Below are 56,812 nucleotides of genomic sequence, written 5' to 3' on the forward strand. Positions count from 1 at the left end.
AGCCCGCCTTCGACGACGGGGCGTAGATGATGCCGCCCGCCACCATCGGCTCGGTGGACAGCCCCAGTTCCATCCCGCTGTCGTCCTCGATGTCCGGCACGCTGTGCTGGTAGAGGAGCTTGCCCGTGCGTGCCCCGTAGACGGCGACGCCCCGGGTGTTGGCGACGTAGACGCGGTCCCCGGCCTGGACGGGAGGCGCGTCGGCCGGGCCTCTGCCGGGCAGGGTCTTCCGCCACAGCTCCCTCTGCTCGACCGGATCGACGGCGACGAGCTCACCGCCCGTGTCGGTGGGCGCCACGAACAGCACCCGCCTCGGGGTGACGGACAGCTCGGGCGCCCCGATCTGACCGTTGCCCAGGATCGCGTCGACCGGGGTGCGCTCGCCCTTGGCGCCTTCCTTGAGCTCCTGGCGCAGGATGGACCACTTCGAGCCCGTCTTGTCCGTCAGGGCGCAGTACAGCCGGGTCGTGCCGTCCTCGTCGAGCAGTGCCTCACTGCCGGTGTCGCACGGCGCCGACAGCTCGAACGCGGCGACGCGCGCACCGCTGCCGGTGTCGACGACCGTGACGAGGTTCTCGCCGAGGACGTCGGCGGAGGTGCCCGTGAAGACGTAGAGCCGGTCCCCCACGACCCGCAGCGCGGGCGGATGCCCCGTCCCGCCGTCGGCGGACACGCGAGCCCTCAGCGTCCAGCGCTCCTTGCCCGAGCGCGCGTCGACGGCGTGCACCAGCCCGTCGTGGTCCACGGCGTACACCCGCTGGCCGTCGCTGATGAGCCGCTGCGTCAGGATCGGCGTCGTGTAGCGCCACTTCACCTTGCCGTCGGCGAGCGAGAGACCCACGATCCGGTCGCCGACGTTGACGATCGCGGTGTCGCCGACGACGACCGGGGTGTTCTGGCCGTACGCCGACGCCTTGTCGGTCCGCCACAGCTCCTTGCCGGTCGCGGCGTCGAGCCGGACCGTACGGTCGCCTACGCACACCAGGGACGGCGGGGACGACTGGGCGTACACGCAGTCGCTGTTCTGCAGGTTGTACTGCCACTGCCGCCAGCCCTCCGGCCGGCGTTCCGGGCCGTCGCGGTACGTGAACGTGAAGCCGCCCGACCCGGACTGCGTGCTCCGGTAGTCGGCGGAGCCCTCCGGCTGGGTGGCGGTGCGTGTGCTCGCGCCCGGTTTCGCGGCCGTATCGGGGGACGTGGAGCCGTCCGCGCCGTTGTCGAGCGCGTACATCAGTCCGCCCGTCAGGGTGGCGATCGCCACGACCGCGGCCGCCACGGACATGACGAGGCGCCGGCGCCGCCGGGGTGGGGGAGTGGGCGCCGAGCCCGCGCCCGCCGTGGTCTGCTCCCCGGGAGGGCGGGGCGCGGGCGCGCGGAGCATCACGGTGTCCGGCGAGTCGAGGACGGCCGGGCCGACGGGCGGGAAGGACGTGCTCTGCAGCAGGGCGAGCAGCTCGTCCGCCGTCGGGCGCTCGGCCGGCTCCTTGGCCAGGCAGCGCTCGACCACCGGCAGCAGCCAGTCGGGCACCCCGTCCAGGTCGGGCGGCTCGTGGACGAGCTGGTACGCCACCGCGTACACGTCCGTGGCGTCGAACGGCACATGGCCGCTCGCCGCGTACGTCAGCACCGAGCCCAGCGAGAAGACGTCGCTCGGCGGCCCGACGTCCTTCTGGGCGCGGATCTGCTCCGGCGACATGAACGGCGGGGTGCCGACCGCGATCCCGGTGCCCGTGGGCATGTCGGTGTCGGCTGCGCGCACGATGCCGAAGTCGATGACCCGGGGACCGTCGTCGGCGAGCAGGACGTTGGCCGGCTTGAGGTCGCGGTGCACTATCCCGGCGCGGTGGATGTCGCGCAGCGCCTCGGCGAGGCCCGTGGCGAGGCGGTACAGCTCGTCGGCTCCCAGCAGCGGCCCCAGTTTGATGCGCTGGTCCAGCGGCTGCCCCGGTACGTAGAGGGTGGCCATCCAGGGCGGGTCGGCGTCGGGGTCGGCGTCGACGACCGGTGCGGTGAAGGCGCCGCTGACCTGGCGGGCGGCGGTGACCTCGCGCCGGAACCGCTGCCGGAAGTCGGGCCGGTGGACGAGGTCGGTGCGGATCACCTTGACGGCGACCTGGCGGCCCGAGGGCGACGTGCCGAGATAGACGCGGCCCATGCCGCCGGAGCCGAGGACGGACTCCAGGCGGTAGCCGGGGATCTCCGGCAGCTCACCCGTGCCCTGAGCGTCCTGAGCGTCCTGGGCCATGCGTTCCCCCATCGTCGTACGGCCGGCAAATGATGATATCGATCCGGCCCCGCACCTCAGGAGGCCCTCGTGCGCCAGGAGTTGGCGGCACCCGCGCTCGTCCGCGGAAAGGCAGCTCAGCGTACTGGGGGGCCTCAGACGGGGCGGGCGCAGCCCACCGGGTCGTCGCCCCCGAGCTGGACGTAGAGCGCCGTGGCGGCGGGGCACTGGGAGCGCTTGCCGACGGCCGAGCCGACCTCGTACTCGGGTGCCTTCTCGCCCTTGCCGTCGCAGGCCGTCTCGCGGACCTCGCCCTTGCCCGTGCTGTACACGCAGTCGCCGACGATCGTGCGGGGCCCGCCCCCGCCGCCGGGGTCGCCCGGATGCGGCGGCGTGAGCTTGCGCATACAGGCGTAGCCCTGCGGGACCGTGCCGTCGCCGTCCTCGTCGTAGTCCGGCCGGGACTCGCTGATGTGGAGTACGAAGTCCGTGGTCGCCGGGCAGGCCGGCCCCTCGGACACCATGCCGCCGTGCCGGGCCACCACGCGGGCCGCGGCCCGCTCGCTCGCGCAGGGCACCTCCGTGAAACTGGTCGTCCCGAAGGAGCTGCACTCGTCGACTCCGAGGAACTCCGCCCCGAACCCGGACGCGCGGGTCGCCGAAGCGGTGGCGGCGGTGGGCTCACCGCCGGGTCCGGAACCAGAGCCGGACCCGGACCCGGACCCGGGTCCAGACCCGGAACCGGACCTGGACCCGGAACCAGGCCGGGACTCGGAACCGGACCACTGCTGACACCCGCTGAGTACCGCCATCGTCACCACCAGGGCCATCGCCACCGCGACGGCCCGTGAAGCGGCCCGCACCCCTCGCTCGACCACGACCATGATTCAGTCCCCCCGACGCACCCCCGCCGTCCAGCGTGGCCCGCCAGGGAGGGTCACGTCAGACGAACGGGGGGCTTTAACCCCATCGGGGGTGGTGCGCCCGGTGTGCGGCGTACGTCTAGTACGTCAGCCCGTGCCCGATCGGATACAGCACCTGCGTCGGGTCGTCCGCGCGCTGCACCGGCACCGGCAGCCTCCCACGCGGCGCCGCACGTCCCGCGATCACCCGTGCCGCGGCCCGCAGTTCGACATCCGTCCAGGAGTACGACGCCACGTACGCGCCCACATCGGGGAGCTGGGCCACGTCGTACGGGTTGCGGACGGCGACGGCCACGACGGGAACGCCGGTGGCGAGGAGCGCTTCGACGAGTGTCCGCTGCGAGCTCGACGCCGTCACGTTGTACGTCCCCACGACCACCGCGTCCTTGCCGTCCGCCGCCGCGACCGCCCTGTCGATGGTCGCCTGCGTGGGAGCCGTGCCGGTGGACAGCGCCGTGGCCGTGAAGCCCAGTTCGGTGAGGGCGGTGGCGAGGACGGTGGTGGGCGGTCCCGTGGTGCCGGAGGGCGACGCCGGGTCGGCGCCGACGACGAGCACGTTGCGGTGGCCGCGGCGCGAGAGGGGCAGCAGCCGCTGCCTGTTGACCAGCAGGGTGGTCGTGCGCTCGGCGATACGGTCGGCGGCCGCGAGGTGGGCCCGGGTGCCGACGACCCGGTCGACCCCGGCATGACTGACGTACGGCTTCCCGAACAGCCCGAGCCCGGCCTTGAGCCGCAGGACGCGCAGGATCGACTGGTCGAGACGGGCCTCGGTGAGCTCGCCGCCGCGCACCGCGTTCAGGACGGCGTTCCAGGCGACGTCCAGGGACGGCGGGTTGAGCAACTGGTCGACGCCGGCCTTGAGCGCGAGCACGGGCACCCGGTCGTCGCCGTACTTGGTCCGCACGCCCTGCATGCCGAGCGAGTCGGTGACGACCACGCCGTCGTAACCGAGCTCCTCGCGCAGGATGCCGGTGAGGATGGGGTGGGAGAGGGTGGCCGGGTCCTCGGCCGGGTCGAGGGCCGGGACCATGATGTGCGCGGTCATGATCGAGCCGATGCCGGCCCGGATCGCGGCCCTGAACGGCGGGGCGTCGAGCCGGGTCCACTGCTCCCGGGTGTGCTTGATCTCCGGGAAGCCGTAGTGGCTGTCGGTCTCGGTGTCGCCGTGCCCCGGGAAGTGCTTGGCCGTGGCGGCGACCCCGGAACGCCGGTACCCGTCGACCTGGGAGACGACCATCCGGGCCACCGCCTCCGGGTCGGCGCCGAAGGAGCGTACGCCGATGACCGGGTTGGCGGGGTTGACGTTCACGTCGGCGACGGGCGCGTAGTCCTGCCGGATGCCGAGGGCGCGGAGCTCGGCGCCGCCGAGCCGCCCGGCCGTGCGGGCGTCGCGCCGCGACCCTCCCGCGCCGAGGGCCATCGCGCCGGGGAAGAGGGTGGCGGGCTTGCCCACGCGCGCGACTATCCCGTGCTCCTGGTCGGTGGAGATGAGGACGGGGAGCCCGCGGGGCAGGTCGAGGGAGGCGCGCTGGATGCCGTTCGACAGGTCGGCGATCTGGTGGGGGTCACGGGTGTTGTGAGCCCAGGAGAAGTAGATGATCCCGCCGACGCGGTACCTGGCGAGCAGCTCGGCGGCCGTGCGTACGCCGATCTCCTTGAGGTTGGCGTCGATGTCGGCCTGGTCGGGTGCGGTCGCCGAGTGCCCGTAGACGCGCATCACGAAGAGCTGGCCGACCTTCTCCTCCAGGGTCATGCGGGAGATGAGGGCGCGGAGTTCTTTGTCGTCGGCGCCGGCTTCGGGGCCCGCGGCGTCGGCCGTGGTGCCCTCCAGGGCCAGGGCGGCGGTGACTCCGGCGGTGGCGGCGAGGAGGGTACGTCTGGAGGGGCTTGAGGGGCTGGGTCGTTTGGGGGGCTTTCCGGTGCTTCCTGTGCTGGAGTCGCGCATGGGCGCTCCTTCCCTCATGAAGGAAACTTCCGAGGAGTCACGAATATCCAGCAAGTTTCTTCCAGTCAAGGGAACGCACCGTAACCCGGCGCATGGTGAGGGGCCGTCACCGGCGCTGTCGGAGGGGGCGCGCCGGTGACGGCGTGCTGCCGGCCGCGTGCGGCGGAGAGGGTGGTCAGCGATCGCAGCCAGCGGCGAGGGCCGACACCGCACTACGGAGACTCTCCGGCAGTTCGGGGGTTGGACGGGGCGGGGTGGGGGTGGGTTCCCGGGGGGACAGGGAATCGCTGGAAGTTGGTGCGGGAGTGGCTGGTGGGTGCGTTCTCGTCTGCCGGGTTCCGTGTGGGGGCGGCTGCGGGTGGGTTCGTGGCTGGTCGCGCAGTTCCCCGCGCCCCTTACGGGGCGCGCCCTGTGGCTCGTCGAGTGGCTGGGGCGCCTGCGCGGTGGTTCGTGGGGCGGGGGCGCGTACGCGGCAGAGGGCAGTCACCGGTTTCGGTGACTGCCCTCCGGGTTTCCTCGGTCAGGCCGCGTGGGTCACGAGTCGATCCAGACGCCGAAGTCCCGCCAGGCCGTGCCGAAGTCCTGGAAGCCGATGCGGGCGCCCGAGCTGCGGGTCACCGTGCCCTTGGCGATGGCGCCGCCGCTCGCGGAGCCCGAGTAGAGGGGGCCTCCGCTGTCGCCGCCGCGGGCTGCCTCCTGGCCGTTCATCTGCTCTCCCTCCACCAGGTCCTCGGAGTCGTTGTAGAAGAAGAGCACCTTGATGTTGCAGACCGGGCCGCCGGTGGCTCCGGCGCTGGTGTATCCGGACTGGCACAGGTACTCGCCGGCGTAGGTCCAGTCCCAGCCGTCCACCCGGACGATGTTGTTGCTGGTCTGGTTCCCCGTGTACATGGTGTTTTCCACGTCGGAGGCCTGGACGAGCATGATGTCGTGGTCGTCGCGGGCCTTGACCGGCGTACCGATGTAGGTGCCCGTGCCGTTGCTGAAACGCTCGCCGGTCTTCCCGCAGTGCTCCGCCGTGAGGAGGTACTGCGCCCCGGAGGCGTCGCGGACGCCGAAGCCCGACGTGCAGAAAACCCCGTTGTCCTTCAACATGATCGCCCCACCCGCCCAGGGCTGCCAGTCGCTCTGGCGGGAGCGTTCCTGGAGCGGCTGCTCCTCGATCGTACGGACCGGGACGCCCGCGACGTCGGAGGCGATCTCCTGCTTCCGGGCGTCGCCGCGCGCGGTGCTCTTTGCGTCCGTGGCCAGGACGAGACCGCTGCCGTCGGTGGGGATCTTCACCGTGTGCCCGAGCGACGGGTCCTCGGCCAGCTGTTCCTGGAGGCGCGAGGAGGCGGACTTGAGTTCGCCGAGGGAGTAGTCCGCCTCGACGATCCGTACGGGAGCGATACGGCGGGCCTCCTTGATCGCCTTCCGCATCGTCGCGGGTATCGCGCCCTTCCACCACAGCGCGACCCGGCCCTCCTCCAGCCCGATGCCCGTGAAGCCCGCGAACCGGGCGTCTTCCTGCGCCCATCTGATCTTGTCGGCGGCGGCCACGAGAGGACGCTGCTCGGTCATCTTCGCGAGGTCGTCGCCGGGCACGACCTCGGAGATCGGTACGGTGTTCCGGTCGGGCTGCTGGGCGGTGGCCCCCGTCGTGGTGGTACCGACGAGCGCCGTCGCCGCCAGGGCCGCGGCCGCGGCCAGCACAGCTGTCCTGTTTCGCATCGATCCGCCTTTCGTCTGGGTGCGTGTCGTCTGGGTGCGTGCGTCGCGGCGGTACCCGCACCGCCGGACCAGGAGGAAGCTAGGCGGTCGTGATCAGTACGTGATCAATGTGAGATCAATGCGCAGGCAACCGGGTCCGGTCTCGTCACATGTGAAGGAAGGGGGGAGGTGTCGAGTGTCGGCAGGCCCGAACTGCCGTACTCGTCAAGCGAGTTACCAGATCGCGGCAGAGGGGATGAGGGCGGATGCCGAACCGGTTACGCTTCGTCGTACTGGGCACGATGCACGCGTACCGGGGCGACACCGAGATCAGGGTGGGTCCTCCGCAGCAACAGGCCATGCTGGCGGTGTTGTTGCTCCGGTCGGAGCACACGGTGTCGGCTGCCCGACTGATCGACGCCCTGTGGGGTGACACCCCACCGACCCGGGCGGTCACCGCGATCCGTACCTATGCCTGGCAGTTGCGAAGACTCCTGGAGCCGGATCCCTCGGCGCCGAGCGTGCTGGTCTCCGCCGGGGACGGCTACCGGCTGACGGTCTCCCCGTCCACGCTGGACGCCCGGCAGGCCGAGACCCTGATCGGCGAGGCGGCCCGCGCGCGCGAGGCCGGACGTGTGGGGAGGGCCAGCGGGCTGCTGGCCGATGCCCTGGCCCTGTGGCGGGGAGACTCACTGACCGGCGTGCCGGGCCCCTTCGCCCAGCGGCAACGGGACCGGCTGGAGGAGTTGCGGACCGCGGCGCTCGAGGAGCGGTTCGATCACGAACTGTCCCTGGGCCGCCACCACTTCGCCATCCCGGGGCTGACCGAGCTCACCGCGGCGTACCCGCTGCGTGAGCGCCCCTACGGTCTGCTGATGCGCGCGCTGCACGCGGCGGGCAGACAGGCCGACGCGCTCGCGGTGTTCGCCGGTTACCGCAGCCGCCTGGCGCGGGAGCAGGGCATCGAACCGGGGTCCGAGCTGAGTGCCGCGCACCGCAGGGTTCTGGAGGGGTCTCCCGCCGAGGCCGCGGAGGGCGCCGCGGCAGCCGACGGGCTCTTCACGGCGTACGGCATGGAGGGGATGCACGGCGAGAACGCGTCGTACGGCGAGCTGTGCGGCGGGCGGGAGAAGCGATGCGCGGGCCTGGCCGTCACCGGCACGGAGAGGGCGGCGGGGGAGCCCGCTCTGCGGCTGCCGATTCCGGCGCAACTCCCCTGCGACACCCCCGACTTCACCGGGCGTGCGGCTCAGTTGGACCGTCTGGGCGCCCTGCTGACGGCGACCGGGCGCCGGGCGCCGGCCGTCGTGGCGGTGACCGGCATGGGCGGGATCGGCAAGACGTCCCTGGCTCTGTGCGTCGCCCACCGCGTCCGGTCCGCGTACCCCGACGGACAGCTCTACGCCGACCTGCGCGGAACCGAGCGGGACCCGGCCGCACCGGGCGCCGTTCTCGCGGGGTTCCTCACCGCGCTGGGCGTCCCGGCCGAGTCGGTCCCGGCGCAGCCGGCGGAGCGCCGCGGGCTGCTGCGCTCCCTGCTGGACGGCCGACGGGTACTGCTGGTCCTGGACGACGCGCGGGGTGCCGCCCAGGTCAGGGATCTGATCCCCGGTTCCGCCGGGTGCGGGGTCGTCATCACCGGTAGGTCGCCGCTGACCGGGCTGCCGCTGACCGACCAGGTCCGCCTGGGCGTCTTCCGGCCCGACGAGGCACTCGGCCTGCTCGGCACGGTCGTCGGCCGCGAACGGGTCGCCGGGGAGTGGGCCGACGCGCTGCGGCTGGTGGCGGCCTGCGGGCTCCTGCCGCTGGCCGTGCGGATCGTGGCCGGCCGGCTGGCGGCCCGTCCGGGGTGGACCATCGAGGCACTGGCCTCCCGGCTCACCGACGAACAGAGCCTTCTCGGCGAGCTGCGGATGGGTGACCTGGCCGTCGACGCCGCCTTCGAGTCCGGCTACCGGCAGCTGACACCCCGGCAGGCGCGCGCGTTCCGGCTGCTCGCCGTCACCGGCGGGCCGGGCATCGACCCGGCCCGTGCCGCCGCCGTGCTCGCGGTGGACGAGGCGACGGCGGAGAACCTGCTGGAATCGCTGGTGGACGCGGCACTGCTGGAATCACCGGGGCCGGGACGCTATCGCTACCACGACCTGGTACGCGTCTTCGCCGCCCAGTGTTCCGGATGTCCGACAACGATGTCACCATCGCCGGGTGCGCCCGAGTCCTTTTAGGAGTGCGGGGAACTCGCTGTCTTCCAGGGGCGCGGGGAACTGCGCAGTTTCGGGGGCGCGGGGAACTGCGGGACCAGCCACACACGACCCGCACGCGCCGACCGTCGGAACCCGGCAGACGCGACCCACAGGCCACCTCACTCCTGGACCGCCACCTCGGGCCAGTGCTCCTGAAGCGTCCGTACCGTTTCCGAGATCGCCGGCCGGCGCGAGGCCCCCGTGCGCCACAGGGCGTACAGGCGCCGCACCGGCATGGGGCGGAGGGACACCCCCTGGTGGACGATCCAGCTCGGTCTCCGCCCGCTCGACGATCGCGAGCAACTCCTGTGCCGTGGTGGCGAGATGCTGCGCGTGCTCGGTGAGCCGGACACCGCGTCCCTGCCGCTCCAGCAGGGTGGACGCGTCGGACAGGGCCACGACGGAGGCGACGGAGGCGACGGAGGCGGCGAACGCGTCGGACAAGGCCTCCGCGTAGCCGGTTGCCGTGGCCACGAAGGCTCGTTGTCGGCCGCGTAGTTGGCGTGGATACCACCGGCCGCGGGCCCCGGCGCTTGCTAGGGTCCCGGATCATGACGGCTCAGGAACCCACGATCCTCGCCACCTCGGGCGGACTGCGCCCCGGAGACCGCACGAGGGTCACCTTCGACGCGCTCGTGCACCACGCGGTCGACCTCGCGGGCGTGACGGGGCGCCGTCCGAGGATCATGTACGTGGGGACGGCCATCGGGGACGCCGAGTCCTTCGCCGCGCGCGCGAGCGAGGCGGCGCGGGTGGCCGGGTTCGACCTGACGCCGCTGCAGCTCTTCCCCATGCCCAACATCGTGGACATCGAGTCGGCGGTGCTCGACCAGGACGTGGTCTGGGTCATGGGCGGTTCGGTGGCGAACCTGCTGGCGGTGTGGCGGGTGCACGGGCTCGACACGGTCATGCGGCGGGCCTGGGAGGCCGGGGTCGTGCTCACCGGGGTGAGCGCCGGGTCGATCTGCTGGTTCCAGGGCGGTACGACGGACTCCTTCGGGCCCGAACTGCGGCCCGTGACCAACGCCCTGGGCTTCCTGCCGTACGGCAACGGCGTCCACTACGACAGCGACCCGGGCCGCCGGCCACTGCTGCACCGGCTGGTCGCCGACGGCACGCTGCCGGTCAGCCACTGCACCGATGACGGGGTGGGCCTGGTGTACCGCGGGAGGGAGCTCGTGGAGGCGGTCACCGAGGCGCCGAAGAAGGGCGCGTACGTCGTACGGCGCGAGGACGGCCGGGCGGTCGAGGACCGCCTCGAACCCCGCCTGCTGTCGACGCCGCGCGGCTAGGTGTGCTGTCCCGGGCCCTTCCCGACCAGGCCGGAAAAAGGATCTCCGCACACTGAACCTCTCCCGTGTATCGCACATCTTCAGGTGCGGAGGCGCGCACTGACCTCGCGCGCCGATTCGTATGCGAGGGGAACCCGAGACTTCATGAAGAGCAAGCTGACCGCCGTGGCCCTTGCGGCCGTCGTTGTCGCCGGCACCGCCGCTGCCGCCGTCCCGGCCTCGGCCGCCGCCAAGGCGGAGCCGACCCGATGCCACACCGCCGACCTGAAGGCCGGCTTCGCCACGGGGGACGACGCGAAGCCGGAGATGGAGCGGACCGACCAGCAGACGCAGGCGTACATCTGGTTCACCAACCAGAGCACGCGCACCTGCACCCTGTCCGGCTTCGCCGGTGTCGACATGGTCGGCGCTCAGAGCACGGACGGCACCTGGTCGCTGGCGCGCTCCTCCAAGACGCCCGAAAAGATGACCCTGGAGCCGGGGGACACGGTCGACTTCAGCATCACCCTGCTCCCGGTGGCCGGGTCCACGCCGAAGAAGGAGAAGTTCGTTCCGGCGAAGTTCCTGGTCACCCCGCCGAACGAGACGGAGCACTTCACCCTGAAGTGGCCGTTCGGCGGCCAGATCCTCAAGCAGGACGGCGCCACCCGCCCGGCCACCTACCTCAACCCGGTCGGACAGTAACCAACTGGGCGGTGCCGCCCGGGAAGACGGTCTCGCGGGTGGTGGAGCGGGGTGACACGATTCACCACCTCTGTACGCGAGACGCCTCCGGCCGGGACGACGCTTCCGGCCGGGGCGCCGGAGGCGACGGCTCGAAGAGGGAGTCGGATCGCGGCGCGGGCCGCGACGAGTGGCGGCCCGCCACGGCGGCCCCCCGCCGCACGCCCCGGTCCGCCCCCTCGTCACCCCTCACCAGCAACGGGTCGAACATCACCACGGCCCCGGCCAGGACCAGGAAGACGACCGGCCCGAGGAGCATCGGCAGCAGCAGCGAGGTCGGCGACTCGCCCGCCCACGTCCCCCTGGTCGTGCCGTGCAGATGCACACTCACGGCCGCCATCCCCGTGTAGTGCATGCCGGACACGGCGATGCCCATGACCAGACTGGCCCCCAGGCTCGCCAACAGGCCCCGGATCGAGACGGCCGCCCACAGCGCGGTGGTCGCGGCCAGGATCGCGATCCCCACGGAGAGCGCGACGGCGAACAGGTCGTACCGGATGGAACCGTTCAGATGCAGGGCAGCCATGCCCAGGTAGTGCATGGCGGCGACCCCGAGCCCCGTGACGGTTCCCGCCGCGCCCAGTGTCGCGATCGTGACCCCGCGGTATCCGACCGCGAACACCCCGACACCGACGACGGCGATCGCGACGACGAGACTCAGCACCGTCAGCCCCACGTCGTAGCGGATCCGGGTCTCCTCCACGCGGAAGCCGATCATGGCGATGAAGTGCATGGTCCAGATACCGCACCCGATCGACGCCGCGCCGAGCGCGAGCCAACCGGGTTTCCACGACCGTTCGTTGAACACGGACCGGACCACACAACGCAGCCCCAGCGCGCCTCCTAAGCACGCCATGATGAACGCCGCCACCGGAGTGACCGCGCCGTACCTGAAGCCGTCAATGGTGCCTTGCATATGCCAACGCCCCCCGAGTTCGTGCCAGTTCGGGGAGGGTCTCTTGTAGCGGGCAGCCAGTGCAATCCGTTACCGCAAGTAGCCGAAAGACTTTCTACCGGCGAGTATCGTATTCGGTCAGTAATGGACACGATTCAGCCGGAGTCGCCGTTTCCCTTGCGGCACCGGATCGAATGGCACTCTGTGCTCTTCGCTGTCGCGGCCTGCCGTGTCGCGCCTGCCGTGTCGCGCCTGCCGCTCGGTCAGGCCGCGTCGTTCATGAGCCGGCTCAGATGCTCCCGGCCCGCCCGCAGCAGCCCCGGCAGCGGCGCGGCACCCTCGTACCAGCGCTTCTCGTACTCCCAGCAGAGCCAGCCGTCCCAGCCCTCCCGGGCGAGCAGGTCCACGCACTCGGTGAGCGGCAGCACGCCCGCGCCGAGTGGCAACGGGGTGGTGTCGTCGGCCGACGCGATGTCCTTGACCTGCACGTACCCCAGGAACGGGGAGAGCGCCGCGTACGAGGCCGCCGGATCCTCGCCGCCCAGCCAGGTGTGCATGACGTCCCAGAGCGCGCCGACCTGGCGGTGGCCGACCAGCCCGAGCACGCGGGTCGCGTCGGCTCCGGTCCGGTGCGAGTCGTGGGTCTCCAGCAGGATGCGCACCCCCGCGTCGGTGGCGTACTCCGCCGCCGTACCGAGCCGCCGGGCCGCCGTCGCGTCCGCCTCCGGGGCGTCCTGCTCACCGCCTCCGGGGAAGACGCGTACGTAGGGGGCGCCCAGGTCGCGAGCCAGGTCGAGGAGCGCGCGCACCTCGGCCAGTACGGGCTCGTCGTCGCCCGGCGCCGCCACCCGCGCGTACCCCGCCAGGCCCAGGACCTCCACGCCCGCCGACTTGAACTCGGCGGCCACATCGGCCCGTTCGGCGGCGCCGAGTCCGGTGTGCACCGGTTCCTCGGGGTGTGTACGCAACTCGACGCCGTGGTAACCGTGCTCGACCGCCAGTCGCAGCACGTCGGTCAGCGGGAGACCGGGGACACCGAGGGTGGAGAAGGCCAGTTTCACGAATTCCACCTCGCTCTGGAACTACGGGTGCGCTGTCCCGGCCGACGCCGGCCCGCCCTGCCGCACGGCACCACGGGGCGCAGGCCCCCGCCGCACGGGCGCGGTGAACGACGTCACCCGGGACAGCCGGGCATGCGGCGGACGATACCCGTCGTACGGCGAACGACAACCGTCACGCGGCGGGCGACAGCCGTCGCGTGGCGAAAGACGACGTGTCGGCCTTGCCTCCATGGCGGCGGTGCAGGTGCCGGCATCCTCCGCGCCGGGCCGGTCATTCCTCCGCGTCGCGGACCAGGAGTGCGATCTGCACCCGGTTCTCGACCGCCAGCTTGGCGAACAGGTTGCCTATGTGCGCCTTGACGGTCGCGATGCTGATGTGCAGCCGCTCGGCGATCTCCGGGTTGCCCAGTCCGTCCGCGATGGCCCGAGCGGTATCGAGTTCTCGTTCGCTCAGTGTGGACAGCTGTTTCCGTGCGGCTTCGCGGGACGAGTCGCGAGCGTGAGAGGACTGCGGGCCGGTGGCTGCGGCGATCACCCGTGCCGTGGCCGCCGGCGACAGCGCGGGGTTGCCGTCCGCGACGGTCCGCACCGCGTCGGCGATCCGCGATGGCGGGGTGTCCTTGAGGACGAAGCCGAGTGCTCCGGCCCGCAGTGAGCCGAGCACCAGATCGTCGGAGTCGAAGGTGGTCAGCATGAGCACCCGCGGCGGCGCCGGCCGGGTGAGGAGTTCCCGGGTCGTGCTGAGACCGTCACGGCCGGGCATCCGCACGTCCATCAGGACGACGTCCGGCCGCTGCTCGTCCACCACGGTGATCGCGGCGTCTCCGTCGGCCGCCTCCGCGACGACGGTCAGGTCCGGTTCGCCGTCGATGACGAGTCGCAGCGCCATCCGCACCAACTGGTCGTCGTCGACGATGACGACACGCACCGGCTGCCGCTCGCTGTCCACTCATGCTCTCTTTTCTCGGGTGGGGTTCGGCCAGGGTAATTGCGCGGTGAGGAGGTATCCGTTGTCGGGTGTGGGGTGGTGGTCGAGTTTCCCGCCGGCGAGGGTGATGCGTTCGGTGAGGCCGAGCAGGCCGAATCCCGATGCCGGTGGTGGTGCGGTCGCTGTGGTGGCTGGGGAGTTGTGGACGCTGACGATGAGGTCGTCGCCCGCTGTTCCTTCGAGGGTGATGTGTACGGGTGCGCCTGGGGCGTGTTTGGCGGCGTTGGTCAGTCCTTCTTGGACGACCCGGTAACAGGTTCGTCCGACGATGTCGGACGGTGTTTCCGTCACGGTGCTGGTGAGCGTGACGTTCAGTCCGGATGCGCGGGCGTCGTCCACCAGTTCGGGGATGCGGTCGAGGGAGGGTTGTGGTGGTTCCGGGCGGTCCGGGTCGGCCCGGAGCACCCCGAGGACGTCCCGTAGTTCTTCCAGGGCCTGGTGGGAGCCGTCGGCGATGCCGCGGACCAGCAGGCGGTTCTCCTCAGCTGTGAGGTTGCTGCGGTGGTCCAGCACCCCGGCCTGCATGGCGACCAGGGAGATCCGGTGCGCGAGCACGTCGTGCATCTCGCGGGCGATCCGGTTGCGTTCCAGGGCCCGTGCCTGCGCCGCTCGTGCGGTCTGTTCCCGTTCCGCGCTCTCCGCCCGGTCCCGCAAGGACTTCACTTCGACACGGCGCGCGCCGATGGCCATGCCCATGGCCACCGCGATGCCCGCGATCAGTGCCGGGAACGCGAGTTGGTACCACAACAAGCCGGGCGAACTCGGGACCGGGTAGAACCCGCCGGCGAACTGTGACGCGGTCACGAGGGCCAGAGCGACGACCCCGATCTCCACCGGACGGCGACGCGTGGAGATCGAAACCAGCGCCAGAAGCGCGGCGCCGGAAGCGAGCGCCGACGCGGTCGAGGCGATCGCGACCGTCATGGCGACGGCGAGCGGGAACCGCCGCCGCCACAGAAGCGCCGTCAGGCAGCCGAGAGCCACCAGCGGATCACCGATGACGAACCACGAGCCCGTTCCGGTCGCCTGCCCGCGCTGCACCACACCGACGGAGAGCCAGAGCGGTATGCCCACTGCCGCGGCCGCCACCAGTCGCCATGTCTGCTGCCACCACCCGAGCCGTGGCGCGACGTCCGTGTTCACCTGGTCATTATCGCGACACGGTGCGGCCGGCACAGCAGACCGGGGGCTGATGCGCCCTCGACCGGAGTCGCATGACCGCCCCGTCCTTGGTCGAAGGCGATGCGAGCCGCCGGGCTGATGTGCCTGCCGCGCCGCACGGACAGACTCGTTCACGTGCCGAGACAACCGAACACCAGACGGAGAAACGCGATGCGCAAGGGTGGCCATGTGGCCCTTGAGGCGACCGGGATGGTGATCACAGCCTTGGCGGCCCAAGCGGTGATCCGCGGTTTGCTCAACCCGGACTCCGAGCCGCTGTGGGGCATCGTCACCTGGGTCCCCGGCGGCCTTACCGGCCAGATGATCCTCCTCGGATTCATCGCGCTCGTCGCCATGGTGCTCGGTGGCTGGTCACACACCCGCAAGGAACCGACCACCGAGCGGTCCGGCAATTCCAGTAATTCCAGTAATTCCGGTAATTCCGGGGGCATCCGCGGCTGAGAAACGGTCTGACGGCATCGGCAACGAAAGACCCGCTCCCACGGCAACGCCGAAAAGAAGGAGAACAGCAGATGCGCAGGAGGAACCTGTCCCTCGTCCTCGCCGCCAGCGTGGTGGCGGCGACCTCGATCGCGGGAGTGTCGGTGCTGGCGACGCCGGACACGGCGGCGGCGACGCCGGAGACCGTGCGGTGGGGCCCGTGCTCGGAGAAGGCCGACTCACCCCTTGAGGCCGATGCACCCCGTCTCGAGTGCTCGACACTCGAAGTCCCGCTGGACTACCGCAATCCCGACGGCCGGCAGATCGAGATCGCGATCTCCCGGCTGGCGAGCAAGAAGCCCTCGCAGCGCCGCGGCGTGCTGCTGACCGATCCGGGCGGCCCCGGCGGCACGGGTCTCGGCTACCCGGCCGTTCTCGCCGCCTCGAAGCTGCCGCAGGAGGTGCTGGACTCCTACGACGTGATCGGCTTCGACCCGCGCGGCGTCGGCCGCAGCACGCCGGTGACCTGCGACCTGACGCCGGAGCAGATGCGACGTGGCAACTTCCCGCCCTACGCGCACACCGCGGCCGATGTCGCGCGGGAGGCGAAGAACGCGCGGACCATCGCCGAGCAGTGCGCCACCTCGAAGACGGCGGACATGCTGCCGCACACCACCACCGCGAACACCGCGCGCGACATGGACCGGATCCGGGCGGCGCTGGGCGAGCCGAAGGTCTCGTACCTCGGTCATTCCTACGGCACCTACCTCGGTGCGGTGTACACGACGCTGTTCCCAGGACGCAGCGACCGGATCGTGCTCGACAGCAACATGGGCCCCGGCGGCTACGACGTCACGGCCGCGCGGTTGTTCGCCCGTGGAATGGAGGACCGGTTCCCGGACTTCGCGGCGTTCGCGGCCGCGCACCCCGAGTACGGTCTGGGCACCACACCGGAGCAGGTGACCGCGACGTTCTTCGATCTCGCCAAGCGGCTGGAGACGACACCGGTCCAGGACATCGACGGAACGATGTTCCGCGGGATGACGTTCGACCTCCTCTACAGCGATGCGGGCATCCCCAAGCTGGCCGAGGCCTGGCAGGCGCTCGACAAGGGCAAGCCACTGCCGTTCAACCCGCCGACGATCACGGAAAATTTCATGGCCAGTCGCTTGTACGTGGCGTGCGGTGATTCCCGCTGGCCTGGGACAGTCCGGGAGTACCAGCGCAATGTCGCGGTCGACCGGCTGAAGTACCCGATGCTGGGCGCGTCCACGGCCGGCATCGGACCGTGCGCGTTCTGGCCGGACGAGCGGGTCGAGAAGCCGGTGCGGATCGGTGACCGGGGTCCGTCGAACGTGCTCATGGTGCAGAACGAGCGCGACCCGGGGACGCCACTGGCCGGCGCCAGGAAGCTGCGGCAGGCGTTCGGGAAGCGGGCCACGATGGTGACGGCCGACCAGGGCGGGCACGGTGTCTATCCGTTCGGCCCCAACACGTGCGCGTACGACACGGTGACGGCGTTCCTGACCTCGGGGCAGCGCCCGGCGCAGGACCTCGCCTGCGCGGCGGAGCCCGGCAAGTAAGCGGCGGAGCCCAGCAAGCAACAGGAGTAGAGGCATGCTCAAGGAGTGGCGGCATCGTCGGGCTGTGCAGCGGGTCAAGCCCGGGGACGGGCGACCGTTGAAGCGTTTCCGCTGGTGGCAGATGCTTACCCGCGCACTGTTCCATCTTCGGCTGAAGAACGACGACGGCCGCCAGACGGTCTACGCCGTCGACGTCAGGCATCAGAACCACTCGTCCTCGTCCGGCAGGGTCATAGCCCACCTGTACCTCGATGGCAGGCGTCACGCCGAGTCCACCGTCCCTGCCGTTTTCCCCGTCCAGGGCGGCACCGTCGAAGTAAGGACGAGCACCTTCGGGCTCAAGCGCTGCCACTATGTCACCGCCGAGGGGGCCGAGTTCCAGCTCGTCCCGGACCCCGCCTCCGCCGAGGGCCGTCGCGCGCGCCTCGACCTCGCGCACCCCGTACTGAGCCGCTGGATCGGTTTCCTCTCGGTGAACGTGCTCGTCGTCGGCCTGGTTCTCCTGATCCTTCAGCTCGCCGAACAGATCACCCGGGCGCCGGAAGGCGTCGCCCAGTACGTCGGGACCTTCACCTCGCCCGTTGATCTACCGGCATGGGGCAACGTCGTGGTCGGGCTCTGCACGGTGGCGGCCAGCACGGAGCGGGCGCTGCGGCTGCGCTACCACTGGCTGCTCGACGGTGGAGCGGGCTGACCCCGCTTCTTCGGACCGGTCGTCGTGAGACTCCTTCCGTCGCTCGCGGACACGGGCAAAGAGACTCACTCGGCCGCGTCCCGCAGGTCCAGTCGCCAGTCCTGACCCACGAGGTCCACGCCGAAGGAGTGGTGGGGCTTCTCGGTGACGAGGGTGAAGCCGTGGTGCTGGTAGATCCTGCGCGCCGAGCCCAGACAGTCGTTCGTCCAGAGCAGCATCTCGCGGTAGCCGACCTCGCGCGCGAAGTCGACGCAGGCCCGCACCAGCCGGTTGCCGATCCCGAGGCCCCGGGCGTCCGGCTCGACCAGCAGCAGCCGCAGCCGGGCCGCCCCCGGCGGGTCCTCCGCGTCCCGTACGCACATCACGCACCCGACCCGCCGCCCGTCCAGCTCGGCGATCCATGTCCGTTCCAGACGCGGGTCGTGGTCCCCGGCGTAGTCCGCGACGATCCTCGCGACCAGGCCCTCGTACGTCGCGTCGAACCCGTACTCCGCCGCGTAGAGGGCGGCGTTGCGCTCCACGATCCAGCCCAGGTCGCCGGGCCCGGGCCCGCGCAGGGTCACGTCCTCGGGGCGGGGCTCCCGCTTCTCGTCCAGGACCGTTCGGATGGTGAGCATGGCCTCCGCGAGCCGGGGCCGGTCCGTCGCCGGGACCCGGGCCAGCAGCGAGCTCACGGCCTCGCTGGACCGCTCGTTCAGCAGGTCCGCCGTCTCGCGCCCGCGCTGGGTCAGTGTGACCCGGCGGCGTCGCGGATCAGTCGTCGACCGCGACCGCGCGACCAGCCCGTCCTCCTCGAACTTGGCCAGCAGCCGGCTCAGGTACCCCGAGTCCAGCGACAGTTCGGCCCGCAGATCCGCCGCGTCGGTACGCGCGGCGTGCGCCAGCTCCCACAGCACGCGTGCCTCGGTGAGCGTGTACGGCGCGTAGACCTGGCGGCCGTAGTCCAGTGCGCCGATGACGTTCGTATAGAAGCGGTTGAACGAGCGGATGTCCTGCACGGTCATGATCGTCGCCCCCCTGAGCTCGATGGCTCGACAGCTCTATATCTGACTCAGTCAGAGATATGTGATGGGGCGAGCGTACGGCCGAACCCTGCCGGGCGTCCAGAGACGGCGAGAGGGGCGGGGCGGGGCCCGTCACCCCGCCCCGCCCCACCCCGTCCGCGCCGGATGTCACTCTCCGGGCATCACTGACCGAGCGTCATGTACAGGCGTGTGCCGTGCGGGCGGTAGCCGACGCGTTCGTAGACCCGGCGGGAGCCCTCGCCCGAGTACTCCAGCCACACCGACCGCGCTCCCCGGGCGAACATGGCCTCGGTCAGTGCCGCCGTGACGGAGGCGGCGACGCCCCGGCCGCGGAAGGCGGGACGGGTGCCCACGCCGGCCAGTTCCGACGTGCCCACGGCGGGCGCGGAGCAGGAGGCCGCCCCGGCGCAGCCGCCGTCGGGAGCGCGGACGAACCGGACCGCCCCGCCGTTCTCCTGGGTGCGCCGCAGCCTGGCCACACCTTCCGGGGACGAGGCGAACTCACCCGTGAACGCCTCGGTGAGCGTGGCGTCGATCGACGCGTACTCCCCGTCCGTGCGCGGGGTTTCGACCACGGCGCCCGACGGTGTCGTCAGCGTGGCGGGGACGCAGACCAGGTACTCGTGGACCGCCTCCGTGGTGAACCCCGCTTCCCGCAGGGCCGGTTCCACGGCGGGAGCCCCGTCCGGAGCGAACTCCAGCCGGGGGACGAGACCGCGCTCGCGGAACGCCTCGATCAGTGCCGTGACGTCCCGTCGGCTGGGACGGGCGCCCGGCAAGGGACTCGCGTAGTTGATGTAGGGGCTGGTGGTCGAGGGGTCGAATCCCGCGACGAAGCCGCCCACTTCGGCGACTTCGGGACGGCGGCGGAGGTTGGCGACGGCGAAGCTCTGGACGTCGATGTCCATGGTGATGGTGACCTCACGTGGATGGAGTGGCACGTCCGAGATGGACGCGTGACGTGTGACGGTGCGTCGGGCACCGCTTCGTCGGGCCGCCGTGAGGAGACGCGAACGGCACTGATGGCTCCCCGTGCTGCCGCCGGGGCAGACGGTTCGGTCAGTGCCGACGGCGGCCGCTGGGGGACGCCGCATTCATTGGCTTCAGTCCTTCGCCGTACGTCGTGAGTGAGGGGCTGGGTGAGGGGCACACGATCTCACCCCAGGAGGCTCGGGGCCACTGGATTTCGGACGGGACTCCACCGATCACCTGGGCCGGCAACGCCGGGTGGGACAGGAACGGGTGGTGGCCGGTCGGCAGGTCGATCAGCGTGGACGCCAGGTCGTGGAACTCTCGCCGGACGTGGTCGATCGCCCTCGCGACAGGCGGGGCGATCGGCCACGTCCTTGGCTCAGGCGGAGATGCCTGCTTCCGTCTTCTGCGTGGTCCGCGCTGCGGCGGGTGCCGACGGGGTGGTGCCGGGCCGGTGCAGGGTCAGGGCGATGGCCACACCGAGGAGGGTGAGAGCGCCGGCCGTGAACCCTGCGGCGCGCAAGCCGGGGACGAGGTCCGGGCCGGTGCTGGTGTGGGCGCCGGAATTGGCGATGGCGACCAGGATCGCGAGGCCGACGGCGGAGCCGATCTGCTGGGTGGTGGAGGCCATCGCCGAGGCGATGCCCTGGTGGCGGGCGTCGACTCCGCTGGTGGCCGCGACGAACATCGCGGTCCAGGCGATGCCCTGGCCGAGGCTGAGCAGGATCACGCCCGGCAGCAGGGTCGGGTAGCCGCCGTTCGGGGACATGCCCAGCGCCAGGACGGCCATGCCGGCGGCGCCGACGAGCAAACCGGTGATGATCGTCGTGCGGGGGCCGACCTTGCCGAGCAGCTTCTCGCTCAGCTTGGTGCCGACCATGCCCACCAGCGCCGAGGGCAGGAACGCCAGGCCGGTTGTCAGGGCGCTGTAGTGGAGCACGTTCTGCAGGTAGACGGTGAAGAAGTAGTACTGGGCGCCGAACGTGCCCATGAAGACGAAGGTGACGCCCATCGCGGCGACCAGGCTGCGGTTGCGGAACAGGCTCAGCGGCATCAGCGGGTGCGCGGTGCGGGACTCGACGATCAGGAACAGCCCGATGAACAGTGCGCCGCCGAGGAGGGCGGTGAGGGTCTCGGCGGAGCCCCAGCCGGCTTCGGGTCCCTGTACGACGCCGAAGACGAGGGCGGTGAAGCCGACGGTGGCGGTCAGCGCGCCGGTCAGGTCGAAGCTGCGGCCCCGCTCCCGCGGCGCGTCCTTGGCGATGATCGAGAAAGCTGCGGCGGCGGCGCCCAGGGCGAGGGGGACGTTGACGTAGAAGACGGACTCCCAGCCGAGGTAGTTGGTCAGGATGCCGCCCAGCAGGGAGCCGAGTGCCAGGCCGACGGCTCCGGCGCCGCCCCAGATCGCGAGTGCCCGGTTGCGTTCAGCGCCCTCCTGGAACGTGGTGCCGATCAGGGAGAGCGTGGCGGGCAGCAGCAGGGCGCCGCCCAATCCCTGGACCGCGCGGGCGGCCACGAGCAGCCCTGGGTCGGTGGCCAGTCCGCCGGCCAGGGAGGACACGCCGTAGAGGACCAGGGCGGTGGTGAACATACGACGGTGGCCGAGCAGGTCGGCGGCCCGGCCGCCCAGCAGCAGAAAGCCGCCGAAGGCGACCGCGTAGCCGCTGACGACCCATTGCAGGTTCTGCGCGTCGAAGCCGACCTCGCGGCCGATCTCCGGGAGCGCGACGTAGACGATGTTGTAGTCGATGGCACTGATGAACTGGGCGAACGCCAGCAGGGCCAGCAGAAGTCCGGTGGAGCGGGCCTTGGAGCGGGCCTTGGAGTGGGCCTTGGAGTGGAGTGGCATGAGGGGGAGCCTCTCTGAGGGATTAAGTAAGCGGTTGACCGCTTACTTTCTGGTCCAAAAAGAGGGGCCGCTCGGTGCGGCCCGGCAGGATGCTTCGGCTAGGCGCGCAGCGTGCGCGCCCAGGGGGTGTCCAGGGCGGTCGCGTCGATCGCGACCAGTACGTTGCTCAGCAGGCCGTCGGCGAAGTAGCGGCGGAGCTGCTCGTCGGAGGCGCCTGAGACGGCGCGGACGTACTCGACCTGCTTGGCGTAGCAGGTGCGCACCGCCTCACCGATGACCGGCTCACTCGCGCTGCACTGGGCGTGCATGAGGATCATGAGCACGTCCCGGTCGGCGATGACCTCGTCGTAGGAGGCGGTCAGCGCCTTCAGGACCGCTTCCGGGTCGGTGCTCTGCACCGATGCGGCCGCCGCGGCGGCGCTCTCCCGCAGGCGGGCGGAGCAGTGGTCGACCAGGGCTGCGAACAGCGTCTCCTTGTCCTTGAACAGCCGGTACAGGTAACCCTGCGAGATACCGGCGGCCTTGGCCACGTCCATCGTCGAGGTTCCGTAGTACCCGCGCTCGGCGAACGTCTTGATTGCCGTACGCATGACCGTGGCCCGGCGCTCCTCGGCAGTGGAACGCTGCCGTGTCCTCGTCTCCATGTGAGTAACCAAACACTTTCCGTACTCGGAGCGTCAAGTCGCCGAACCATCTCCGGGGCGAGGGCGGGTGGGCGACCCGTCCACTGCCGGAGAGTGGCATTCGGCCTCAGTCGTCACTGAAGGCCGAGGCCATGTCGGCCGGGCTGCCACCGAGGGCCTCCATGCCCACCAGTGGGTTCCAGAAGTCGACGTAACGGCTGATCCTGCCGTCCTTTGTCTCCACCACGGAGATGTACGTCTGGTTGTACGGCCGGTCCGTGCTCAGCGCGGTACCCCGGCTCTTGAACTCGGCGATCACCAGTGAGGGGTCGACGGTCTCGTGGAAGCGCAGGTCGGTGAACTCCACCTTGAAGTGCTCGGGGAAGTTCTTCATGTACTCGTACAGCCCCTCCTTGCCCGCGGTCTTGGTGGGGAAGCCCTTGGGGGCGTAAGGGAACTCCAGCGCCCCGTCCTCGGTGAAGAGGTCCACCCACTCCGGGATCCGCCCGGACGACAGGTGGTCCAGGTGGTTCTTGAACGCCTGCTGCGCTCCGGCGCGGATGCTGTCGGTGTTCTGTGCGGTGGAAACGGTGTCACTCATGACTGATCCTCCGTCTTGAAGCGGTTGACCGCATAGATGGTTGGTCGCCGAGCCTGTAGGCCGCCTCGGTGGCGATGAAAGTAATTAACCACTCACAACTGGAGGCTGTCAACCTCGCGTCCGACACTCGCGACGGAGACGGTCATGGAAGGACCCCGGCTGGGCGGTACGGCCGACGAGCCGTCGGCCCCTCGGCTCGGCCACGGCCACGGCCACGGGCGAACAGGGCGACGCGTTCAGCGGTCAGCTGTCTTCGGGGCCCTGCTCGAACGTGAAATAGATGCTCAGCGTGTAGGGCTGGTCCTCGTCGTGCGCGTAGTCCCATGAGACGTCCACCAGGAAGACGTCGTGTTCGCCCACCCACTCCTGGGCTTCCCCGAAGACATCCGCTGCGGTTGTGGCGGAGAACAGTTTCCTGGCCATGGGATGCACCTGGCTCTCGGCATCCGTGTCATCGAAATCCTCGGGAACGTCCAGGCAGAGATCGGGATCGAGTTCCATGGGCCGGGCCCCTTCCAGTCGGTTACCGGTACGCGTCGACAGAGGCTGGGCTGATCCTCTGGGCCTCTGGATGCGACGCCGGGTAAGACCGCCGCGCATCCGGAAGGGTTGCTTCCCACGGTCACGGCCCACGGCGCGGGCGCGCCGCCCTACTCCCGCGGCGCCCCCGTCGACCCCCGCACCATCAGCTCACCGCGCACGGTCGCGATCCCGCCCGGCGGGGGCTCCTCGCGGCCCATCGCGATGCGGCCGGCCCGGGCGCCCGCCTCCGACAGGGGCAGGCGGACCGTCGTCAGGGCCGGTACGGCGTCGATGGCGAAGGGGAGGTCGTCGAAGCCGGCCACCGACACGTCGTCGGGGATGCGCAGGCCGGAGTCACGGAGTGCGGCGCAGGCGCCCAGGGCCACGGTGTCGTTGGCCGCCACGACCGCCGTCAGTGACGGGTCGCGGCGCAGGAGTTCGAGGGTGGCGTCGTAGCCGGCCTGGCGGTCGTAGCGACCGTGCACCGTGCGCTTCGGGTCGTCCTCGATGCCGTGGAGGGCCAGCGCGTCGCGGTGGCCCTCCAGGCGGTGACGGGTGGTCGTGCGCTCCTCGGGCCCGGCGATGTAGCCGAGGCGGCGGTGGCCGAGGCCGATGAGGTGCTCGGTGAGCTGCTGGCCACCGCCGCGGTTGTCGAAGGTGAGCGCGATCGCGTCGGGCGAGGGCGGGCGCCCGCACAGGACGACCCGGGTGCCCGCGTCCGCCAGCTTGCGGACCTTGTTCTCGACCGCCGCCACGTGCGCGGCGTCCTCGACGGCACCACCGGTGAGGACGACCGCGGCGGCGCGCTGGCGCTGGAGGAGCGTGAGGTAGGTGAGCTCGCGCTCCGGGGAGCCGCCGGTGTTGCACACCACGGCCAGCCGCTCGCCGCCCGCCCGGCCGCCGGGGCCGCCGATCTCCGACTGGATCGCGCTCGCCATGATCCCGAAGAAGGGGTCGGCGATGTCGTTCACCAGGATCCCGACCAGGTCGGAGGTCGCGGCCGCCAGAGCGCTCGCCGGGCCGTTCAGGACGTAGTCCAGGTCGTCCACCGCGCGCAGCACCCGCTCACGGGTGGACGCGGCCACCGGATAGTTCCCGTTCAGCACCCGGGAGACGGTCGCGGGCGACACCTGCGCGCGGGCCGCCACGTCCGCCAGGGTCACAGTCATCGTTCCTCGTCCTCCGGTCCGGTCCTCACAACGTCTGCCGGTCTGCTCGTCACCGCGATGGCCGTCCGTCGTCTCGTCGTCGTCCTCGGCACCGCACGGATCGCCGTACGGCACCTCCCGCCCTCGGTACCGCACAGGGTCACCCCGCACGGCACCACACCGTCTTCAGCGCCGCACGGCCACCCCGTACGACACCCCCCACCACCCTCAGCGCCACACGGCTCCCGTACGACACCCAAGCCGCACCACCGTCACGCGCACCCCAAGCCGTACGCCCGCCCCACGGCCCGTACACCGGCCACGCGACCAGCCGTGCCGCACGACCAACTGCGCGACCAGCCACGGCACCCGCCGTGCTGCAAAACCAGCCACGCGACCAGCCGTACAGACGCCCAGCCCCGCCCTCCCGGTTGCCGTACGACCCCACGCATCCCGCCCGAAGCGCCGTGGCAACCGGCCGGAAGCCTCACAGACGCCCCTCACGGGAAAGCCGTAGACGAAACCGCGCATCTCTCACCCGCGCGGTCTTGTCCGATCCGCCGCACAGAGGCTAGCGTCTCATCGTATAGAAAGCGCTTGCTGTCACGCTCATCGATGGAACTCCGATGTAGGCGTACGCGGCGCGCGACGCGTACGAAGGGAATGACGTGACACGCAAGACGGTGCGTATCGCCATGAACGGCGTGACCGGGCGCATGGGCTACCGCCAGCACCTCGTCCGGTCCATCCTGGCCATCCGTGAGCAGGGCGGGCTCGACCTGGGCGACGGCACCGTGCTGTGGCCCGAGCCGATCCTCGTCGGGCGCCGTGAGCACGCCCTCAGGGCGCTCGCCGAGCAGCACGGCCTGGAGCACGTCTCGACGGACGTGGACGCGGTCCTCGCCGACGAGACCGTGGACATCTACTTCGACGCCCAGGTCACCTCGGCCCGCGAGGAGGCGATCAAGAAGGCGATCGCCGCGGGCAAGCACATCTACACCGAGAAGCCGACGGCGACCGGCCTGGAGGGCGCCCTGGAGCTCGCCCGGCTCGCGAACGCGGCCGGCATCAAGCACGGCGTGGTCCAGGACAAGCTGTTCCTCCCCGGCCTGCTCAAGCTCAAGCGCCTCATCGACGGAGGCTTCTTCGGCCGCATCCTGTCCATCCGCGGCGAGTTCGGCTACTGGGTCTTCGAGGGTGACTGGCAGCCCGCCCAGCGCCCCTCCTGGAACTACCGCGCGGAGGACGGCGGCGGCATCGTCGTCGACATGTTCCCGCACTGGGAGTACGTCCTCCACGAGCTCTTCGGCCGGGTCAAGTCCGTCCAGGCGCTCACCGCCACCCACATCCCGCAGCGCTGGGACGAGCAGGACAAGCCGTACGACGCGACGGCCGACGACGCCGCGTACGGCGTCTTCGAGCTCGACGGCGGGGCCATCGCCCAGATCAACTCCTCCTGGGCCGTGCGCGTCAACCGCGACGAGCTGGTCGAGTTCCAGGTGGACGGCACGGAGGGCTCGGCGGTGGCCGGTCTGCGCAACTGCCGCGTCCAGCACCGCAGCGCCACACCGAAGCCCGTGTGGAACCCGGACATCCCGGCCACCTACTCCTTCCGCGACCAGTGGCAGGAGGTCCCGGACAACGACGAGTTCGACAACGGCTTCAAGGCACAGTGGGAGCTGTTCCTCAAGCACGTCTACGCCGACGCGGACTACCACTGGGACCTGCTGGCCGGCGCCCGTGGCGTGCAGCTCGCCGAGCTGGGCCTGAAGTCCTCGGCCGAGGGCCGCCGTCTCGACGTCCCGGAGATCCAGCTGTGACGATCCAACTGCCGGGTGCCGACGGGGTGTTGAGGTTCTACACCCCGCGCACGGAACCGCTCGCCCTCACCACGGGCGCCCCCTTCACCTCCCGTACGGTCTTCTCCGCCGCCCACGTGGTCGCCGACCCGTACGCGGACGTGTCACCGGACTCGCCCGCCGCCGTCGACTGGGACGCCACCCTCGCCTTCCGCCGCCACCTGTGGTCGCACGGGCTGGGTGTCGCCGAGGCCATGGACACCGCCCAGCGCGGGATGGGCCTGGACTGGGCGGGCGCGGCGGAACTGATCCGCCGCAGCGCCGCCGAGGCGAAGGCGGCCGGCGGCCGGATCGCGTGCGGGGTCGGCACCGACCAGCTCACCGGCCCGGCCTCCCTGGGGGAGATCCGCAAGGCGTACGAGGAGCAGCTCGCCGTCGTCGAGGAGTCGGGCGCCCAGGCGATCCTGATGGCTTCCCGTGCCCTCGCGGCGGCCGCCAAGGGCCCCGAGGACTACCTGGAGATCTACGGCCACCTGCTGCGCCAGTCCGCCGAGCCGGTCGTCCTGCACTGGCTCGGCCCGATGTTCGACCCGGCGCTGGAGGGCTACTGGGGCTCCTCGGACCTGGACACGGCCACGGACACCTTCCTGGACGTGATCGCGGCGCACCCGGACAAGGTCGACGGCATCAAGGTCTCCCTGCTGGACGCCCAGCGGGAGATCGACCTGCGCCGCCGCCTGCCCGACGGCGTCCGCTGCTACACGGGCGACGACTTCAACTACCCCGAGCTGATCGCGGGCGACGAACAGGGCTTCAGCCACGCCCTGCTGGGCATCTTCGACCCGCTGGGCCCGCTGGCGGCCGAGGCGGTCCGCGTGCTGGACACGGGTGACGTGAAGGGCTTCCGCGAGCTCCTCGACCCCACGGTCGAGCTGTCCCGCCACCTCTTCCAGACACCCACCCGCTTCTACAAGACGGGTGTGGTCTTCCTGGCCTGGCTCTCGGGCCACCAGTCGCACTTCACGATGGTCGGCGGCCTGCAGTCGGCCCGCTCGCTCCCGCACCTCGCGAAGGCGTACGAACTGGCCGACGGCCTGGGCCTGTTCCCGGACCCGAAGCTGGCGGAGGAACGCATGAAGAACCTGCTGGCGGTGTACGGAGTGGCCCAGTGAGCACGAACAGCGACCTGTCCCGCTTCTCCATCAACCAGATGACGGTGAAGCAGCTGTCCATGCCCGAACTGGTCGAGGCGTGCGTCGAGTTGGGCGTCCCCGGCGTCGGCCTGTGGCGCGAACCGGTCCAGTCGTACGGCGTCGAGGCGTCGGCGAAACTGGTGCGTGACGCGGGCCTCGCGGTCACCACCCTCTGCCGGGGCGGCTTCTTCACGGCGATCGACCCGGAGGAGCGCGCCAAGGCCCTGGACGACAACCGCCGGGCCGTCGACGAGGCGGCCACCCTCGGTACGGACACGCTGGTGCTGGTCTCCGGAGGCCTCCCGACCGGCTCCAAGGACCTGCACGGCGCACGCGAGCGCATCGCGGACGCGCTGGCGGTACTGGGGCCGTACGCGGCCTCGCACGGCGTCCGGCTGGCGATCGAGCCCCTCCACCCGATGTTCGCCTCGGACCGCTGCGTGGTGTCCACCCTGGCCCAGGCCCTGGACATCGCGGAGCGCTTCCCGGCGGACCAGGTGGGCGTGACCGTGGACACGTACCACATCTGGTGGGACGACACGGCCCCCGCCCAGATCGCCCGCGCGGGCGCGTCCGGCCGCATCCACACCTTCCAGCTCGCCGACTGGACCACCCCGCTGCCCGAGGGCGTACTGACCGGCCGCGGCCAGATCGGCGACGGCGCGATCGACATGAGGGAGTGGAAGTCCTACGTCGAGGCCGCCGGCTACACCGGCCCCATCGAGGTCGAACTCTTCAACGACGGCCTGTGGGCCCGGGACGGCCGCGAGGTGCTGGCGGAGACGGCGGCACGGTTCGTGGAGCACGCGGCGTAGGGGTGACCTCGTGTGACGCCGGTTCTCGGACCCTGCTCATGGTCCTGGGACCGGCGTTGCCTCTTGCATGCGGCTGGATGCTGGTCCTCAGACCTGCTTGACCTCGACGTTCTTGCCGCACAGCGGTTTGAGGTCGTCGACACCGGAAGTGAGCACGGTCACCGGGGGCTGTGCCGCACGGGCGGTGGCGGCGACGATCGCGTCCAGGGCGTACTTGTGCCCGCCGGTCCTGCCGCTGTCCTGCATCCGCGCGACGGCTTCTCTGGCGGTGTCCTTGGACACGGGCTCCACCACGAGCCGGGAGAGAGCCCAGTTCAGGCGGGCGGTACGCACGCCCTGGGGGTCCGCTTCGACCATGGTGGCCGCGCTGGTGATCACGCGGACGTCCCGCCTGCGCGCCGCGGCGAGCTTCGCGGTCATGGTGCGGTCGGCACGGAGGTAGAGAGACAGCGCCTGGCTGTCGAGGATCCAGGTCCCACTCATGCCGCCGACCGGCCCTCCTTGGCGACGCCGAACATCTCGCGTTCGGCTGCGTCGATCTCCTCCTGGGTGAGGGGTCCGTGGAGCTCCTCGTTGGCAGCGATCAGTTCGTCCAGCTGGTCACGTTCGATCTGCCGCTGGATGGCGGCCTCGACGTAGGCGGAGATACCGCGCTTGCCGACGCGGGTGCGGACAGCCGCGATGGTGCCCTCGTGGACGGATACGGACACGGATTTCGTGGGGCCTTCACCGGGCCCGTAGGCGGGATCGTTCACGCCGACACAGTAACAAAACTTCTATTAGAGCGTCTGCGCGGCGCAAACCCGACTTTTGCTTGGGTGACGTTTCCGGATCGCCCGGCACAACCCCTGTGGGTAACGCCAGTTGACGAGAACAGGGTGGGATCATTCCGGCACCGGACGAGCTCGAGGCCCTCGAGGCGAGCCGTACCAGGTCTGTCCGGACCCCACCCGGCAGAGCGGGCTGATCGGACGTCGCGCCGAGATGCATCTCGGGGAATTCCGCTTCACGCTGGGATGTGTACGCACCCGAGATGGACAGGGGGGTCCATCATGATGCATCCCGAAGGTTCCCGAGCGGCTCGGACCGGCCAGAGCGTGCCAGTCACCGTGTCAGCGCTGATCGTCGCGGTTCTGACCGTGGGCGGGTTCGGCGGTGGAACGCGGCCGGCGCATGCGAGCACCGCCCCGCCGACGGACATGGCGCCCCTGTCATCCGTTGCACCCGCGACCGCCTCGCGGTTGCCCACGCAAGCCGTACCACCGCCTTCCGACGTGGTGGAGGCGTACTTCAGCGCCATCAACGACGGCGCGTTCGTGGCCGCGTGGGCCCTCGGCGGCAAGAACATTGTCGGCGGCAGGTATGACGACTTCGTGGACTCGTTCGCGAACACGGCCAACGACGACGTGACCGTCCTCTCCGTGAGCGGCGGAACGGTCAGCGTCAAGCTCGACGCGACACAGACGGACGGCTCCCATCGCTTGTTCGCCGGCACCTACACCGTGCAGAACGGTGCCATCGTCGCGGCGCACATTCACAGTCAGTGATCGTCGGCTTTCAGCGGGCTCTCGACGAAGCCTGCTTCATTGTTCGCCCGCACCTCGCGTGCGGGCGAACGCCCCTGGGAGATCGAGGAGGGCCGTGATGAGGTCGATTCTTGCTGCCGTTGCTTCGGTTGCGGCATGGGTTGCCGCCGGGCTCCTGGCGTTTCCCGCCACACCTGCGACCCCGGCCGGCCGTGTCCTGGGCGGTCTGCCCGACATACCGTCCTACTGCAGAGCCAAAGGGTTTGAAGACTCCTCAGACCCTTCCGACGTGGAGACCGTCGCCGACTGGGAGTGTGTCGGCGCCGACCGCTCCATGCCGATCACCAACGACTCGAAGAGTCTGAGGAATCTCACCTGGGACGAGGCCTGTGACCTCTTCTACGGGGTCAAGTTCGGCAACGTCCGCCCGGTCAACGCAGCACCCAGTGATCCGCCCTTCACGGTGAAGTGCGTGAAGTAGAGGCCACTCATGCGCGTGCCGTCTCACGCTTCGGGCGGCGCCGGTTCGGGCTGCGTCGCGGTGACCATGCGTCGTACCGCCTCGGTGATCAGTTCCGGTGAGGTGGCCAGGTTCATGCGGACGAAGCCCGCGCCGCCGGTCCCGAAGTCGCTTCCGGAGTTCAGGGCGACCCGGCCGCGCTGAAGGAAGGCGTCGGCCGGGTCTTCGGTGAGACCCAGCTCCCGGCAGTCCAGCCATGCCAGGTAGGTGGCCTGAGCGGGTTCGTACCCGACCGCGGGCAGGTGCTCGGCCAGCAGTTCGGCGAGGAGCCGGCGGTTGTCGTCGAGCCCGGCCAGCACCGCGTCGAGCCAGTCGCCGCCGTCCCGCAGTGCCGCGGTGTGGGCGATGATGCCGACGTGGCTGGGGCCGTGGCTGACCTCTTCGGGAAGCCTGGCCAGGTCGTCCGCCGCGTCGGGCCCGGCGATCGCGAGGGCGGCCTTGAGCCCGGCCAGGTTCCACGCCTTGGACGCCGACATCAACGACAGGCCGTTCTCCCCGCCGGGAACGCTCAGATACGGCACGAAGGACACACCCGCGGCCACGATCGGGGCGTGGATCTCGTCCGCCACGACACGCACCCCGTACGTCCCCGCCAGCCGGGCGGCCCGTGCCAGCTCGTCCGCGGTGTGCACCGCCCCCGTCGGGTTGTGCGGGCTGCACAGCAGATACACCGGCCGGCGCGCCAGCCGGGCGACATTCCTGAACGCGGCCTCCAGCGCGCCGAAGTCGATCCGCCCGTCCCCGCCCAGCGGCGCCTCCACGACCGGCCGCCCCATGTTCCCGACGAACTGGTAGAAGGGCGGATACACGGGGGAGTTGACCACCACGGGGTCCCCCGGCCCGGAGACCAGCTTGAGCATCTCCACGATGCCCAGCATCACGTCGGGCACGATCGCGGTCCGCTCCACGGCCAGTCCGTCCCAGCCCCACCGCTCCCGGGCGAACACGGCCAGCGCCTCGGCGTACGCCGTCCCGGCCGGGTAGCCCGTGTCGCCGAGCGCCACCGCCTCGTTGACCGCCCGCGCCACCGGCTCGGCCAGCGGCACGTCCATCTCGGCCACCCAGAGCGGCAGTACGTCCTCGGGGTACGTCCGCCACTTCATGCTCGTACGCCGCCGCAGCTGCTCCAGGGAGAGCTGCCGCAGCGGGTCAGTTCCGCGAGGCATGGGCCGCGTCACCGCCGCTGCCGCGACTGCTCCTGAACCAGGCCGGTCCGGCGATGCTCATGGGTCTCCTCGCGTCCGCTCCGACAGGCCCATGGTGTCTTCGAGGGTGAGGGCCCGTCAGCGCATCCTGGCATACGGCTTCTGGATCACGCCGACTACTTTTACGTCAACTCCGCCGGTACGTCGGTGCCAAGGGCGAGGGGGTTACTGGCGAGTCAGTTCATCCGCTACTGTCGGCCCACCCGTCATCCTTCGGTAGTTGGCCGGCGCTTCCCCGCCCTGACACGTGGTTACTCCTTGATCTTCACAGGGTGCCGGGACCGTGATCGCGCGTGTCTGTCAGACCGCGTAACCCCCCCTCGTGACCGTTCAGAAGGACGCAATGAGCCTCAGATCGCGCATCCGCAAGTCCTCGCTCGTCATGGGCATGGCAGCTGTGCTGACCGTCAGCTTCGCCAGTAGCGCCTCCGCCGCCGTGCTGGCACCCCTCCCGGCCAACGCCACCACGTTCCAGCGGGCGTTCGAGCCGGTCTACGACTACGACACCGACAGCTGCTACCCCGCGGCCGCGGTCGACGCGGGCGGGAACCTCAATGGCGGCCTCAATCCCTCCGGGTCGATCACCGGTGGCTGCCGCACCGCCAACCACCTGAACAACGACAACAGTTACTCGCGGCCCAAGTGCAACCAGGGCTGGTGCGGGATCATCTACGCCAGCTACTTCGAGAAGGACCAGGCGACCGTCTTCGGTGGCGGGCACCGCCACGACTGGGAGTCGGTGGTGGTCTGGGTCCAGCAGGGGGCGAGCCAGCCCGCCTACGTGTCCACCTCGGCCCACGGCGGCTACACCACCTACGCGGCCTCCTCGGTCGCGTGGTGGGACGCCGCCAGGACGCACCCCAAGATCGTGTACCACAAGGACGGCGTGAGCACCCACGCCTTCCGCCTCGCGGGCGCGTCCGAGGCGCCGGAGAACGACACCGGGCAGTGGCACTTCGAGGACCTGGTCGGCTGGGACCAGTTCCCGTCGACCGCGATCCGCGACGCGGTGGTCAACAAGGACTGGGGCAGCGCCAACTTCCCCCTCAAGGACGGCAACTTCGAGAACAACCTCAACAAGGCCAAGCCGTCCGGCATCACGTTCGACGCGTGGGGCTGAGCCGCGTCGGCATACTTCGAGGGGCCCGGTCCGCAGACCGGGCCCCTCGGGCTTTCCCCTCCGTGCCGGAACCCCCGCGATCCCCCCAGATCCCCCTCCGAGCGGTCCCGACGCCATGTACGACACACGGTGTGCGGGAAGGGTTGCACGATCTGAGGGATTTTTTTCCGGGGCGTGTGTCCGGCCGGTGCGGGGTGCTTCAGAAGGGGTGCTTCAGAAGAAGACGCCGCAGCGCAGCAGCACGTTCGCGTACGGCCGCGCCTCCCCCGTCCGTACGATCAGCCGCGCGCCCGCCGACAGGTCCTTGAGCTTCTCGTGGGAGACCAGGTCCAGGTCGGGGAAGCGGGCCTCCAGCAGCGCCGTCGCCTCCGGGTTCGCCCCGCGGACCTCCTGCGCGGCGGTCGCGCCCTCGACCACGAGCTCGTCGAGCAGTCCGTCCAGCACCTCGGCGAAGGACGGCACCCCGGCCCGGAAGGCGAGGTCCACCACGCGGGGGCCGGCCGGTATGGGCATGCCCGCGTCGCAGACCAGCACCCCGTGACCGTGGCCGAGTTCGGCGAGGGCGCCGGACAGGTGACGGTTCAGTATTCCGGCCTTCTTCACCGGGACTCACCTCGCGAGTGCTCTTCGGCCGACCCGCCGCTCCGGCCGGGGGTCCGGGGGGCGTCCCCCGGGACAGCACAGCACAGGGACGCGACCTCCTCGGCGGTCGGGAAGGACACCTGGGCGCCGGCCTTCGTGACGGCGGCGGCGCCCACGCGGGCGGCGTACGCGGCGGCCTCGGCCAACTCCGCACCCGTGCCCAGCTTCCAGGCGAGCGCCGCGGTGAACGCGTCGCCCGCGCCCGTCGTGTCCACGGCCTCCACCGTCACCGAGGGAACCCGCGCGCTGCCCTCGGCCGACGCCACCAGCGCGCCCTCCGCGCCCAGCGTCACGACCACCGACCGCGGCCCGAGCGCCAGCAGGGCCCGTGCCCAGTCCTCGGGGGAACCCTCCAGGTCACCGCCGACGATGACCCGCGCCTCGTGCTCGTTCACGATCAGCGGGTCGCAGGCCGCGAGCACCTCCGCGGGCAGCGGCCGGGGCGGCGAGGGGTTGAGCACGAAGCGGGTGTCCTCCGGCAGGTTCTGTACGACCTCCACGACCGTCTCCAGCGGGATCTCCAGCTGGGTCGAGACGACCCGGGAGACGTGCAGCAGGCTCACCGCGGACCGGATGTCCTCCGGGGCCAGCCGGCCGTTCGCGCCCGGGGACACCACGATGCTGTTGTCCCCCGACGGGTCGACCGTGATCAGCGCCACGCCGGTGGGCGCCCCGCCGACCAGTATGCCCACCGTGTCGACCCCCGCGTCCCGCTGCGAGTCCAGCAGCAGCCGGCCGTGCGCGTCGTCGCCGACCCGGGCCAGCAGGGCCGTACGGGCGCCGAGCCGGGCGGCGGCCACCGCCTGGTTGGCGCCCTTGCCGCCGGGGTGGAGGGCGAGGTCGGAGCCGAGCACCGTCTCGCCGGCCCCCGGCCGCCGCTCGACACCGATCACCAGGTCGGCGTTGGCCGATCCCACGACCAGGAGGTCGTAGTCGTACATGAACTGTCTCCCTCTGCGGATGAGTTGGAAAATCCAGCCCGTCCGGCGTTTGAGGACGAGGCCGTCAGGCCGATTGCGGGGGTCTGGGGGCGCAGCCCCCAGGGACAGGATGGGACGGGTAGGGGCGGCGGGGGCGAGGAAAACCCGGCACCGCGCAGCGAACCGTCAGCCGCTGAACTCGTCCACGTTCTCCTTCGTGACCACCTTCACCGGCACCTTCACCGTCTGCTCCACCTTCTCGCCCTCCGCCGCCTTGAGGGCGTTGCGGACCGCTATCCGGCCGAGTTCGGTCGGCTGCTGCGCGACCGACGCGTACAGCGTGCCGTCCTTGACCGCCTTCAGACCGTCCGGCGTGCCGTCGAAGCCGATGACGGCGACGGACGAACCGGCCTTGGAGCCGAGCGCCTTGATCGCGCCGAGCGCCATCTCGTCGTTCTCGGCGAAGACACCGTCGACGTCCGGGTGGGCCTGGAGCAGGTTCGTCATGACGTCGAGGCCCTTGGTGCGGTCGAAGTCGGCGGGCTGCTTGGCGACGACCTGGATGCCGGGGTAGGCCTTGAGGCCCTCGGCGAAGCCCGCGCCGCGCTCACGGCTCGCGGACGTGCCGGCCAGGCCCTGGAGGATCACGATCCTGCCCTTGCCGCCCAGCTTCTCGGCCAGCGCCTTGGCACCCAGCTTGCCGCCCTCGACGTTGTCGGAGGCCACGAGCGCGGCCGTCTCGGCCTTGTTGACGCCCCGGTCGACACCGACGACGGGGATGTCGGCCTTGTTCGCGGCACGCACCGAGGGGCCCGCCGCGTCCGAGTCCACCGGGTTGACGATGATCGAGCCGACGCCCTCGCTGGTGAAGTTCTGCAGCTGGTTGGCCTGCTGCGAGGCGTCGTTCTGCGCGTCGGTGACGGTCAGGTCGGCGCCCAGCTTCTTCGCCTCCTCCTGCGCGCCCTGCTTGATCTGCACGAAGAAGGGGTTGTTGAGGGTGGAGAGGGAGAGGCCGATCTTCTGGTCCTTCGCCGCCGACGTACCGCTGTGCAGGAACGACATGGCGCCCACGACCGCCACCGCGACCACGGCCGCGATCACGTACGTCGCCGCCTGCCTGCCCTTGCCGCCGGGAACACCCGTCCCCGGGGCCACGGGCGTCGCCCCCGCCTTGCGCCGCAGCGTGTCCAGCAGCACCGCCAGCGCGATGACGACACCGATGACGACCTGCTGCCAGAACGCCGACACCGACAGCAGGTTGAGGCCGTTGCGCAGCACCGCCAGGATCAGCGCGCCGATCAGCGTTCCGGACGCCTTGCCCGTACCGCCGGCCAGTGAGGCACCGCCGATGACGACCGCGGCGATCGCGTCCAGCTCGTAGCCCTGCGCGGCCTGCGGCTGGGCGGAGGAGAGGCGGGAGGCGAGCACGATGCCGGCCGCGGCGGCGAACAGACCCGACAGCGCGTAGATCACGAGCTTCTGCTTCTTCACGCGCAGACCGGAGAGGCGGGCCGCCTCCTCGTTGCCGCCGATCGCGTACATGGAGCGGCCGATGTACGTACGACCCAGGATCACGGCGGTGACCAGCCCCATGACGATCATCACGAGCACGGGCACCGGCAGCCAGCCGCCGAGCGTGTCACCGAGGTGCGAGACCGAGTCGGGGAAAGCGATCGGGCTGCCCTGCGAGATCACCAGCGACAGACCGCGGCCCACCGACAGCATGGCGAGCGTCGCGATGAACGGCGGGAGCTTCCCGTACGAGATGAGGACGCCGTTGACGAGGCCGCAGGCGATGCCCGTGGCGACCGCGAGTATCACCGCGATCCAGACCGGCACACCCTCCGACGTCGCGCTCCAGGCGAGGACGGTGGCCGACAGCGCGGCGACCGAGCCGACCGAGAGGTCGATGCCCGCCGAGACGATCACGAAGGTGACGCCGAAGGCGAGGATGGCGGTCACGGCCGCCTGCACGCCGATGTTGAGCAGGTTGTCCGTCGTCAGGAAGTCGCCGGACAGGGCCGACATCGCGACGACGAGGAGGATCAGCGCGGTGAGCGCGCCGTTGTCGAGCAGGAGGCGGCGAAGCCCCTGGGCGCCACTCGCGCCCGATGTGCTCTTGAGCGTGTCAGTGGCCACGAGGGGCCTCCACTTCGGTCTTCTGGGGAGCGGATTCGGGGGTGGGTGTGGGGGTGGGTGTGCTGACGGCGAGCGCCATGACCGCGTCCTGCGTGGCCTCGGCGGCGGGGAGTTCGCCCGCGATGCGGCCCTGGGCCATCACCAGGACCCGGTCGCTCATGCCGAGCACCTCGGGCAGGTCGCTGGAGATCATCAGGACGGCGGCTCCGGCGGCCGTCAACTCGTTGATCAGCTGGTAGATCTCGACCTTGGCGCCGACGTCGATGCCGCGCGTCGGCTCGTCGAGGATGAGGACCTTGGTGTCGGCGAGCAGCCACTTGCCGATGACGACCTTCTGCTGGTTGCCGCCGGAGAGGGTGCGCACGTGCTGGTGGAGCCCGGCCATGCGGACACCCAACTGCTCGGCGATCCGGGCGGCGGCCTCCTGCTGCCCCTTGAGGTCGACGAAACCGCCGCGCGTCGCGCCGCGCAGGGTGACCAGGCCCAGGTTCTCCGCCACCGAGGCGTCCAGGACGAGCCCCTGGCCCTTGCGGTCCTCGGGGACGAGCCCGATCCCGGCCTCCATGGCGGCGTTCACGTCGTGGCGGCGCAGCTCGGCGCCCGCGACCTTCACGAGCCCCTTGTCGTACGGGTCGGCGCCGAACACCGCCCGTACGACCTCCGTACGGCCCGCCCCGACGAGGCCCGCGACGCCGACGACCTCGCCGGCCCGCACCTCGAAGCTGACGTCGTGGAAGACGCCGTCCCTGGTGAGCCCCTCGACGCGCAGCAACGCCTCACCCGTGTCCGGCCGTTCGCGCGGGTACTGCTGCTCGATGGAGCGGCCCACCATGAGCCTGACCAGCTCGTCCTCGGGCGTGGACGCGGGCACCCGGCCGACGCTCCTGCCGTCCCGGATGACCGTGACCCGGTCACCGAGGGCGGCGATCTCCTCCAGGTGGTGCGTGATGAAGACGATCCCGACGCCGTCCTCGCGCAGCCTGCGCACGATCGCGAAGAGCTTGTCGACCTCCTCGGAGGTGAGTACGGCGGTCGGCTCGTCCATGATCAGCACGCGGGCGTTCAGGCTCAGTGCCTTCGCGATCTCGACCATCTGGAGGCGGGCGATACCGAGTTCACGCACACGGGCACGCGGGGACACGCTCACGCCGACGCGATCGAGCAGCTCGGCGGCGTCGGCCTCCATCTTCTTGCGGTCGATCAGCCCGAAGCGGCGCGGCTGCCGCCCCAGGAAGATGTTCTCGGCGACCGTCAGATCGGGAACGAGGTTGAACTCCTGGTAGATGGTGGCGATTCCGAGGCGCTCGGAGTCCTGCGCGCCATGGATGCGCACCTCCTCGCCGCCCACCACGACGCGCCCGGCGTCGGGGCGGTAGGCGCCGGACAGCATCTTGATGAGGGTGCTCTTGCCCGCGCCGTTCTCGCCGAGCAGCACGTGCACCTCGCCGCGGCGCAGATCGAAGTCGACGCCGTCGAGCGCGACCACGCCGGGGAAGGTCTTCCGTATGCCTTCGATACGCAGCAATTCGCCCTGCGGCAACTCGTCCGAATTGCTCACGGCTTGCTCCTTCGTACGGGGGAGGGGGGTGAGGGGGAGGGGTGTGAGGGGGAGGGCTCGCCGCACGAGCGGCGTACGACGAGACGGGCGGGGAGGGTGACTGACTGGGGGGTGCGGCCCTCGATGCGGTCGACCAGGGCGCGTACGGCGGCCCGGCCCAGCTCGCCCGTCGGCTGAGCGACCGCGGTGATCGGCGGATCGGTGTGCACGAACCAGGGGATGTCGTCGAACGCGGCGAGCCCTATGTCCTCGGGGACCCGCAACCCGCGCGCGCGAACGGCGTCCAGCGCGCCGAGCGCCATCAGGTTGTCGGCGGCGAAGACGACCTCGGGCGGCTCGGGCAGGTCCAGGAACCGTTCGGTGGCCCGCCGGCCGCTCTCGGCCTGGAAGTCGCCCTGTTCTATGTAGTCGTCGGGCAGTTCCAGGTCGTACGCGCCGAGGGCCTCCCTGAAGACCTCGACGCGCTCCCGGCCGGTGGTGGTCGCCGCGGGGCCCGCGATGATGGCGAGCCTGCGGTGGCCGAGTCCGTGCAGATGGGCCACGAGGTCCCGTACGGCCCGACGCCCGTCCGCCCGGACGACCGGCACGTCCACACCGGCGATCCACCGGTCCACGAACACCACCGGCGTGCCCGCCCGCACGGCGTCCAGCATCAGCGGGGAGCCGCCGTCGGTGGGGGAGACCAGAAGCCCGTCGATACGGCGGTCCAGGAGGGTCCTTATGTGGTGGTCCTGGAGGTCGGGCCGCTCGTCGGCGTTGCCGAAGATGACGCTGTAGCCGAGGGCGCGGGCCTCCTCCTCGACGGCGCGGGCCAGCTCCGTGAAGTAGGGGTTCATCACGTCGCTGATGACCAGGCCGAGGGTGTGGGTCTGGTCGGTGCGCAGGGAGCGGGCGACGGCGTTCGGGCGGTAGCCCAGCGTCTCGACGGCGGCCATCACACGCGTACGGGCCTCCGGGCTGACCGACGGGTGGTCGTTCAGGACCCGGGACACCGTGGCGACGGACACGCCGGCTTCGGCGGCGACGTCCTTGATGCTCGCCATCGTCGCTCCACCTCCTCGTGGAATCGATTACATGGAGGATTGGAATCGATTACACGAGGAGGTGGCAAGACCTGGACGGGTCCCTGAGACCAGATCGTGATCGAGGCGATCGGGAGGGCGGAGCCGGGGGCGGATCGGGGGAGGGCCGGGGGTGACCGGGTGAGTGCCCGTCAGGATCGCCCGCCGTAACTGACCAGTGACGCTCCCACCACCGTCCCGAAGGCCGGCAGGACGAGCTGTGCGAAGGCGTCCCAGCCCCAGATGATCCCGGCGCCTGCCGTCACCGCGTTGACGCCCACGGCTAGGGCCCACATGGCGGTGCTCTGGGCCTCGGGAGACATTCCTCGTTTCCTTCTCCGGGGCGGGTTGTCCCGCGGTGAATTCCCGCGGCGGTTTTCTCCGGCGTCGTGTTCGTCAGATCGCATAACGCCACGTGGTGAGCATGTAGGCGCCGTACCAGGAGCCGAAAAGCGCTGCGGCTGTCAGGGTGGCGACGGCGGTTCCGGTGCGCGCGCGGGCGAGGGCGCGGGCGGCCGGTATGAGAAAGACCAGCGCGATCGTCAGCAGACGCAGCTTCGAGTGGTAGAAATTGCTCTGCCCCAGGGCGGTGATCACGATGACGGTGCCGTAGACCGCCAGCGGAGGCCAGATCTCGTCGCACCAGGCGGCCATGGTGCCGGCGAGGAGGGCGAGGACCAGCAGGGCGGTGCTGACGGGGACCCAGCCGTCGCCGCGGGTGAGGGTCTTGACGAGGAAGTCGACGAAGGTGGCTCCGTTGTCCCAGCGGGTGCCCCAGCCCGCCTCCTGGATCGCGAACCAGGTCCCGGGCCGGCCGGTACGCCGGTCCACCCACACCAGGTACGCGGGCGTGCCGCAGGAGGCCAGGACCAGGGCGGCGGGCGGACGCCAGCTCATACGGCCCGTGCCGCGCAGCCGCAGGACGACCGCGACGGCCAGGGCCGCGACCAGGGCGACGGCGACGGGCCGGGTCAGGCCCGCGAGCAGGACGAGGACACCCGCCGTCAGCCAGGCCCTGCGGTGGACCGCGAGGAGGGCGGCGGACGCCAGGGCGAGGAAGAGGGACTCGCTGTAGGCCATGAGGAAGACCAGCGCCATCGGCTGCGCGCAGGCGAGCAGGACGAGCGCGATGCGCGCCGTGCGCCGGCCGTACAGGTCGAGCAGGAGTCGGTGGACGCACAACAGCGCGACGGTCAGGGCGAGATGGGACACCACGAGCGCGGCGGACCGGTGGTCGAGCCCGGTCATGGCGTGGACGGCGCGGACGAGGAAGGGATAGGCCGGGAAGAAGGCCAGATCACCGCCGCTGAGACCGTCCGCCGTGAAGGCGGAGTCGTGGGAGTAACCGGCACGGGCGATGGCGACGAACCACTGGCCGTCCCAGGACAGCAACCGGTCGCGGACTCCCGGGCCGCCCGGTGGGTTCATCACGGCCAGCATCGCGAGGTGCAGCAGGAGCGTCGCGCCGTAGACGGCGAGGGGGAAACCCGAGGCGCGAGCGGCCCGGTTCCACCGCTTCCGGGCCGTCGGCCCCGGGAGAACTGTTCCGGGTGGGGCGGCCTGCGGAGGCGGTTCGGTGTTCTGGGGCGGGACACGGGGCGGAACGGCGCGCTCGGTCGGGCCGTCCGTTACGGCGAGGCGGGGCTGCGGAGGCATGGGGCGGTGTCACATCTCTTGCTCAGGAGCGTGGGGGGTGTTGGCGCGTGTGAGACGCGTGTGAGGCGCGTGTGCGTCAGCCCGGGCCGGGGCTCGGGAACGGGCGTGGTTCCTGGTGCGAGAAGGGCTGGCCGGCATGCGGACCGCTGGGCGCGGAAGGCGCCCGCGTGACTTTCGAAGGCTCTCCGGAATTCGAAGAGGACGCCACGGAAAGAGTGATCAGCGTGGCTGTCCACAAGCAGACGAGAAGGGAGCCGACGGCGTAGGCATTTCGCCGTCGACGACTGTCCGGGCGAGCAGAGCCATTCCGGCTCTGCGAAGGAAATTGCATGACGAATTCTCCGGGCGTGGATCGGTGGGGGAGCCTCCAGGAGCCCGATTCCGCTTGGAGGCGATCAGGGTTGCGATGATTCCTTTGATCTTCTCATGCGAAAGGAGTCGGAAAACTTGCTTGAAGTGTAAAGTTTCAAACGGGACCTGTGAATTCGTCGTGAAAAGGTGAGTCACCGTCATGGTTACTGGTCGGTCGCTTTTCCCGGTCGCCTGCTCACGGTCACCGCATGGCAGCTAGTGTCATGTGACATGCATCTGACCGTTCTCGGCGGCTGCGGCGCGTGGCCCACCGCATTACAGGCATGCAGCGGCTATCTCGTCGAGTACGCGGGCTTCCGTCTGCTCATCGACCCCGGCTACGCCACGCTGCCGCGCCTGCTCGACCACCACACCGTCGACGACATCGACGCCGTGCTGATCAGCCACGGCCACCCCGATCACTGCGCCGATCTCAACCCGCTCCTGCGTGCCCGGGGCCTGAGTGACACGCCACCGCCGGCGCTGCCGGTGTACGCGCCCCACGGAGCGGTCGACGCCGTTCTCGCGCTCGACAAACCGAGGATGCTCGCGAAGGCGTACCACCTTCGCGAGTTCCACCCCGGCGACCGGTTCGACATCGGCCCGTTCAGAACCGACACCTGGCTCCTGCCGCACTTCGTGCCCAACGCCGGCATCCGGCTGACCACTCCGGAAGCCGTGCTCGCCTACACCGGCGACACAGGTCCGAGCCCCGACGTCCCGCGCCTCGCCCAAGGCGCCGACCTGCTGTTGTCGGAAGCCACGTACGTGCACGAGGTGCCGACCGCCGACGCACCGTATCTCCTGACCGCCCGACTGGCAGGTCAGTACGCCGATCAGGCAGGTGCGGCCAGGCTCATGCTGACCCACCTGTGGCCGGGGACGGATCCGGACGCCGCACACGAAGCAGCCGCGGAAGCCTTCCACCGCCCCATCGACATCGCCACCACCGGGCTCGTCAGCGACCTCGTCCGTGGAAACGGGCACTGACCGGGCCGGGCCGCCCACGGGCTCCCCGGGTTGTCCACAGGGCCCCTGAGCTGTCCACAGGCTCCCCGCGCTGTCGGCCCCGGGCGGTAGCGTCGGATCATGTCCAATCAGGCGGGGAAGGCGGCGCGCGGGCCGGCGACCGGGGCGGCGACCGGGGAACGGCACCTGGCTGTACTCGAAGGCGTCCTGGAGCGGATCACGTACGCCAACGAGGAGAACGGCTACACGGTGGCGCGCGTGGACACCGGCCGGGGCGGCGGCGACCTCCTCACCGTCGTGGGCGCCCTCCTCGGCGCCCAGGTCGGCGAGTCCCTGCGTATGGAGGGCCGTTGGGGCTCCCACCCTCAATACGGAAAACAGTTCACCGTCGAGAACTACACGACGGTCCTCCCGGCCACCGTCCAGGGCATACGCCGCTACCTCGGCTCCGGCCTGGTCAAGGGCATCGGCCCGGTCTTCGCCGACCGCATCACCCAGCACTTCGGCCTGGACACGCTGCAGATCATCGAGGACGAGCCGAAGCGGCTCATCGAGGTCCCGGGCCTCGGCCCCAAGCGCACCAAGAAGATCGCCGACGCCTGGGAGGAACAGAAGGCGATCAAGGAGGTCATGCTCTTCCTCCAGACCGTCGAGGTCTCCACCTCCATCGCGGTGCGCATCTACAAGAAGTACGGCGACGCCTCGATCTCGGTGGTCAAGAACCAGCCGTACCGTCTGGCGGCCGACGTCTGGGGCATCGGCTTCCTCACCGCCGACAAGATCGCCCAGTCCGTCGGCATCCCGCACGACAGCCCGGAGCGCGTGAAGGCGGGCCTCCAGTACGCGCTGTCGCAAGCCACCGACCAGGGCAACTGCTACCTCCCCGAGGAGAAGCTGATCGCCGACGCGGTGAAGCTGCTCCAGGTGGACACGGGCCTGGTCATCGAGTGCCTGGCGGAGCTGGCGGCACCACCGGAGGACGACGGCGACCCCGGTGTCGTACGGGAGAAGGTCCCCGCCCCGGACGGTGGCGACCCGGTCACCGCCGTCTACCTGGTCCCCTTCCACCGGGCCGAACTCTCGTTGTCCGCCCAGCTGTTGAGGCTGCTCCGCACGGACGAGGACCGTATGCCCGGGTTCCGGGACGTGGTCTGGGACAAGGCGCTCGCCTGGCTGAAGGGGCGTACGGGCGCGGACCTCGCCCCCGAGCAGGAGGCGGCCGTACGGCTCGCGCTCACCGAGAAGGTCGCCGTGCTCACCGGTGGGCCCGGCTGCGGCAAGTCCTTCACGGTCCGCTCGATCGTGGAGCTGGCGCGGGCGAAGAAGGCGAAGGTGGTGCTGGCCGCGCCCACGGGCCGTGCGGCCAAGCGCCTCTCCGAGCTCACGGGCGCCGAGGCCTCCACCGTCCACCGGTTGCTGGAGCTCAAGCCCGGCGGCGACGCGGCGTACGACAGGGACCGTCCCCTGGACGCGGACCTGGTCGTCGTCGACGAGGCGTCCATGCTCGACCTCCTCCTCGCGAACAAGCTGGTCAAGGCGGTGCCGCCGGGCGCCCACCTCCTCTTCGTCGGGGACGTGGACCAGTTGCCGAGCGTGGGCGCGGGCGAGGTGCTGCGCGACCTGCTGGCGGACGGCGGCCCGATCCCGGCGATCCGGCTGACCCGCGTCTTCCGGCAGGCCCAGCAGTCGGGCGTCGTGACGAACGCCCACCGGATCAACTCCGGGCAGCACCCGGTCACCGAGGGCATGAAGGACTTCTTCCTCTTCGTCGAGGACGACACGGAGGAGGCCGGGCGGCTCACGGTGGACGTGGCGGCGCGGCGGATCCCGGCGAAGTTCGGGCTCGACCCGCGCCGTGACGTCCAGGTCCTGGCTCCCATGCACCGGGGTCCGGCGGGCGCGGGCACGTTGAACGGCCTTCTCCAGCAGGCCATCACCCCGGCCCGCCCCGACCTTCCCGAAAAGCGGTTCGGTGGCCGGGTCTTCCGTGTCGGCGACAAGGTCACCCAGATCCGCAACAACTACGAGAAGGGCGCGAACGGCGTCTTCAACGGCACCGTCGGCGTGGTCACCGCGCTCGATCCGGTCGACCAGCGTCTGACGGTGCTGACGGACGAGGACGAGGAGGTGGCGTACGAGTTCGACGAACTGGACGAGCTGGCGCACGCCTACGCGGTGACCATCCACCGCTCCCAGGGCAGTGAGTACCCGGCGGTGGTCATCCCGGTCACCACCGGGGCCTGGATGATGCTCCAGCGCAACCTGATCTACACGGCCGTGACGCGGGCCAAGAAGCTGGTCGTGCTGGTCGGTTCACGCAAGGCGATCGGTCAGGCGGTGCGCACGGTGTCGGCGGGCCGCCGCTGCACGGCCCTGGACTTCCGGCTCACGCCTCGGCCGCTGGTGGACTGAGGGGACTTCTCCTCGCCCCCGCCGCCCCTACCCGTCCCACCCTGTCCCTGGGGCTGCGCCCCAAACCCCCGTGGGGTGGGGGTGGTTGGGGTGGGTCGGTTGGGTGCGCGTGGGTGGGGGCTGGTCGCGCCCACGCGGCGGAGCCGCATATCGACACAGCCCCGCGCCCCTGAAGACCGTGCGGTTCCCCGCGGCCCTGAAGACCGCGCAATTCTCCACGGCCCTGAGAACCAGCGCGCCGGCAGGGGCTGGAAGTCGGAGCCCGGAGGGGCTGCGGCCAGGGGTGCGAGCAACCGCGCGTCTTCCGGGCCACGAGGAACCGCGCGTCGCCAGGGCCGCAGGGGAACCGCGCGTCGCCAGGTCCGCAGGGGAACCGCACGGCTTTTAGGGGCGCGGGGAACTGCGCGACCAGCCACACCCAACCCGCAGCCAACCCACCCACCCCAGCCACCCCCCCCCCGGCCCGCCGGAGGCCGTTCGCGTAGGCCCCGTGAAAAATGATCGATCAAACGAGTCGGAAAGGTCACACAGCACTTCCAGATGCCGGGCAGAGGGGGCAGGATGGGCAAGTTGGCGGCACTGAGTGCCGCCAATAGGCCCGATGGTCGACCCCGAGTGCACTCTCCTGAGCCAATTGGGGGATGGTAGAGACAGTCAGGGCAACCTCGAAGATGAGGCACTACCTCGGTGAGGGAAGACGTGAGCGACAACTCTGTAGTACTGCGGTACGGCGACGGCGAGTACACCTACCCGGTGATCGACAGCACCGTCGGCGACAAGGGCTTCGACATCGGGAAGCTCCGCGCCCAGACGGGTCTGGTGACGCTGGACAGCGGGTACGGCAACACCGCCGCCTACAAATCCGCCATCACCTATCTCGACGGTGAGCAGGGCATCCTCCGATACCGCGGCTACCCGATCGAGCAGCTGGCCGAGCGCTCCACCTTCCTGGAGGTGGCCTACCTGCTGATCAACGGTGAGCTGCCCACGGTCGACGAGCTGACCGGCTTCAAGAACGACATCACGCAGCACACCCTGCTGCACGAGGACGTCAAGAACTTCTACAAGGGCTTCCCGCGCGACGCGCATCCCATGGCGATGCTGTCGTCCGTGGTGAGCGCCCTGTCGACGTTCTACCAGGACAGCCACAACCCGTTCGACGAGAAGCAGCGGAACCTCTCGACGATCCGCCTTCTCGCCAAGCTTCCGACCATCGCGGCGTACGCGTACAAGAAGTCGATCGGTCACCCGTTCGTCTACCCGCGCAACGACCTCGGGTACGTCGAGAACTTCCTGCGCATGACCTTCTCGGTCCCCGCCCAGGAGTACGACCTGGACCCGGTCGTCGTCTCCGCGCTCGACAAGCTGCTGATCCTGCACGCGGACCACGAGCAGAACTGTTCGACCTCGACGGTCCGCCTGGTCGGCTCGTCGCAGGCGAACATGTTCGCCTCGATCTCGGCCGGCATCAGCGCTCTGTGGGGCCCGCTGCACGGCGGCGCCAACCAGTCCGTGCTGGAGATGCTGGAGGGCATCCAGCAGTCGGGCGGCGACGTCGATACCTTCATCCGCAAGGTGAAGAACAAGGAAGACGGCGTCAAGCTGATGGGCTTCGGCCACCGCGTCTACAAGAACTTCGACCCCCGGGCGAAGATCATCAAGGCGGCCGCGCACGACGTCCTCTCGGCGCTCGGCAAGTCCGACGAGCTCCTCGACATCGCGCTCAAGCTGGAAGAGCACGCTCTCGCGGACGACTACTTCGTCTCCCGCAAGCTGTACCCGAACGTGGACTTCTACACGGGCCTGATCTACCGCGCCATGGGCTTCCCGACCGAGATGTTCACGGTCCTGTTCGCCCTCGGCCGCCTCCCGGGCTGGATCGCCCAGTGGCACGAGATGATCAAGGAGCCGGGTTCCCGCATCGGGCGCCCGCGCCAGATCTACACGGGCGTCGTCGAGCGCGACTTCGTGCCGGTCGAGGCCCGCTAGGCGCTCCGCTCGGTCGGGCGGGTCGTCGGTTGTGGGTTGTTGTACGTGGTTCGTTGTCCGCGGGTCGTGGGGGGCTGGTCGCGCAGTTCCCCGCGCCCCTGACGGGGCGCGACCCGAGCCGAGCCGAGCCGTGCGAGGAGACCCCGGGGACAAAGATCCCTGGAACGAGAAAACCCAGGAACAAAGCGGAAGGCGCCCTGTCGCCGGTCCCCCCACGGGCCGACGATCAGGGCGCCTTCCCATGTCCCGGTGCGGATTCCCCCCACGGGATCCGGCCGGGCGTCTGGTGGGCCAGCGCCTGAATCGCTGGTGAGCAGAACGAGCAAAACTCGGTGTGCTGCTCCGGTGCGGTCTGCCGGGGTACGTACGGGAGGGCCGCTCAAAGCTCCCCGGTGCACGTGCCCCGGCAACGCAGTTCCGGGAACGTCCCCCAAGACATCCCCAGATGCCAGTCACGCCCCCCAAGACGCTTCTGACATCGCAAACTTAGACTCACGAACCCCTTCGTTGGTTACGTTCACATCACTGTGATCTGCGTCTCTTGCATATGTCCTGAATCTACGCAAGAGCCCCAATGCGGTGATCGGGGTCCAAGCGTAAGGATGATGCGCGAGCCTTGTGAAGAGCTTATGTGAGGCTACTGCGGGACTCTAGAGGGACTTTTACCTCGTCGTCATGAAAACGACCTGAGCCTCAGGCTATTGGTCACCACAAAAACGGACGAAAAGGCCATGGCTGCCCCGGCGATCATCGGGTTCAGCAGCCCGGCGGCGGCCAGGGGCAGCGCCGCCACGTTGTACCCGAAGGCCCAGGCGAGGTTGCCCTTGATGGTGGCGAGGGTCCGCCGGGACAGCCGGATCGCGTCCGCGGCCACCCGCAGATCCCCTCGTACGAGTGTCAGGTCGCCCGCCTCGATCGCCGAGTCCGCCCCCGTGCCCATGGCCAGCCCCAGGTCGGCCGCGGCCAGCGCGGCGGCGTCGTTGACCCCGTCCCCGACCATCGCGACCGTACGGCCCTCGGCCCGCAGGCGCCGGACGGCGTCGACCTTCTCCTCGGGCAGCACCTCGGCGATCACCTCGTCGATCCCGACGGCCGCGGCCACCGAGCGGGCCACCCGTTCGTTGTCCCCGGTCAGCAGCACCGGCGTGAGCCCGAGGGCGCGCAACCGGCGTACGGCCTCGGCGCTGGTCTCCTTGACCGCGTCGGCGACGGTCAGGACACCGAGCGGCACTCCGTCCCGTGCGACCACGACGGCGGTGCGGCCCGCTGCCTCGGCGGCCTCCTTGGCGCCCTTCAGCGCCTCCGGGAGGGGCCGGGAGACCAGGCGGCCCACCTCGACGTCCCGGCCCTCCACGCGCCCGCGTACGCCCCGTCCAGGCACGTTCTCGAAGCCCTCCACGGGCGGGAGCGCGGCGCCCAGACGCTTCTCGGCGCCCGCGGCGACGGCCCGGGCGATCGGGTGCTCCGAGGCGTGCTCCAGGGCACCCGCGAACCGCAGGACGTCCTCCTCGTCGGCGCCCTGGGCGACGTACACCTCCTGGAGGGTCATGCGGCCGGTGGTGACCGTGCCGGTCTTGTCCAGGACGACGGTGTCGACGCGGCGCGTGGACTCCAGGACCTCGGGCCCCTTGATGAGGATGCCGAGCTGGGCGCCCCGGCCCGTGCCGACCAGCAGCGCCGTCGGGGTGGCCAGGCCCAGCGCGCACGGACAGGCGATGATCAGCACCGCGACGGCCGCGGTGAACGCGGCGGCGGTGTCGCCGGTGGCGCCGAGCCAGCCGCCGAACGTGCCGGCCGCGATGAGGAGCACCACCGGCACGAACACGGCGGAGATCCGGTCGGCCAGCCGCTGCGCCTCGGCCTTGCCGTTCTGCGCGTCCTCGACCAGCTTCGCCATGCGCGCCAGCTGCGTCTCCGCGCCGACACGGGTCGCCTCGACGACGATCCGGCCGCCCGCGTTCACCGTCGCGCCCGTCACCGGCGACCCCACCGTCACGTCCACCGGCACGGACTCACCGGTCAGCATGGACGCGTCGACCGCCGAGACGCCCTCGACGACGGTGCCGTCGGTGGCGACCTTCTCCCCGGGCCGTACGACGAACCGGTCGCCCACGGCCAGCCTCCCGACGGGGATCCGCACCTCACGGCCGCCCGCCCGTCTCCCGCCACCGCCCTCAACCGAGAGCGCTTCGCGCTCGCCCCCCTCGTATCGCAGGACGGCGACGTCCTTCGCGCCCAGTTCCATGAGCGCCCGCAGGGCCGCGCCCGCCCGGCGCTTCGAGCGGGCCTCCAGGAAGCGGCCGAGCAGGATGAGCGCGACCACCCCGGCGGCCACTTCGAGGTAGATGGTCGACGAGCTCTCCGTGCGCGAGACGGTCAGGTCGAAGCCGTGGCGCATGCCCGGCATGCCCGCGTGCCCGAAGAACAGCGCCCAGAGGGACCAGCCGAACGCGGCGAGCGTGCCCACCGAGACCAGCGTGTCCATGGTGGCCGCGCCGTGCCGGAGGTTCGTCCAGGCGGCCCGGTGGAACGGCAGCCCGCCCCAGACCACGACCGGCGCGGCGAGGGTCAGCGACAGCCACTGCCAGTTGTCGAACTGCAGCGCCGGGACCATGGAGAGCAGGACGACCGGGAGAGCGAGGACGGCGGAGACCGTGAACCGCTGCCGCAGGGCGGCGAGCTCGGGGTCCTCTTCACGTCCCGGGGCCTGTGTCTCGCCCTCGGGTGGCTCCGGCGGCGGGGGCTCCTCGGCCGTGTAGCCCGTCTTGACGACGGTGGCGATCAGATCGTTGACCTGTATCCCCTCGGCGTACGTGACCTTCGCCTTCTCCGTCGCGTAGTTGACCGTGGCGGAGACGCCGTCCATGCGGTTGAGCTTCTTCTCGACGCGAGCCGCGCACGAGGCGCAGGTCATCCCCCCGATGGTGAGCTCGACCTCCCGGAGGGGCTCACGTGTGGGAGCCTCCGCTGTGGTGCCGGTCATGTCCGCTCAGGCCTTGCCCACGAGCTCGTAGCCGGCCTCGTCGACGGCGGCGCGCACGGCGTCCTCGTCGAGAGGGGCGGTGGAGACCACGGTGACCTCGCCGGAGGAGGCCACGGCCTGCACCGAGGTGACGCCGCCGATCTCGGAGATCTCACTGGAAACGGCGCCCTCGCAGTGCCCGCAGGTCATCCCGCTCACCTTGTAGACGGTGGTGACGGTGCCGGCGGTGTCGGTCTGGGCGGTCATGGCGTTGCTCCTCGTCGAGACGGGTGTTGCTTACGTGACCCCACACTGTACCCCTAGGGGGTATGCGCGCAGCAAGGGGGTTCGAGGTTAGCGTTCGCTGGGACGGTGATCTCCCGGTGGTCTTCCGGGCGGAGGGGCGTGGGTGTATGCGTGCGGTGGTGTTCGAGCGGTTCGGGGAGCCGGCCGAGGTGAGGCGGCTGCCGGATCCGGTGCCCTCGGAGCACGGGGTCGTGGTGCGCGTCGAGGCCACGGGCCTGTGCCGCAGCGACTGGCACGGCTGGCAGGGGCACGACCCGGACATCACGCTCCCGCACGTGCCGGGCCACGAACTGGCCGGAGTCGTCGAGGCGGCGGGCGACCGGGTGAGCCGCTGGCGGCCCGGTGACCGGGTCACCGTCCCCTTCGTCTGCGCCTGCGGCACCTGCCCCGCCTGCGCGGCGGGGGACCAGCAGGTGTGCGAGCGGCAGACGCAGCCGGGGTTCACGCACTGGGGGTCGTTCGCCGAGTACGTGGCCCTGGAGCACGCCGACGTCAACCTGGTGGCCGTGCCGGAGGAGCTGACGTCCGGTACGGCCGCCGCGCTGGGCTGCCGTTTCGCCACGGCGTTCCGCGCGGTGGTGACCCAGGGGCGCGTCGCGGCGGGGGAGTGGGTGGCCGTGCACGGGTGCGGCGGCGTCGGGCTCTCGGCGGTGATGATCGCGGCGGCCTCGGGCGCCCGGGTGGCGGCCGTCGACGTGTCCGCCGGAGCCCTCGACCTCGCCCGGAAGTTCGGCGCCGCCGAGTGCGTGGACGCCTCCCGGGTGCCGGACACCGCTCAGGCCGTGCGCGACCTCACGGGCGGCGGCGCCCACCTCTCGCTGGACGCCCTCGGCTCACCCGCCACCTGCGCGGCCTCGGTGAACGGCCTGCGCCGCAGGGGCCGCCACGTCCAGGTCGGCCTGCTCCCTTCCCCGACCGGCACCACCCCGGTCCCCATGGCCCGCGCGATCGCCCTCGAACTCGAACTCCTCGGCAGCCACGGCATGGCCGCCCACGCCTACCCGCCGATGCTGGAACTGGTCCGCGCGGGCGTCCTGCGCCCCGACCAGCTGGTCACGTCCACCATCTCCCTGGACGCGGTCCCCGCCGCACTGGAGGCGATGGGTACGGCGCCGGGGGCCGGGGTGACGGTCATAGAGCCCTGGAGCTGAGTTCCCCGGCCTCCGGGTGGCCCCGGTGGACGGCCCACTCCGGGGCGAGGGCCGCCATCCGCACGGCGTCGATCCACTCGCCGTCCTGCCACAGGCTCTGCCGCTCGACGCCCTCGGCCACGAATCCGGCCTTCTCGTAGGCACGCAGGGCCCGCGGATTGTGGGCGAAGACCCACAGCGAGACACGGTGCAGGCCGAGCCGCTCGAAGGCGTACCCGAGGACCAGTCGCACGGCTTGCGTGCCAAGACCGCGGTCGCGTCCTCCGGGGCCGATCAGTGTGCGGAAGGTGCAGTTGCGGTTGTGCGGGTCCCACTCGTACAGCACGACCTCCCCGACCAGTTCGCCGCTGGCCCGGTCCACGACGCCGAGGTCGAGCCGGTCGGCCTGCTCGTTGCGGGAGCCGTACCAGGAGTGCAGCCGCTCCTCCCCGAACTCCTCCGTCGGACTGCCCGTCAGCCGGAGCACCTCGGGATCGGCCAGGACGCCCAGCATCACCGGGACGTCCTCCTCGGTGAACGGCCGCAACAGGGCCTTCTCGCCGGTGAGGATGGGCTTGACGGAGAAGTCGACCAGGTCGGCCGGTTCGGCGCTCATCCCGGGATTCTCGACGCCGTGCGAGCGAGAGAGCAACGCGATAATCACTCGGTCCCAGGGCCGCGACGTCACTCGGTCCGGCGGTCGCGCGTCACTCGGTCCTGCGGCCGCGGTTGCCGGGTCTGGACGCCACCCAGGCCCGTACGGTGTCCGCGTACCAGTACGGTTTCCCGCTCTCCACATGGTCGGGCGGAGGCAGGAGCCCGTGCTTGCGGTACGAGCGGACGGTGTCGGGCTGCACCCGGATGTGTGCGGCGATCTCCTTGTACGACCAGAGACGGCGGTCGGTCACGAGTGGCACCTCCTCACGAATCCTGTGACCGGCCAACGACAGTCGGTGATCGGAGGCAAGGGGCTGTGGACAGGACGTGACGCGGGAGCCGCACACATGCGACACGCGTGACGTGACGGTGTTCTTTGTGACACGAGCGGCACAAAACGGGATGGGCCGGGCCTGCTGCGCCAGACCCGGCCCACCGTCCTCCCCCGGTCCGGCCTCCCCGCATCCCCCGGGGCAGCCCTACCCCGCCTCCCCGGGCGACCGCCGGAGGCCACAGCGTGCCGTCAGCGCACCCTGCCGGTCTTGGAGAAAAGCGCGGCTCCGTCCGGCGGCAGCACCAGACTGGTCGCCTCGCCCCGCAGCCGGTCCACCAGCGGCGGGCCCGACCGCGCCGACGCGTCTCCCAGCCGCGCCGCCGTGAAAGCGCCCGGGGTGCACCCGGTCATCGCCCGGAACTCCGAGCTGAGATGCGCCTGGTCGTAGAAACCGCAGGCCGCCGCGGTCTCGGCCTGTGACCGGCCCGCCGCGAGCAGCCGACGCGCCCGTTGCAGCCGCAGTACCCGGGCCGCCGCCTTCGGGCCCAGCCCGATCTGTTCCCGGAAGCGGTTCTCCAACTGCCGTACGCTCCAGCCGACCTCGCGGGCCAGTCGCCCCACCGGCATCGAACCCCCGGTCCGCACCAGCTCCGACCACGCCCGCACCACCCGCGCGGAACAGGGCGTCCCCTTCTCCGACCACCGCGTCAACACGTCGTCCAGCAGCGCGAACCGGTCCGCCCAGGTGGGCAACGCGGCGAGTGCGGCGGCGAGTTCGCCGGTGTCGCGCAGCTCCTCGGGGTCCACGTGCCGCCCGGCCAGCTCCCCCTGCGGCGTACCGAAGAGCCGGAACGCGGCCCACGGCGCGAGCAGCACCTCGACCCCCGAGATCCGCCCACCGTGCTCACCGATGGCGGGGGAGGTGGAGAGCCCCGAGTACACCGAGCGCAGGGTCGTCGGCGGGCGCCCCGGCCGGGAGATCCGTACGGGTTCCTCGAACCCGAGCAGCAGCGTGACGGCACCGATCGGCGCCTCGAGCCGCGTCCGCGGCCGATCGAGAGCCAGCCGCACCCCGCGGTAACCGATCACCCCGGGCCGCAGCCGAGGATGAGGCAGAGCACCGGCGGTCTCCCAGACACCACCGGGTAAGTGCACGGTAAGCACCGTCATGCTGCCTCATGGTGCAGGCAGAGGCGCCAAGGTGAAAGGCCTGTACCAAGACGCGAGTTCGTCTTTGTGTGAGGCTGCGCGTCCCCACCTCAGGGGCGCGGGGCGGTATCGATATGCGGCTCCGCCGCGTGGGCGCGACAAGCCACAGACGGCCCGCGGTCATCCAACGACCGCACCCCCACGGCGCCCCAAGCGGAGCGCCTACGCCCCGCAGGACCTCAAGAACGCCCTCGTCCGCCGAGCGATCGGCAGCGGCCGATCCGGCTCACACGGATACATGTCCTGCTCCACGATCGCGAACAGCTCCACGTCCAGCTTCTGCGCAGCGGCAAGCACCGGCTCCAACGCGGGCACCCCGGCAGGCGGTTCGCACATCACACCCTTCGCCACGGCCGGCCCGAACGGAATCTCGTTCGCCCGCACCTCGGCGAGGATCTCCGGATCCACCTGCTTGAGGTGCAGATACCCGATCCGCTCCCCGTACGTCTCGATCAGCTTGACGCTGTCGCCCCCGCAGTACGCGTAGTGCCCCGTGTCCAGGCACAGCGACACGACGGAGGACGCCGTGCCGTCGAGGAAGCGGGCGACGTTCTCCTCGCTGTCGATGTGGGTGTCCGCGTGCGGGTGCACGACGATCCGCAGCCCGTACCGCTCCCGCACCTCCCGCCCCAGCCGCTCGGTCAGCTGCGTCAGATGGCGCCACTGCTCGACCGTCAGCGTGCTCGGCTCCAGGACCTCGCCCGTCTTGTCGTCCCGCCAGAAAGAGGGGATCACCACAAGATGGGACGCGCCCATCGCCTGCGTCAGGGCCGCGATGCCGGAGACGTGCGCCCAGGTCGACTCCCACACGTCCGGACCGTGGTGCAGCCCGGTGAACACGGTGCCCGCCGACACCTTCAGGCCGCGCTTCGCGGTCTCCTCGGCGAGCACGGCCGGGTCGGTGGGCAGGTAGCCGTACGGGCCCAGCTCGATCCACTCGTAACCGGCCGCGGCGACCTCGTCGAGGAAGCGCTGCCAGGGGACCTGCTGCGGGTCGTCGGGGAACCACACACCCCAGGAATCGGGGGCCGATCCGACCCGGATGCGGGAGAGTGAGGGCTGCGGTGACAACGACGTCATGGCCGTCAGAGTGCGGGGGTCCGGTGAAGCGTGTCAAGGCATGGTCCGAATGTCCGGACAAAATATTGACAGGGGTCGGCGGACGGGGCTAGACCTTGGGGCACGGGACCGGGCGCTGGGACGCGCTCCGGTCCCGTGCGGCCGAGTCGAAGGGAACTCGATGGCGTACGAGACGGCGTGCGACCTGATCACCATGGGGCGGATCGGGGTGGACCTCTACCCGCTGCAGACGGGGGTCGCCCTGCCGCAGGTGTCGTCGTTCGGCAAGTTCCTCGGCGGATCGGCGGCCAACGTCGCGGTGGCCGCGGCCCGTCTCGGCCGGAGCACGGCGGTCATCACCCGCACGGGCGCCGACCCCTTCGGCGAGTACCTGCACCAGGAGCTGCGCGGCTTCGGCGTCGACGACCGCTGGGTCACCCCGGTTCCGGGACTGCAGACCCCCATCACCTTCTGCGAGGTCTTCCCGCCGGACGACTTCCCGCTCTACTTCTACCGTCGGCCCAAGGCGCCCGACCTGGAGATCGAAGCGCACGAGCTGGACCTCGGCGCCATCCGCGACACCCGCGTCTTCTGGGTGACCGGTACGGGCCTGAGCGAGGAACCGAGCCGTACGGCGACGCTCGCGGCCCTCGCCCACCGCGCCAAGTCCGGTACGACGGTCTTCGACCTCGACTGGCGCCCGATGTTCTGGCAGGACCCGGAGACCGCCCGACCCTTCTACACCGAGGCCCTGCGGCACACCACGGTCGCCGTCGGCAACCTCGACGAGGTGGAGGTCGCCACCGGCGAGCGCGAACCGCACGCGGCCGCCCGCGCCCTCCTCGACGCCGGCGTGGAACTCGCGATCGTCAAGCAGGGACCCAAGGGCGTCCTGGCCGTGCACGCCGACGGCACGAAGGCCGAGGTCCCGCCGCTCCCCGTCACCGTCCTCAATGGCCTCGGCGCCGGAGACGCGTTCGGCGGCTCGCTGTGCCACGGGCTGCTCGGCGGCGGGCAGCTGGAGAAGATCATGCGGCACGCCAACGCCGCCGGGGCCATCGTCGCCTCCCGTCTGGAGTGCTCCTCGGCCATGCCCACCGAAGCCGAGGTCGAGGCGGCGGTCGCGGCGGGAGCGGTGTGGTGAGCACCCGCCACCGCGCACGCCGTCGACGCCACGGCCGAGCGGCAACTCCCGGTCCTCGTCGAGCCGTTCATCGGCCGCCGCGACCCCGCGACCGGCGCGGTGCGCAACGACCTGAGCGCCGAGGCCGTCACCAAGTCCCTCGCGATCGCGAGCGGATTGGGCGGCACGTCGGCGTGCACCTGGCTGAAGGTCCCGGTCACCGAGAACCCCGACTACCCGGCCGGCGGCGACGTGGCCACGGCCGTGGCCACGGCGGTGGGACTGCTGTGAGGGCCACGGTATGACCGGTGAGCTGTACGTCCCCGAACGCGCGGGCCTGCCCCGCCGCGCCACCGGTACGGTGCGCGCAGGGGGCGAACGGCTCCACATCCCGGGTGGGGACAGCGTGTTGGGCGAGGTCGCCGGCCTCGTGCACGTGCCCCACGACGCCCGGGTCCAGATCGCCTCCGGCGCGCGGGCCGCTTTGCTTTGGCAGGAGCGAAGTGCGAGCGATGACTCCCCGCCCGCTACGGCCCCGCGCCGGAGGTCCCGCGACGTAGCATGGTCCGATAACCCTACGTGTCGGGTCGGGCACGCTGTGGCCCCGAGGTCCGCGAGGACATCTGGACAACAGGCGCACCATTGAGACGTGGGCACGACGGAGCCGTACCGCAATGGCGGAGCTGATTGCATCCGGCCCACGTAAGAGAGCACAGAGGGATACCGATGACCTCAACGACGAGGCTGACGGTCGCGCAGGCGCTGGTGCGGTTCCTGGCCGCCCAGTACACGGAGCGGGACGGCGAGCGGCAGCGGCTGATCGGCGCCACCTGGGGCATCTTCGGCCACGGCAACGTCGCCGGACTCGGGCAGGCGCTCGTCGAGTACGCCGACGACATGCCGTACCACCAGGGGCGCAACGAACAGGCCATGGTCCACGCGGCGGTGGGCTACGCGCGTCAGTCCAACCGCCTGTCCACGCACGCCGTCACGACGTCGATCGGCCCCGGCGCGACCAACCTGGTGACCGGCGCCGCGCTCGCCACGATCAACCACCTCCCGGTCCTCCTCCTGCCCGGCGACGTCTTCGCCACGCGCCCGGCCGACCCGGTGCTCCAGCAGCTCGAAGTCCCCTACGCCGGCGACGTGTCCGTCAACGACTGCCTGCGCCCGGTGTCGCGGTACTTCGACCGGATCACCCGCCCCGAGGCCCTGATCCCGGCCGCGCTGCAGGCGATGCGCGTGCTGACGGACCCCGTCGACACCGGCGCCGTGACGCTGGCCCTCCCGCAGGACGTGCAGGCGGAGGGCTTCGACTGGCCGGAGGAGCTCTTCGCCGAGCGCACCTGGACCGTGCGCCGCCCGGCCGCCGACACGAGCGAACTGGCCGCCGCGGTCCGGGCGATCCGCGAAGCCCGGCGCCCGCTGATCATCGCGGGCGGCGGCGTCCACCACAGCCGCGCCGAGGAGGCGCTCGCCGAACTCGCCGGGGCCACCCGCATCCCCGTCGCCTCGACCCAGGCGGGCAAGGGCTCCCTGCACCACGACCACCCGCAGGACGTGGGCGGCATCGGCCACACCGGCACCGCCACCGCCGACGAACTCGCCCGCA

The 56,812-nt window shown here is 70.9% G+C and carries 51 protein-coding genes and 1 pseudogene (2 of these 52 only partly in view); 20 read left to right on the forward strand and 32 right to left on the reverse strand.

Features of this window, described 5'->3' with window-relative positions; translation table 11 throughout:
- The 4 genes from AB0959_RS34355 to AB0959_RS34370 form a co-directional block, all read right to left on the reverse strand.
- Positions 1-2,245 carry the 5' portion of a serine/threonine-protein kinase gene (locus tag AB0959_RS34355; protein ID WP_366830628.1) on the reverse strand. The gene continues 74 nt to the left of window position 1, outside the view, so only the first 2,245 of its 2,319 coding nucleotides appear in the window; the start codon lies at positions 2,243-2,245; its stop codon lies off the left edge, out of view.
- Between the two features lie 134 nt (positions 2,246-2,379).
- A complete protein-coding gene (locus tag AB0959_RS34360; RefSeq protein WP_366830629.1) occupies positions 2,380-3,108 on the reverse strand; it encodes a hypothetical protein in 729 nt (242 codons plus the stop codon).
- A gap of 118 nt (positions 3,109-3,226) precedes the next feature.
- Positions 3,227-5,092, reverse strand: a complete 1,866-nt coding sequence (locus AB0959_RS34365) for a glycoside hydrolase family 3 protein (RefSeq protein WP_366830630.1) — start codon at positions 5,090-5,092, stop codon at positions 3,227-3,229.
- 534 nt (positions 5,093-5,626) lie between these two features.
- Complete coding sequence (locus tag AB0959_RS34370; RefSeq protein ID WP_366830631.1) at positions 5,627-6,805, reverse strand: S1 family peptidase; 1,179 nt, start codon at positions 6,803-6,805, stop codon at positions 5,627-5,629.
- Between the two features lie 245 nt (positions 6,806-7,050).
- Between AB0959_RS34370 and AB0959_RS34375 the strand changes: the two genes are divergently transcribed.
- Entirely contained in the window at positions 7,051-9,009 is a 1,959-nt protein-coding gene (locus AB0959_RS34375; protein WP_366830632.1) for a BTAD domain-containing putative transcriptional regulator, read from the forward strand.
- Between the two features lie 137 nt (positions 9,010-9,146).
- Here AB0959_RS34375 and AB0959_RS34380 read toward each other — a convergent pair.
- Positions 9,147-9,278, reverse strand: a pseudogene (locus AB0959_RS34380) (LysR family transcriptional regulator); the annotation flags it as partial.
- On the opposite strand from AB0959_RS34380, the gene AB0959_RS34385 reads away from it, so the two are divergent.
- From AB0959_RS34385 to AB0959_RS34395, 3 genes are all read left to right on the forward strand, one after another.
- Complete coding sequence (locus AB0959_RS34385) at positions 9,262-9,525, forward strand: hypothetical protein (RefSeq protein WP_366830682.1); 264 nt, start codon at positions 9,262-9,264, stop codon at positions 9,523-9,525. The pseudogene AB0959_RS34380 and the gene AB0959_RS34385 overlap by 17 nt on opposite strands.
- A 53-nt stretch (positions 9,526-9,578) precedes the next feature.
- Positions 9,579-10,319, forward strand: a complete 741-nt coding sequence (locus AB0959_RS34390) for a peptidase E (RefSeq protein WP_366830633.1) — start codon at positions 9,579-9,581, stop codon at positions 10,317-10,319.
- 144 nt (positions 10,320-10,463) lie between these two features.
- The gene (locus tag AB0959_RS34395; RefSeq protein WP_366830634.1) at positions 10,464-11,003 is read left to right on the forward strand and encodes a DUF4232 domain-containing protein; all 540 of its coding nucleotides are present in this window, start codon (positions 10,464-10,466) and stop codon (positions 11,001-11,003) included.
- Positions 11,004-11,064: 61 nt separating this feature from the next.
- Here the strand turns inward: AB0959_RS34395 and AB0959_RS34400 are convergent, their stop codons facing one another.
- The 4 genes from AB0959_RS34400 to AB0959_RS34415 form a co-directional block, all read right to left on the reverse strand.
- Positions 11,065-11,958 carry an MHYT domain-containing protein gene (locus AB0959_RS34400; protein WP_366830635.1) on the reverse strand — a complete coding sequence of 298 codons (894 nt, stop codon included), beginning with the start codon at positions 11,956-11,958 and terminating at the stop codon, positions 11,065-11,067.
- A 242-nt stretch (positions 11,959-12,200) separates the two neighbouring features.
- The gene (locus AB0959_RS34405; protein WP_366830636.1) at positions 12,201-12,998 is read right to left on the reverse strand and encodes a sugar phosphate isomerase/epimerase family protein; all 798 of its coding nucleotides are present in this window, start codon (positions 12,996-12,998) and stop codon (positions 12,201-12,203) included.
- 271 nt (positions 12,999-13,269) lie between these two features.
- On the reverse strand, positions 13,270-13,947 hold the full coding sequence (locus AB0959_RS34410; protein WP_366830637.1) for a response regulator transcription factor: 678 nt from the start codon (positions 13,945-13,947) through the stop codon (positions 13,270-13,272).
- Positions 13,948-15,129, reverse strand: a complete 1,182-nt coding sequence (locus AB0959_RS34415) for a histidine kinase (RefSeq protein ID WP_366830638.1) — start codon at positions 15,127-15,129, stop codon at positions 13,948-13,950. It lies immediately after the preceding gene.
- Positions 15,130-15,318: 189 nt separating this feature from the next.
- Between AB0959_RS34415 and AB0959_RS34420 the strand changes: the two genes are divergently transcribed.
- The 3 genes from AB0959_RS34420 (at position 15,319) to AB0959_RS34430 (ending at position 17,865) form a co-directional block, all read left to right on the forward strand.
- Positions 15,319-15,609, forward strand: coding sequence for a hypothetical protein (locus AB0959_RS34420; RefSeq protein ID WP_366830639.1), 291 nt, complete (start codon positions 15,319-15,321; stop codon positions 15,607-15,609).
- 71 nt (positions 15,610-15,680) lie between these two features.
- The gene (locus AB0959_RS34425; RefSeq protein WP_366830640.1) at positions 15,681-17,171 is read left to right on the forward strand and encodes an alpha/beta hydrolase; all 1,491 of its coding nucleotides are present in this window, start codon (positions 15,681-15,683) and stop codon (positions 17,169-17,171) included.
- 34 nt (positions 17,172-17,205) lie between these two features.
- On the forward strand, positions 17,206-17,865 hold the full coding sequence (locus tag AB0959_RS34430) for a hypothetical protein (RefSeq protein ID WP_366830641.1): 660 nt from the start codon (positions 17,206-17,208) through the stop codon (positions 17,863-17,865).
- A 65-nt stretch (positions 17,866-17,930) separates the two neighbouring features.
- Here AB0959_RS34430 and AB0959_RS34435 read toward each other — a convergent pair whose 3' ends face one another.
- From AB0959_RS34435 to AB0959_RS34465, 7 genes are all read right to left on the reverse strand, one after another.
- Positions 17,931-18,869, reverse strand: coding sequence for a bifunctional helix-turn-helix transcriptional regulator/GNAT family N-acetyltransferase (locus AB0959_RS34435; RefSeq protein WP_366830642.1), 939 nt, complete (start codon positions 18,867-18,869; stop codon positions 17,931-17,933).
- Between the two features lie 182 nt (positions 18,870-19,051).
- Positions 19,052-19,798 (reverse strand): GNAT family N-acetyltransferase, encoded by a 747-nt coding sequence (locus AB0959_RS34440; protein WP_366830680.1) that lies wholly within the window; start codon positions 19,796-19,798, stop codon positions 19,052-19,054.
- 443 nt (positions 19,799-20,241) lie between these two features.
- Complete coding sequence (locus tag AB0959_RS34445; RefSeq protein ID WP_366830643.1) at positions 20,242-21,711, reverse strand: MFS transporter; 1,470 nt, start codon at positions 21,709-21,711, stop codon at positions 20,242-20,244.
- 98 nt (positions 21,712-21,809) lie between these two features.
- Positions 21,810-22,355: a TetR/AcrR family transcriptional regulator gene (locus tag AB0959_RS34450; RefSeq protein ID WP_366830644.1), complete on the reverse strand. Its 546-nt coding sequence runs from the start codon at positions 22,353-22,355 to the stop codon at positions 21,810-21,812.
- Positions 22,356-22,461: 106 nt separating this feature from the next.
- A complete protein-coding gene (locus tag AB0959_RS34455; protein WP_366830645.1) occupies positions 22,462-22,935 on the reverse strand; it encodes a nuclear transport factor 2 family protein in 474 nt (157 codons plus the stop codon).
- Positions 22,936-23,178: 243 nt separating this feature from the next.
- The gene (locus AB0959_RS34460; RefSeq protein WP_366830646.1) at positions 23,179-23,436 is read right to left on the reverse strand and encodes a hypothetical protein; all 258 of its coding nucleotides are present in this window, start codon (positions 23,434-23,436) and stop codon (positions 23,179-23,181) included.
- A gap of 149 nt (positions 23,437-23,585) precedes the next feature.
- A complete protein-coding gene (locus AB0959_RS34465; protein ID WP_366830647.1) occupies positions 23,586-24,626 on the reverse strand; it encodes a LacI family DNA-binding transcriptional regulator in 1,041 nt (346 codons plus the stop codon).
- Positions 24,627-25,273: 647 nt separating this feature from the next.
- On the opposite strand from AB0959_RS34465, the gene AB0959_RS34470 reads away from it, so the two are divergent.
- Genes AB0959_RS34470 through AB0959_RS34480 form a run of 3 tightly spaced genes read left to right on the forward strand, consistent with a single transcriptional unit; the run spans position 25,274 to position 28,412 of the window.
- Positions 25,274-26,425 carry a Gfo/Idh/MocA family oxidoreductase gene (locus AB0959_RS34470; RefSeq protein ID WP_366830648.1) on the forward strand — a complete coding sequence of 384 codons (1,152 nt, stop codon included), beginning with the start codon at positions 25,274-25,276 and terminating at the stop codon, positions 26,423-26,425.
- Positions 26,422-27,576, forward strand: coding sequence for a dihydrodipicolinate synthase family protein (locus AB0959_RS34475; RefSeq protein WP_366830649.1), 1,155 nt, complete (start codon positions 26,422-26,424; stop codon positions 27,574-27,576). Before AB0959_RS34470 ends, AB0959_RS34475 begins: the two co-directional genes overlap by 4 nt.
- Before the next feature lie 38 nt (positions 27,577-27,614).
- A complete protein-coding gene (locus AB0959_RS34480) occupies positions 27,615-28,412 on the forward strand; it encodes a sugar phosphate isomerase/epimerase family protein (RefSeq protein WP_366830681.1) in 798 nt (265 codons plus the stop codon).
- An 87-nt stretch (positions 28,413-28,499) separates the two neighbouring features.
- Here AB0959_RS34480 and AB0959_RS34485 read toward each other — a convergent pair whose 3' ends face one another.
- On the reverse strand, positions 28,500-28,895 hold the full coding sequence (locus AB0959_RS34485; RefSeq protein ID WP_366830650.1) for a DNA-binding protein: 396 nt from the start codon (positions 28,893-28,895) through the stop codon (positions 28,500-28,502).
- Positions 28,892-29,167 (reverse strand): hypothetical protein, encoded by a 276-nt coding sequence (locus AB0959_RS34490; RefSeq protein ID WP_366830651.1) that lies wholly within the window; start codon positions 29,165-29,167, stop codon positions 28,892-28,894. Before AB0959_RS34490 ends, AB0959_RS34485 begins: the two co-directional genes overlap by 4 nt.
- 486 nt (positions 29,168-29,653) lie before the next feature.
- Between AB0959_RS34490 and AB0959_RS34495 the strand changes: the two genes are divergently transcribed.
- Together AB0959_RS34495 and AB0959_RS34500 are read left to right on the forward strand one after the other, a co-directional pair.
- Entirely contained in the window at positions 29,654-29,959 is a 306-nt protein-coding gene (locus AB0959_RS34495; RefSeq protein ID WP_366830652.1) for a hypothetical protein, read from the forward strand.
- A 268-nt stretch (positions 29,960-30,227) separates the two neighbouring features.
- Positions 30,228-30,419: a hypothetical protein gene (locus AB0959_RS34500; protein WP_366830653.1), complete on the forward strand. Its 192-nt coding sequence runs from the start codon at positions 30,228-30,230 to the stop codon at positions 30,417-30,419.
- 23 nt (positions 30,420-30,442) lie between these two features.
- On the opposite strand, the gene AB0959_RS34505 is transcribed toward AB0959_RS34500, so the two are convergent.
- Positions 30,443-31,624: a MalY/PatB family protein gene (locus AB0959_RS34505; RefSeq protein WP_366830654.1), complete on the reverse strand. Its 1,182-nt coding sequence runs from the start codon at positions 31,622-31,624 to the stop codon at positions 30,443-30,445.
- A 382-nt stretch (positions 31,625-32,006) separates the two neighbouring features.
- Here AB0959_RS34505 and AB0959_RS34510 point away from each other — a divergent pair, with 382 nt between their 5' ends.
- Positions 32,007-32,783 (forward strand): NPP1 family protein, encoded by a 777-nt coding sequence (locus AB0959_RS34510; RefSeq protein WP_366830655.1) that lies wholly within the window; start codon positions 32,007-32,009, stop codon positions 32,781-32,783.
- Positions 32,784-32,996: 213 nt separating this feature from the next.
- On the opposite strand, the gene rbsD is transcribed toward AB0959_RS34510, so the two are convergent.
- From rbsD to AB0959_RS34545, 7 genes are all read right to left on the reverse strand, one after another.
- Positions 32,997-33,386, reverse strand: coding sequence for a D-ribose pyranase (gene rbsD / locus AB0959_RS34515; protein ID WP_366830656.1), 390 nt, complete (start codon positions 33,384-33,386; stop codon positions 32,997-32,999).
- On the reverse strand, positions 33,383-34,366 hold the full coding sequence (locus tag AB0959_RS34520; protein ID WP_366830657.1) for a ribokinase: 984 nt from the start codon (positions 34,364-34,366) through the stop codon (positions 33,383-33,385). Before AB0959_RS34520 ends, rbsD begins: the two co-directional genes overlap by 4 nt.
- Positions 34,367-34,531: 165 nt before the next feature.
- On the reverse strand, positions 34,532-36,484 hold the full coding sequence (locus AB0959_RS34525; protein ID WP_366830658.1) for a substrate-binding domain-containing protein: 1,953 nt from the start codon (positions 36,482-36,484) through the stop codon (positions 34,532-34,534).
- On the reverse strand, positions 36,474-38,042 hold the full coding sequence (locus AB0959_RS34530; RefSeq protein WP_366830659.1) for a sugar ABC transporter ATP-binding protein: 1,569 nt from the start codon (positions 38,040-38,042) through the stop codon (positions 36,474-36,476). The genes AB0959_RS34525 and AB0959_RS34530 overlap by 11 nt, the downstream gene beginning before the upstream one ends.
- Positions 38,039-39,085: a LacI family DNA-binding transcriptional regulator gene (locus AB0959_RS34535; RefSeq protein WP_366830660.1), complete on the reverse strand. Its 1,047-nt coding sequence runs from the start codon at positions 39,083-39,085 to the stop codon at positions 38,039-38,041. Before AB0959_RS34535 ends, AB0959_RS34530 begins: the two co-directional genes overlap by 4 nt.
- A 170-nt stretch (positions 39,086-39,255) precedes the next feature.
- Positions 39,256-39,426, reverse strand: a complete 171-nt coding sequence (locus AB0959_RS34540) for a hypothetical protein (protein ID WP_366830661.1) — start codon at positions 39,424-39,426, stop codon at positions 39,256-39,258.
- 73 nt (positions 39,427-39,499) lie between these two features.
- Entirely contained in the window at positions 39,500-40,759 is a 1,260-nt protein-coding gene (locus AB0959_RS34545; protein WP_366830662.1) for a hypothetical protein, read from the reverse strand.
- A 582-nt stretch (positions 40,760-41,341) separates the two neighbouring features.
- Here AB0959_RS34545 and AB0959_RS34550 point away from each other — a divergent pair.
- From AB0959_RS34550 to AB0959_RS34560, 3 genes are all read left to right on the forward strand, one after another.
- Positions 41,342-42,100: an MBL fold metallo-hydrolase gene (locus tag AB0959_RS34550; RefSeq protein ID WP_366830663.1), complete on the forward strand. Its 759-nt coding sequence runs from the start codon at positions 41,342-41,344 to the stop codon at positions 42,098-42,100.
- 99 nt (positions 42,101-42,199) lie between these two features.
- Positions 42,200-44,491 carry an ATP-dependent RecD-like DNA helicase gene (locus tag AB0959_RS34555; RefSeq protein ID WP_366830664.1) on the forward strand — a complete coding sequence of 764 codons (2,292 nt, stop codon included), beginning with the start codon at positions 42,200-42,202 and terminating at the stop codon, positions 44,489-44,491.
- A gap of 699 nt (positions 44,492-45,190) precedes the next feature.
- On the forward strand, positions 45,191-46,480 hold the full coding sequence (locus AB0959_RS34560; protein ID WP_366830665.1) for a citrate synthase: 1,290 nt from the start codon (positions 45,191-45,193) through the stop codon (positions 46,478-46,480).
- 673 nt (positions 46,481-47,153) lie between these two features.
- Here the strand turns inward: AB0959_RS34560 and AB0959_RS34565 are convergent.
- Together AB0959_RS34565 and AB0959_RS34570 are read right to left on the reverse strand one after the other, a co-directional pair.
- Positions 47,154-49,463, reverse strand: a complete 2,310-nt coding sequence (locus AB0959_RS34565; RefSeq protein WP_366830666.1) for a heavy metal translocating P-type ATPase — start codon at positions 49,461-49,463, stop codon at positions 47,154-47,156.
- A gap of 6 nt (positions 49,464-49,469) precedes the next feature.
- Positions 49,470-49,709 (reverse strand): heavy-metal-associated domain-containing protein, encoded by a 240-nt coding sequence (locus AB0959_RS34570; RefSeq protein WP_366830667.1) that lies wholly within the window; start codon positions 49,707-49,709, stop codon positions 49,470-49,472.
- 146 nt (positions 49,710-49,855) lie between these two features.
- Between AB0959_RS34570 and AB0959_RS34575 the strand changes: the two genes are divergently transcribed.
- Positions 49,856-50,899, forward strand: a complete 1,044-nt coding sequence (locus AB0959_RS34575) for a zinc-dependent alcohol dehydrogenase family protein (RefSeq protein ID WP_366830668.1) — start codon at positions 49,856-49,858, stop codon at positions 50,897-50,899.
- Here the strand turns inward: AB0959_RS34575 and AB0959_RS34580 are convergent.
- The 4 genes from AB0959_RS34580 to AB0959_RS34595 form a co-directional block, all read right to left on the reverse strand.
- Positions 50,880-51,494, reverse strand: coding sequence for a GNAT family protein (locus AB0959_RS34580; RefSeq protein ID WP_366830669.1), 615 nt, complete (start codon positions 51,492-51,494; stop codon positions 50,880-50,882). The genes AB0959_RS34575 and AB0959_RS34580 overlap by 20 nt on opposite strands.
- A 91-nt stretch (positions 51,495-51,585) precedes the next feature.
- A complete protein-coding gene (locus tag AB0959_RS34585) occupies positions 51,586-51,786 on the reverse strand; it encodes a MerR family transcriptional regulator (RefSeq protein WP_359157455.1) in 201 nt (66 codons plus the stop codon).
- Between the two features lie 272 nt (positions 51,787-52,058).
- Positions 52,059-52,979, reverse strand: a complete 921-nt coding sequence (locus AB0959_RS34590) for a helix-turn-helix domain-containing protein (RefSeq protein ID WP_366830670.1) — start codon at positions 52,977-52,979, stop codon at positions 52,059-52,061.
- Positions 52,980-53,180: 201 nt separating this feature from the next.
- Positions 53,181-54,098, reverse strand: coding sequence for a sugar phosphate isomerase/epimerase (locus tag AB0959_RS34595; protein ID WP_366830671.1), 918 nt, complete (start codon positions 54,096-54,098; stop codon positions 53,181-53,183).
- 160 nt (positions 54,099-54,258) lie between these two features.
- On the opposite strand from AB0959_RS34595, the gene iolC reads away from it, so the two are divergent.
- The 3 genes from iolC to iolD form a co-directional block, all read left to right on the forward strand.
- Positions 54,259-55,221 (forward strand): 5-dehydro-2-deoxygluconokinase, encoded by a 963-nt coding sequence (gene iolC / locus AB0959_RS34600; protein WP_366830672.1) that lies wholly within the window; start codon positions 54,259-54,261, stop codon positions 55,219-55,221.
- 99 nt (positions 55,222-55,320) lie between these two features.
- On the forward strand, positions 55,321-55,491 hold the full coding sequence (locus AB0959_RS34605; protein WP_366830673.1) for a hypothetical protein: 171 nt from the start codon (positions 55,321-55,323) through the stop codon (positions 55,489-55,491).
- 435 nt (positions 55,492-55,926) lie between these two features.
- On the forward strand, positions 55,927-56,812 hold the 5' end (the start) of the coding sequence (gene iolD, locus AB0959_RS34610; RefSeq protein ID WP_366830674.1) for a 3D-(3,5/4)-trihydroxycyclohexane-1,2-dione acylhydrolase (decyclizing). It continues 998 nt past the right edge of the window; the window shows 886 of its 1,884 coding nt (coding positions 1-886); it begins with the start codon at positions 55,927-55,929; its stop codon lies off the right edge, out of view.

It is taken from the genome of Streptomyces sp. NPDC046862, assembly GCF_040704615.1.
Taxonomy (GTDB): domain Bacteria; phylum Actinomycetota; class Actinomycetes; order Streptomycetales; family Streptomycetaceae; genus Streptomyces.

Coding starts and splice junctions, on each gene's coding strand:
- AB0959_RS34360 (WP_366830629.1), bottom strand. CDS start 3,108: ATGGTCGTGGTCGAGCGAGGGGTGCGGGCCGCTTCACGGGCCGTCGCG.
- AB0959_RS34365 (WP_366830630.1), bottom strand. CDS start 5,092: ATGCGCGACTCCAGCACAGGAAGCACCGGAAAGCCCCCCAAACGACCC.
- AB0959_RS34370 (WP_366830631.1), bottom strand. CDS start 6,805: ATGCGAAACAGGACAGCTGTGCTGGCCGCGGCCGCGGCCCTGGCGGCG.
- AB0959_RS34375 (WP_366830632.1), top strand. CDS start 7,051: ATGCCGAACCGGTTACGCTTCGTCGTACTGGGCACGATGCACGCGTAC.
- AB0959_RS34385 (WP_366830682.1), top strand. CDS start 9,262: ATGGGGCGGAGGGACACCCCCTGGTGGACGATCCAGCTCGGTCTCCGC.
- AB0959_RS34390 (WP_366830633.1), top strand. CDS start 9,579: ATGACGGCTCAGGAACCCACGATCCTCGCCACCTCGGGCGGACTGCGC.
- AB0959_RS34395 (WP_366830634.1), top strand. CDS start 10,464: ATGAAGAGCAAGCTGACCGCCGTGGCCCTTGCGGCCGTCGTTGTCGCC.
- AB0959_RS34400 (WP_366830635.1), bottom strand. CDS start 11,958: ATGCAAGGCACCATTGACGGCTTCAGGTACGGCGCGGTCACTCCGGTG.
- AB0959_RS34420 (WP_366830639.1), top strand. CDS start 15,319: ATGCGCAAGGGTGGCCATGTGGCCCTTGAGGCGACCGGGATGGTGATC.
- AB0959_RS34425 (WP_366830640.1), top strand. CDS start 15,681: ATGCGCAGGAGGAACCTGTCCCTCGTCCTCGCCGCCAGCGTGGTGGCG.
- AB0959_RS34430 (WP_366830641.1), top strand. CDS start 17,206: ATGCTCAAGGAGTGGCGGCATCGTCGGGCTGTGCAGCGGGTCAAGCCC.
- AB0959_RS34435 (WP_366830642.1), bottom strand. CDS start 18,869: ATGACCGTGCAGGACATCCGCTCGTTCAACCGCTTCTATACGAACGTC.
- AB0959_RS34440 (WP_366830680.1), bottom strand. CDS start 19,798: ATGGACATCGACGTCCAGAGCTTCGCCGTCGCCAACCTCCGCCGCCGT.
- AB0959_RS34445 (WP_366830643.1), bottom strand. CDS start 21,711: ATGCCACTCCACTCCAAGGCCCACTCCAAGGCCCGCTCCAAGGCCCGC.
- AB0959_RS34450 (WP_366830644.1), bottom strand. CDS start 22,355: ATGGAGACGAGGACACGGCAGCGTTCCACTGCCGAGGAGCGCCGGGCC.
- AB0959_RS34455 (WP_366830645.1), bottom strand. CDS start 22,935: ATGAGTGACACCGTTTCCACCGCACAGAACACCGACAGCATCCGCGCC.
- AB0959_RS34460 (WP_366830646.1), bottom strand. CDS start 23,436: ATGGAACTCGATCCCGATCTCTGCCTGGACGTTCCCGAGGATTTCGAT.
- AB0959_RS34465 (WP_366830647.1), bottom strand. CDS start 24,626: ATGACTGTGACCCTGGCGGACGTGGCGGCCCGCGCGCAGGTGTCGCCC.
- AB0959_RS34480 (WP_366830681.1), top strand. CDS start 27,615: ATGACGGTGAAGCAGCTGTCCATGCCCGAACTGGTCGAGGCGTGCGTC.
- AB0959_RS34485 (WP_366830650.1), bottom strand. CDS start 28,895: ATGAGTGGGACCTGGATCCTCGACAGCCAGGCGCTGTCTCTCTACCTC.
- AB0959_RS34505 (WP_366830654.1), bottom strand. CDS start 31,624: ATGCCTCGCGGAACTGACCCGCTGCGGCAGCTCTCCCTGGAGCAGCTG.
- AB0959_RS34510 (WP_366830655.1), top strand. CDS start 32,007: ATGAGCCTCAGATCGCGCATCCGCAAGTCCTCGCTCGTCATGGGCATG.
- AB0959_RS34520 (WP_366830657.1), bottom strand. CDS start 34,366: ATGTACGACTACGACCTCCTGGTCGTGGGATCGGCCAACGCCGACCTG.
- AB0959_RS34535 (WP_366830660.1), bottom strand. CDS start 39,085: ATGGCGAGCATCAAGGACGTCGCCGCCGAAGCCGGCGTGTCCGTCGCC.
- AB0959_RS34540 (WP_366830661.1), bottom strand. CDS start 39,426: ATGTCTCCCGAGGCCCAGAGCACCGCCATGTGGGCCCTAGCCGTGGGC.
- AB0959_RS34545 (WP_366830662.1), bottom strand. CDS start 40,759: ATGCCTCCGCAGCCCCGCCTCGCCGTAACGGACGGCCCGACCGAGCGC.
- AB0959_RS34550 (WP_366830663.1), top strand. CDS start 41,342: ATGCATCTGACCGTTCTCGGCGGCTGCGGCGCGTGGCCCACCGCATTA.
- AB0959_RS34555 (WP_366830664.1), top strand. CDS start 42,200: ATGTCCAATCAGGCGGGGAAGGCGGCGCGCGGGCCGGCGACCGGGGCG.
- AB0959_RS34565 (WP_366830666.1), bottom strand. CDS start 49,463: ATGACCGGCACCACAGCGGAGGCTCCCACACGTGAGCCCCTCCGGGAG.
- AB0959_RS34570 (WP_366830667.1), bottom strand. CDS start 49,709: ATGACCGCCCAGACCGACACCGCCGGCACCGTCACCACCGTCTACAAG.
- AB0959_RS34575 (WP_366830668.1), top strand. CDS start 49,856: ATGCGTGCGGTGGTGTTCGAGCGGTTCGGGGAGCCGGCCGAGGTGAGG.
- AB0959_RS34580 (WP_366830669.1), bottom strand. CDS start 51,494: ATGAGCGCCGAACCGGCCGACCTGGTCGACTTCTCCGTCAAGCCCATC.
- AB0959_RS34590 (WP_366830670.1), bottom strand. CDS start 52,979: ATGACGGTGCTTACCGTGCACTTACCCGGTGGTGTCTGGGAGACCGCC.
- AB0959_RS34595 (WP_366830671.1), bottom strand. CDS start 54,098: ATGACGTCGTTGTCACCGCAGCCCTCACTCTCCCGCATCCGGGTCGGA.
- iolC (WP_366830672.1), top strand. CDS start 54,259: ATGGCGTACGAGACGGCGTGCGACCTGATCACCATGGGGCGGATCGGG.